Source organism: Stutzerimonas sp. S1 (genome assembly GCF_025966695.1).
Taxonomy (GTDB): Bacteria; Pseudomonadota; Gammaproteobacteria; order Pseudomonadales; family Pseudomonadaceae; genus Stutzerimonas.
Genome location: NZ_JAOEIY010000002.1, coordinates 1 through 57,671, shown reverse-complemented (window position 1 = coordinate 57,671; position 57,671 = coordinate 1). Strand labels below are relative to the sequence as shown.

Here is a 57,671-nt window from a genome sequence, read left to right as displayed (position 1 = left end):
GCCGCACTCGAGCAGCAGGTCGAGTTCCGCGACCTACGGCGCGAGCCGGCGATCCGCTCGGTGGATGCCACCAAGGGCATCAGCGTGGCGCGCATGCGGCTGGCGGGCTTGCTTGGCCTGCCGCTTTACGATCTCGATCGCCTCGACCTCACCGCCAGCACACCGCTGCAGGGTGATCTGCAGGCGCAGGTCAGCGCTTACCTGGCCAGTCTGGCCGATCCGCAGGTGGCGGCCGAGGTCGGTCTGTTCGGCGAACGGATGCTCTCGCCAGAGAAAACCGCCGACGTGCGCTACAGCTTCACGCTGTTCGAGCGCAGCGAGCAGGGCTTTCGCGTAAGGGTGCAGACCGACAACACCAACCAGCCGTTCGACATCAACGAAGGCAGCAAGCTGGAACTCGGTTCCACCGCCAAGCTGCGGGTGCTGGCCACCTATCTGGAAGTGATCGCCGAGCTGCACCAGCGCTACTCGATCCTCGACGCCCAGCAGTTGCGCCGCGTCGAGGTGCGCGACCCGCTCAGTCGCTGGGCCATCGCCTACCTGGCGCAGAATGCCGATCGCAGCCTGCCGGCGATGCTCGATGCGGCCATGCAGCGCCGCTACTCGGCAAGCCCGGCCGAAAGCTTCTTCACTGGCGCCGGGCTGCACCGCTTCGGCAACTTCCGCCGCGAAGACGACAAACGCATCGCCAGCGTGCGCGACGCCCTGCGCGAATCGCTCAACCTGCCCTTCGTACGGCTGATGCGCGATCTGGTGAGCTACAGCACCCATGAGGCGATCAACAGCGCCGAGCTGCTGAAGAACGACAAGGACCCGCGCCGCCTGGAGTACCTCACCCAGTTCGCCGACCGCGAGGGGTCGGTCTTCCTGCAACGCTTCTGGCGCAAGTATCGCGGGCAGACTGCCGATCAGCGCATCGAAACCTTCCTGCAGGGCATGCGACCGACGCCGGTACGCCTGGCGGCGGTCCATCGCTACCTGATGCCCGATGCGCCGCGCTCCACTTTCGACCAGTTCCTCACCTCGCGCCTGCCGGATGCCGGACTCGACGACAAGGATCTGACCTCGCTCTACACCCGCTACGGCCCCGGCGCGTTCAGCCTGCCGGATCAGGCCTACATCGCACGCACTCATCCGCTGGACCTCTGGCTACTCGGCTACCTGATTGCACACCCTGACGCCAGCCTGTCCGAGGTAGTCGCCGCCAGCCGCGCCGAGCGCCAGGAAGTCTACGGCTGGTTGTTCCGCAGCCGGCACAAGAGCGCCCGCGACAGCCGCATCCGCATCATGCTGGAGGTGGAAGCCTTCACCGACATCCATCGACGCTGGCAGCGCCTGGGCTACCCGTTCGACAATCTGGTGCCATCCCTGGCGACCGCACTGGGCAGCTCTGGCGATCGTCCGGCGGCGCTGGCCGAACTCATGGGCATCATCCTCAATGACGGTGTGCGCCTGCCCAGCGTCCGCATCGACAGCCTGCACTTCGCCCAAGGCACGCCGTACGAAACCAGAATCGGCCTCAGCCAGGAAACCGGCGAACAGGTGATGCCACGCGAAGTCGCCGCTGCGCTGCGCGAAGCGCTCGCACTGGTGGTCGAAGGCGGTACTGCCCGCCGCTTGCAGGGCAGTTTCGTGCAGGCCGACGGCAACCCGTTGCGCGTCGGCGGCAAGACCGGTACCGGCGACAATCGCATCGATACTGTCGCGCCCGGAGGCCGTGTGATCAGTTCGCTGGCGATGAACCGCACGGCGACCCTCGTCTTCTACCTCGGACCGAACCACTTCGGCACGCTGACCGCCTACGTTCCCGGCCGAGCGGCCGACAGCTTCCGCTTCACCTCGGCGCTGCCGGTGCAGGCGCTCAAGGGCATGGCGCCGATTCTGCAGCCCTATCTGCAGACAGGCGCCGAGAGCCTTTGTCAGCCAACCCAACCGGGCCGACAGACACCAGCCGCCGTGCCGACGCAGCTGACCGCCGGGGTGCCGGGCCCGCATTAGTCCGGCCCGTCCAGCCCATTCCTTCGTGCTGTCAGGCGGTCGGACGTTGCACCGACTGCCTGCTCCGTAGTCGAACGCTGAGCCAGGCAGCAATCGCCTGCCACTGGCATCAGACAGAACGGGAGAAGCATGACTGAAGGGATCTTGCTGGCCGCCACGTTGTTCTTCGTGCTGATCAGCCTGTTACCTCACTGGGATAACCCGGTGTGGTGGGTACGCGTCTGGGAGTTTCCCAGGCTGCAGGCCAGCGCTGCGCTGTTGGTGCTGCTTGCCGCTCAAGGACTGTTGCTGAATTTCACCCAGCCTTGGCACTTCGCCCTGCCGATGCTCGGCCTGTCCTGCCTCGCCTATCAGCTGTGGTGGATCGCGCCGTACACGCGGCTCTGGCCGAAGGAGGTGCAATCCGCCCAGGCAGACGCACACCAGCCGCACATTCGCGTGATAGCGGCCAACGTACTCGCGCCAAATCGCCAGGCTTCGCGGTTGCTGGAGCTGGTGTGGCGACACCAACCGGACGTACTGGTGACGCTGGAAACCGATCACTGGTGGGAGGCGCAACTCGACGGGCTGGCCGAGCATTATCCCTACAGCATCCGCTGCCCCCTGGAGAACCTGTACGGCATGCACGTATTCTCGCGCTTGCCGCTGGAGGATCCGCAGCTACGGTTTCTCGTCGAGGCAGATGTGCCATCGATGCATGCCCGAGTGCGCGTCAGCGACGAACTGTCGGTGCGCATGCACTTTCTCCATCCGGCGCCGCCGAGCCCGACGGAGAACGCCGAGTCAACCGAACGCGATGTGGAGCTGCTGGTTGTCGCCAAAAGCCTGCAGGATGACCACGGACCGATCATCGTGACCGGCGATCTCAACGATGTCGCCTGGTCGCCCACCACCCGGCTGTTTCGCAAGATCAGCGGGCTGCTGGACCCGCGCGTGGGGCGTGGCATGTTCAACAGCTTCCACGCCAGGCTGTGCTTCATGCGCTGGCCGCTGGACCACTTCTTTCATAGCGCGCATTTCCGGCTGGTGAGCCTGACGCGCCTGCCGCGTTTCGGTTCGGATCACTTCGCGATGTTGATCGAACTGCAGTACGACCCACGCCACGCCGCCACGCAGCAGGGTCTTGAAGCCGACCGCGACGACGAGCAACTGGCGCGGGAAAAGACCGCGGACGAAGCAGCCAGCGCCGAGGACGTACCGCATCCGTAGCGGCCGGAATTAGTCGATGCCCAACAACCGCGCCTGGTTGTGCTGCGCCATCTCCTTGAGGTAGTCCCAGGTGGTGCGCATGCGGGCAAGGTCCTTGAACTCGATGGGCATCAGCATCCAGAAGGTACGGGTGAAGCTGATCTCCTCGGGTAACAGCAGTTGCAGGCGCGAATCGGCATCGGCAGAAAACGCCGGCAGGATGGCGATCCCCGCCCCCATCGCGACGGCCTCCTGCTGGGCCAACAGGCTGGTGCTGCGCAGGCCGATGGAACGGGCGTCAGCGATGCCGTCGAGAAACAGCAGCTCCTTGCTGAACAGCAGATCATCCACATAACTGACGAAGCGATGCGCGGCCAGATCTTCGCGGCTGTGGATCGGCGCGTGCTCGGCCAGATAGGCCGGCGACGCATACAGCCGCAGCACATAGTCGGTCAGCTTGGTGATGATGAACGGGCCGCGCTCCGGACGTTCCAGAGTGATCACAATGTCCGCCTCATGACGCGACAGACGCACCGCACGCGGCAGCGCCAGCAGGTCGATGTTCAGGTGCGGATAGCGCCGGCTGAGCCCGGTGAGCTGGCCCGCCAGCATCACCGTGCCGTAACCCTCGGTGGCACCGATGCGCACCTGCCCGGACAGGCCGTCACCCATGCTCGGCAGCGAATGCTCGATGGCCGCGCTGGCACTTTCCATCGCCTCCACCCGCGGCAGCAGATTGCGCCCGGCCTCGGTGAGCTTGTAGCCGCCCGGCTCACGCAGGAACAGCTGCGCGCCCATGCTCTTTTCCAGCGCCTGCAGGCGGCGCGACACGGTGGTGTGATCGACCGCCAGCCGACGCGCTGCCGTGGTCAGGCGCCCTGCCCGGGCCACCTCGAGAAAGTAACGCAGATTGTCCCAGTCCATTTTCATCACCGGTCTTTCAGTTGCTGTGCATATTTGCACAACGACTCTGCAGTCAGCCGCCTTGTACTGAGTTTTTTTGCATTGCTAGGATCAATGACAGCCCTCGCAGCTGTCCGCGAGCCAATAACAACAAACTGAGCCTAATCAGGCGGAGAGCGATATGACCGGTTCCATTCCCACCGTCAAACTGCTGATCGGCGGCGAGTTCGTCGAATCCACCACTCAGGAATGGCGCGATGTCGTCAATCCGGCAACCCAGGAAGTCCTCGCGCGCGTGCCGTTCGCCACAGCCGAGGAAATCGATCGCGCCGTCGCCAGCGCGGCTGAAGCCTTCAAGACCTGGCGCAAGACGCCGATCGGCGCGCGTGCACGCATCTTCCTCAAGTACCAGCAGCTGATCCGCGAGAACATGAAGGAGCTGGCGGCGATCCTCACCGCCGAACAGGGCAAGACCCTGGCCGATGCCGAGGGCGATGTATTCCGCGGCCTGGAAGTGGTCGAGCACGCCGCCGGCATCGGCAACCTGCAGCTCGGTGAGCTGGCCAACAACGTCGCCGCGGGCGTCGATACCTACACCCTGCTGCAGCCGCTGGGCGTCTGCGCCGGCATCACCCCGTTCAACTTCCCGGCGATGATCCCGCTGTGGATGTTCCCGATGGCCATCGCCACCGGTAACACCTTCGTTCTCAAGCCCTCCGAGCAGGACCCGATGGTCACCATGCGTCTGTGCGAACTGGCGCTGGAAGCCGGCGTGCCACCGGGCGTGCTCAACGTGGTGCACGGCGGGCCGGACGTGGTGAATGCCATCTGCGATCACCCGGATATCAAGGCGGTGTCCTTCGTTGGCTCGACCAGGGTCGGCACCCATGTCTACAACCGCGCCAGCCAGGCCGGCAAGCGCGTGCAGTGCATGATGGGCGCGAAGAACCACGCCATCGTGCTGCCCGATGCGCACAAGGAACAGACCCTCAACAACCTCGCCGGCGCCGCCTTCGGTGCGGCCGGCCAGCGCTGCATGGCGCTCTCGGTGGTGGTGCTGGTGGGTGAAGCGCAGGCCTGGATTCCCGATCTGGTGGCCAAGGCGCAGACGCTCAAGGTCAACGCCGGCGTCGAGGCCGGCACCGATGTCGGCCCGCTGGTCTCCTGCGCGGCGCTGGATCGCGTCAGCGGGTTGATCGAACGCGGCGTACGCGAAGGCGCCAAGCTGGAGCTGGACGGCCGTAACCCGAGCGTCAGCGGCTACGAGAAGGGCAACTTCGTCGGCCCGACGATCTTCTCCGGCGTCACCCGCGAGATGAGCATCTATCAGGAGGAAATCTTCGGCCCGGTGCTCTGCGTCATGGCCGCGGCGACCATGGACGAAGCCATCGCGCTGATCAACGCCAACCCCAACGGTAACGGCACCGCCATCTTCACTCGCTCCGGGGCGGCGGCGCGGCACTTCCAGGAAGAGATCGATGTGGGCCAGGTCGGCATCAACGTACCGATCCCGGTGCCGGTACCGATGTTCTCCTTCACCGGTTCGCGCGCTTCCAAGCTCGGCGACCTCGGCCCTTACGGCAAGCAGGTGGTGCAGTTCTACACCCAGACCAAGACCATCACCGAGCGCTGGTTCGATGAAAGCGAGGTCGGCGGCCCGGTCAACACCACCATCAATCTGAAGTGACATAACCCCACCGGGCCGGCGGACGCGCCGGCCCTCAAGGACGCAGAAATGACATTCGAAACCCTGCTCGTCGACATCCAGGAGCGCGTCGCGCTGATCACCCTCAACCGGCCGCAGGCGCTCAATGCGCTCAATGCGCAGCTGATCAGCGAGCTGAACCAGGCCCTGGGCCAGCTCGAGGCCGATCCGCAGATCGGCTGTATCGTGCTCACCGGCTCGGCCAAGGCCTTCGCCGCTGGCGCCGACATCAAGGAAATGGCCGAGCTGTCCTACCCGCAGGTCTATCTCGATGACCTCTTTGCCGAAGCCGATCGTATTGCCACGCGCCGCAAGCCGCTGATTGCTGCGGTCGCCGGTTATGCCCTGGGCGGCGGCTGCGAGCTGGCGTTGCTCTGCGACATGATCTTCGCCGCCGACAACGCGCGTTTCGGCCAGCCGGAAGTCAATCTCGGCGTGCTGCCGGGTATTGGCGGCACCCAGCGCCTGACCCGCGCAGTGGGCAAGGCCAAGGCCATGGACATGTGCCTGACCGGTCGCCAGATGGACGCCGCCGAAGCCGAGCGCGCCGGACTCGTCGCCCGTGTGTTCCCGGCCGACAGTCTGCTGGAGGAAACCCTGAAAGCCGCCCGGGTGATCGCCGAGAAATCCCTGCCGGCCACCATGATGATCAAGGAAAGCGTCAACCGCGCCTTCGAGACCACACTGGCCGAGGGCATCCGCTTCGAGCGTCGGGTGTTCCACGCGGTATTCGCCACCGCCGACCAAAAGGAAGGCATGGCCGCGTTCGCCGAGAAGCGCAAGCCCGAGTTCACCAATCGTTAACTTGCAGCGGGCCATAACAACAAGAGGAAACGCCATGCATATCGGATTTATCGGTTTGGGCAACATGGGTGCGCCCATGGCCCACAACCTGCTCAAGGCAGGCCACCAGCTCAGCGTCTTCGACCTCAACGCTGCAGCCGTCGAGCATCTGGTCGGTGCCGGCGCGCTGCCGGTCGACACGCCGACTGCCATCGCCCAGGGCAACGCCGAGCTGATCATCACCATGCTGCCGGCTGCACCCCACGTGAAAAGCGTGTACCTGGGCGAGAGCGGCCTGATCGTCAACAGCCGCCCGGGTGTGATGCTGATCGACTGCTCCACCATCGACCCGCACAGCGCCCGCGAAGTGGCCAAGGCCGCCGCCGAGCATGGCAACCCGATGCTCGACGCACCGGTTTCGGGCGGCACCGGCGGGGCGGCAGCCGGCACCCTGACTTTTATGGTCGGCGGCAGCGATGCAGACTTCGAACGCGCACAGCCGATCCTCGCGGCGATGGGCAAGAACATCGTGCACTGCGGTGCAGCCGGTAACGGTCAGGTGGCCAAGGTCGCCAACAACATGCTGCTGGGCATCTCCATGATCGGCGTCGCCGAAGCCATGGCGCTGGGCGTTGCGCTGGGCATGGATGCCAAGACCCTGGCCGGCGTGATCAACACCTCCAGCGGCCGCTGCTGGAGTTCCGACACCTACAACCCCTTCCCCGGCGTACTGGACAACGTCCCGGCGTCACGCGGCTACAGCGGCGGCTTCGGCAGCGACCTGATGCTCAAGGACCTCGGCCTGGCCACCGAGGCAGCCAAGCAGGTGCGCCAGCCGGTAATCCTCGGCGCCCTCGCCCAGCAGCTTTACCAGAGCTTCAGCGCCCAGGGCCATGGCGGCCTCGACTTCTCGGCGATCATCAATCAGTACCGCAAGGACACTTGAACATGAGTGCAACCGAACGCCCCGTACTGGCCGCCGTGCGCAATCACGTTGGTCACCTCACCCTCAACCGCCCGGCTGGGCTCAACGCAGTCAATCTGGAGATGGTCCGCCTGCTCCAGCAGCAGCTCGGCGCCTGGGCAGCCGATCCGCAGATCCATGCCGTGGTGCTGCGGGCCAATGGCGAAAAAGCCTTCTGCGCCGGCGGTGACATCCGCTCGCTGTACGACAGCTTCCAGCGCGGCGACACCGAGCACGAAACCTTCTTCGAGGAGGAATACGCCCTCGACCAGTACATCCACGCCTATCCAAAACCGCTGCTGGCGCTGATGGATGGCTTCGTCCTCGGCGGCGGCATGGGCCTGGCCCAGGGTGCATCGCTGCGCGTGATCACCGAGCGCGTGCGCATGGGCATGCCGGAAGTCGGAATCGGCTACTTTCCGGATGTCGGCGGCAGCTATTTCCTCTCGCGTCTGCCGGGAGAACTGGGCACCTACATGGGCGTCACCGGCTTGCCGATCCGTGCCGCCGACGCACTCTACGTCGGTCTGGCCGACTGGTGCATCAGCCACGATCAGATCGCCGAACTGGATCGCTGCCTCGACCACATGAGCTGGACGATCCATCCGCAGGAGGCGCTGCGCACGTTGGTGGCGACGCTGGGCACCAGCAAGCTGCCGGGTTCGGAGCTGAAGGCCTTGCACCAGGCCATCGACGAGCACTTCGCCAAGACCGATGTGCAGGCCATTCGCGCCTCACTGGCGGCCGAATCCCGCAGCGAATTCAGTGACTGGACCGAGGAAACGCTCAAGGTGCTCGACAGCCGCTCACCCCTGGCGATGTGCGTGACCCTGGCAATGCTGCGCCGTGGTCGCGAGCTACCCTTGCCTGACTGCTTTGCCCTCGAGTTGCACCTGGACCGCCAGTGGTTCGCCAAGGGCGACATCATGGAGGGCGTGCGCGCGTTGATCATCGACAAGGACAAGTCGCCGCGCTGGAATCCGCCCACGCTGGCAGAGGTCACGCCGGAGCGCGTCCAGGCGTTCTTCGACGGCTTCAAGGCCACAACCGGCAAGGCACGTCGCAGCGCAACCGCCTGAAGACTCTTTGGCAGCACAACAACAAGAAGAGAACGCGCAATGCATGACCTCGAACTCAGCGAAGACCAACGCATGATCCGCGACATGGCGCGCGACTTCGCCCGCCGTGAGATCGCGCCCAACGCGCAAGCCTGGGAGAAGGCCGGCTGGATCGACGACGCCCTGGTCGCCCAGATGGGCGAGCTCGGCCTGCTCGGTATGGTCGTCCCGGAACAATGGGGCGGCAGCTATATCGACTACGTCGCCTACGCCCTGGCCGTGGAGGAAATCTCCGCCGGCGACGGCGCCACCGGCGCGCTGATGAGCATCCACAACTCGGTGGGCTGCGGCCCGGTGCTGAACTATGGCTCGCAGGCGCAGAAGGACGAATGGCTGGCGGAGCTGGCCAGCGGCCGCGCCATCGGCTGCTTCGCCCTCACCGAACCGCAAGCCGGTTCCGAGGCGCACAACCTGCGTACCCGCGCCGAACTGGCGGACGGCCAGTGGGTGCTCAACGGCAGCAAGCAGTTCTGCAGCAACGCCAAGCGGGCGAAGTTGGCCATCGTCTTCGCGGTGACTGATCCGGACCTTGGCAAGAAGGGACTTTCCGCCTTTCTGGTGCCCACCGACACCCCCGGCTTCGCGGTGGAACGCAGCGAACACAAGATGGGCATCCGCGCCTCGGACACCTGCGCGGTCTCGCTCAGCGACTGCCGCATCCCACAGGAAAACCTGCTCGGTGAACGTGGCAAGGGCCTCGCCATCGCCCTATCGAACCTCGAAGGCGGGCGTATCGGCATCGGCGCGCAAGCCCTGGGTATCGCCCGTGCGGCCTTCGAAGCCGCCCTGCTCTATGCCCGCGAGCGCGTGCAGTTCGGCAAGCCGATCGCCGAGCACCAAAGCATCGCCAACATGCTCGCCGACATGCAGACCCAGCTGAACGCCGCACGCCTGCTGATCCTGCATGCCGCCAGACTGAAGAGCGCCGGCCTGCCCTGCCTGTCCGAAGCCTCCCAGGCCAAGCTGTTCGCTTCGGAAATGGCGGAGAAAGTCTGTTCGCTGGCGGTGCAGATCCACGGCGGCTACGGCTACCTCGAGGATTATCCGGTCGAGCGTTACTACCGCGATGCGCGGATCACGCAGATCTACGAAGGCTCCAGCGAGATCCAGAGGTTGCTGATTGCCCGCGAGCTGGCCAACTACCCGCTCTGACGGCCTTCGCCGCCGGCTGCGTCCGCGCCGCTCAGGGGGGCGCCCGACCGGCCGTGACGGACAGAAAATCGGAAAGCAAAAAGCACGAAGGGGGAGCCGATGGCTCCCCCTTCAAAGAGGTCTTGCGTTGTTTTTCTTCTGCTGACGGACTTGTTGTTTTTTTTCGAAGCCCGGTCGGACCTCACGGTCCACTAGCAGTCCCACACCCAGGGACTTAAAGAACAAACGGATTATTTTGGTCGCTGATGTTGCCACCGCCCTTGCGGGCTCAACCGGTTCTGGAGCTGCCTCAGGGCAGTTTTGTTGTTCTCGGTCCGGTCGACAGGAAACCTGTCGGGCAATTCCTCTCCAAAAGAATCAGTTTGCTACGCCTCCACGTGCTTGTTTTTATTGTGTCGGAGCCGTTACGTGTTGTTTTTGTTATGGAATTGAGCGTTCTTGTTTTTGTTGTACAGGAGATAAAGCAGTAGCCGTGCCAACTTTATAAACTCCTTTATTTTCAACGGCTTGTGTTTTTCATGAGTCACCTATCGAACGAAAACAGCCACGAAGACGTTACCGTGCGCCCCACACACCGTTACGGCAGCGGCCAGCAGTAACATCGAAGCAGGGTCCCAAGTGTAGGCACCGTAACGCGAGCGCCGCAGCGCGGCTGGGTACGGTCAGCGTCGGAAGCGAGAAAAACCACGGCGACTGCAGGGGAATCCCGCTGTCGCCGCAGTCTTCGCGCAAACCACAGCACGGCACGTTTGCATGCTGGGTTCTGTAGCCTAGATATCCGCCAGCAATGCTTCTTCCTGACGTTTGGCGAACAGATCGGAAGCGGCAATCGCCAATAGCGGCACCAGACCGACATTGAGGGCCACACTCCAAGATCCGATCAGGCCAACAAACAACATTCCAGCCACAACAATGGCAGCGATGCAATGCGCACAGAAACGGCACAACTCGAGTGCAACTACAGGCTCGTTGTTATTGTTCATGTCTGACTCCCCTCTTGTTGTTGTAATAATTGGCATCTGATTCAAGGGTAGCCAGCTCTCGTGCCGACGCAATGCAACCCGACGCGCGGCACGTCTAGGGCGAGCGTTGCAGCCTTGCGACAAGAAATACAAGCCGCCGCCGCGATGAGCTACTTTCACTGGTACGAGGCGCGCACGGAATTTACACCGGAGCCGAGGATCGCGCGGGCCGGGTTACAGCCAATCAATAAGTTAAGAAAACATTGCGACACGGCGAACAACCTGTCGCTATACAGCGGCCAAACTTCGACACTATCGGCGACATCCAAACGATTGCAGCCAGAAGTAACCAGCGGCATGACTCATTAATCTCTACAGCTTAATTAATTGTTTCGCCTTCTTAATAAATCTAAGCGTCAGCCACTACTGCAATACGCTCTTCAAAGCCCTGCTGGCAGCCCCTCTAGTTCTCGTTCGCTGCGGTGCGGTGCGGATCAATCCCAGCGACCGTCGGTATCCGCCACTCGCAACGTGCGCCGCGCCTTGCCGGGAGTACGCGAGAAGCGCGGTGCTGGCGCCGCCTGGAGCAGGCCGTCGAGATTCTCATAGACCCCACGCTGGCGCAGGTGCACGTGCTGCGCCGCTTCGGCCAGCGGCAGCACAGGCGCGAAGCAGGCGTCGGTGCCTTCCAGCAGGGCGCACCATTCGGCCTGGGTGCGGCGGGCAAACAGGTGTGCCAGCGCGGCGCCCTGCTCTGGCCATGCCGCAGCATCCGCGCAGCCATCCTGAAGCGGCTCCGGCGCACCGATACGCTGGAGCAGTTCGCCCCAAAACTGCGGTTCCAGCGCGCCGACGGCGATCTCGCGACCGTCGGCACAGACGTAACAGCGATAATTGGGTGCCGCTCCGCCCAGCAGGTTGCGTTCGCGCTGCATGTCGATACGCCCACTGGGCAGCAGCCCGGCGAAGAAGGTCATCAGCGACGACACGCCATCGACAATAGCCGCATCGATCACCTGGCCCTGGCCGGAGCGTTCGCGCTCCCATAGCGCGGCGAGAATGCCCACTGCGAGATACAGCGAGCCGCCGCCGAAGTCGCCGACCAGATTCAGCGGTGGCACCGCCGGGCCGCTCTCGCCACGGATCGCCGCCAGCGCACCGGTCAGCGCGATGTAATTGATGTCGTGCCCGGCCGCCTTGGCCAGCGGCCCGGTCTGACCCCAGCCGGTCATGCGGCCGTAGATCAGCCGCGGGTTGCGCGCCAGCAGCTCGTCCGGTCCCAGGCCCAGCCGCTCCATGACGCCCGGACGAAAACCCTCGATCAGCACGTCGGCGCCTTGCGCCAGTTCCACGCAGCGCGCCCGCCCGGCATCGTTGCGGATATCCAGCGTCATCACCTTGCGGCCGCGATCGACCACTGGGTTCGACCATCCCGTACCGCCCTCGCGGTCGATACGCAGCACCTCGGCGCCCATGTCCGCCAGTAGCATCGCGCAATGCGGTCCGGGACCGATGCCGGCGAACTCCAGCACGCGCAGGCCACACAGCGGCCCCTGACGATTCTGCTCGGCCTCGCTCATACATCGTCCTCGTTCCTGGCTGCCGCAGGCGCCCCGCTTCGATTCGAGAGCGCTGTGCGGCGGCGACTACTGGTTCACCGCATTCAGCTGGTTCTCGACAAGGTGGTTACGGTAACGCTCGCGTAACACCTTCTTGTCGATCTTGCCGGTGGCGGTCAGCGGCACCGCATCGAAGATCACCGCGTCTGGCATCCACCACTTGACGATGTTCGGCTCCAGATGGGCGAGGATCTTGTCCACCGTGACCTCGGTATCGCCGTGTGGTTCGACCACCAGCACCGGGCGCTCCTCCCACTTCGGATGGAACACACCGACCACCGCGGCCACCTTCACCCCGGGACAGGCGGCGGCGACGTTCTCGATGTCGATGGAGCTGACCCACTCGCCGCCGGACTTGATCACGTCCTTGCTGCGGTCGGTGATGCGCATGAAGCCATCAGCATCCAGGGTGGCGATGTCGCCGGTGTCGAACCAGCCATCCTCATCGAGCGCGCTGACTTCGCTGCGGTAGTAACGCTCGACCGTCCACGGGCCGCGCACCTTGAGGCTGCCGGAACTGACGCCATCACGCGGTAAATCACGCCCATGCTCGTCCACCACCTTGAGCTCGATGCCGAACTGCAGACGGCCCTGCCGCGTCCAGATGGTGTCGTTAGTGGCCTGCTGGCCGCGTTCGGCGAGCTTGGGGGTCGGCGTCGCGACCACACCCAGCGGGCTGGTCTCGGTCATGCCCCAGAGCTGGCAGACCGCAACGCCGTACTTGGTCTGGAAGGTTTCGGCCATCGCCCGCGGCACGGCGGAGCCGCCGATCACCAGCCGTGCCAGGCTGCCGGAATCCTCGCCGCTGCGTTCCAGATGGGCGAGGTACATGGTCCAGATGGTTGGCACCCCGCCGGACAGGGTCACGCCTTCGCTCTTGATGAGCTCCTGCAGGCTCGCGCCGTCCATCTTGTCGCATGGCAGCACGAACTTGCAGCCGTTGATCGCCGCAGCGAACGGCAGGCCCCAGGCAGTACCGTGATACAGCGACGAGCACGGCATGATGCAATCGAAGGCAGACAGGCCGAACGCGCCGGACAACCCAGCGGCCATCGCATGCAGGACCACCGAGCGATGGCTGTAGAGCACGCCCTTGGGATCGCCGGTGGTACCGGAGGTGTAGCAGAGCACTGCACCGGCGTTCTCGTCGAACTGCGGCCAGTCCAACGGCTGCCCGGCTGCAATCAACGCCTCGTAGCCCTGCACGTCGGGAAGGTCCGCCTTTGGCTGGGTTGCCAGCTCGATGAAATGCCGGATATTGCCCAGACGGGGCCGCAGCCTGGCGACGCATTCGGCGAAGCTGCTGTCGAACATCAGTACCTGACTGCCGGCATGGTTGATGGTGTAGACGATCTGTTCGTCGGACAGCCGCGGATTGGCCGTATGCAGCACGGCTCCAATGCCGGGCACGGCGAAGAACAGCTCGTAATGACGGTGGGTGTTCCACGCCAGCGACGACACACAGTCGCCCGGGCCGATGCCGAGTGATTTCAGCATGGTGGCGGCACGTGCCGCGCGGGCAGCAAGGCCGGCGTAGTCGTAGCGCCACAGCGGCTCATCGACCAGCCGCGAGACGATCTCGCGGTCACCGTGCGCACCGGCCGCGTGGGCGAGAATGCTGCTGATCAACAGGGGAGCGTTCTGCATCAAACCTGGTTGCATGTTTCCTACCTCATCTTGTTTTTATTGTCGAAGTGCCGGTCGAGGAAACGGCGTTCTACCGGCATCACGTGCTACAGCATGGCTACCCCATCGCCTGAGAAGGCACGGGTGATAGTCAGTTCGGCCCTCCGAGGTTGCGTGCGATCACCAGGCGCTGGATGTCACTGGTGCCCTCGTAGATCTGGCAGACACGCACGTCGCGGTAGATGCGTTCCACTGGGAAGTCAGCCAGATAACCGTAGCCACCCAGAGTCTGGATCGCCGCCGAGCAGACCTTTTCCGCCATCTCGGAGGCGAACAGCTTGGCCATAGAAGCTTCCACCAACGCCGGCCGCCCGGCTTCGCGCAGCGCGGCGGCGTGATGCACCATCTGCCGCGCCACGGCGATCTGCGTCGCCATGTCGGCCAGTCGGAAGGCCACCGCCTGGTGCTCGATGATCGGCTTGCCGAAGGTTTCGCGCTCCCGGGCGTAGTCGCGCGCCGCCTCGAATGCCGCCCGCGCCATGCCGACCGCCTGGGCGGCGATACCGATGCGTCCGCCTTCCAGGTTGGCCAGGGCAATGCGGTAGCCCTCGCCCTCCTCGCCCAGTCGGTTGGCCACCGGTACACGCAGGTCTTCGAAGGCGATCTGGCAGGTGTCGGACGCGTGCTGGCCGAGCTTGTCCTCGACGCGTACCACCTGATAACCGGAACTGTCAGTTGGCACGATGAAGGCACTGATACCGCGCTTGCCAGCCTCCGGGTCGGTCACCGCAAAGACGATCACCGTGCCGGCGTGTTTGCCGGAGGTGATGAACTGCTTGGCGCCGTTGAGCACATATTGGTCACCGTCGCGCCGGGCGCGAGTACGCAAACTGCTGGCATCGGAGCCGGCCTGCGGTTCGGTCAGGGCGAACGCGCCGATCTGCTCACCGCGCGCCAGCGGCATAAGGAAGTCGCGCTTCTGCTGCTCGGTGCCAAAACGCAGGATCGGTACGCAGCCCACTGAATTGTGCACGCTCATGATGGTCGAGCAGGCACCGTCGCCGGCGGCAATCTCCTCCAGCGCCATGGCGTATGCCAGGTAACCGGTGTCACTGCCGCCCCACTGCTCCGGCACCAGCATGCCGAAGAAGCCGAGCGCGGCCATCTCGCCGATCGCCTCAGCCGGATAACGGTGCTCGCGGTCCCACTGCTCGGCGAAGGGTTTCAGTCGCTCCTGAGCGAACTGCCGCGCCATCTCGCCGATGCTGGTCTGCTCTTCATTTGGCAGCATGCGGCCTCCTTACAGCAGTTCAACCGCCATGGCCGTGGCCTCGCCACCGCCAATGCAGATCGCCGCCACGCCGCGTCGCAAGCCGCGCGCACGCAGGGCTGCCAGCAGCGTAACCAGGATGCGTGCGCCGGAGGCGCCAACCGGATGCCCCAGTGCACAGGCGCCGCCGTTGACGTTGACCTTGGCATGATCCAGCCCCAGCTCGCGCATGGCGACCATCGCCACCACGGCGAAGGCCTCGTTGATCTCGAACAGGTCAACCTCATCGAGGCGCCAGCCGGTGCGCTCCATCAGCTTGCGGATCGCCCCAATCGGCGCGGTGGTGAACAAATTCGGTGCATCGGCATAAGCCGCGTGACCGTGGATCACCGCTTGCGGCTGCAGGCCCCAGCGCTCGGCCTCGGAGCGGCGCATCAGCAGCAGCGCAGCGGCGCCGTCGGAAATCGAACTGGAGTTCGCGGCGGTCACCGTACCGCCCTCGCGGAACGCCGGCTTCAGGCTCGGAATCTTCTCCGGCATCGCCTTGGGCGGCTGCTCATCGTCACGCACCAGTCGCTGCTGCCGACCCTGGGTGACTTCCAGGGTGACGATTTCCTCGGCGAAACGGCCTTCGCTGATCGCCGCCTGCGCCCGGTGCAGCGACTCGAGCGCATAGGCGTCCTGCGCTTCGCGACTGAAGCCGAAAGTATCAGCGCACTCTTCGGCGAACGAGCCCATCAGGCGACCCTTGTCGAAGGAATCCTCGAGGCCGTCGAGAAACATGTGATCGAGCACGCGGCCATGTCCCATGCGGTAACCGCCACGGGCGCGGTCGAGCAGGTACGGGGCGTTGCTCATGCTCTCCATGCCGCCGGCGACGACGATGTCGGAGCTGCCCGCGAGCAGCTGGTCATGCGCCAGGATCACCGTCTGCATGCCTGAGCCGCACATCTTGTTCAGCGTGGTGCAGGTGGTGGCGCGGGTCAGCCCGGCGCCCAGCGCCGCCTGGCGTGCCGGAGCCTGCCCCTGTCCGGCCGGCAGCACACAGCCCATCAGCACGTCCTGGACGTTCTCCGGCGGCAGCCCGCTGCGCTCCACCGCTGCGCGGATGGCAGCCGCGCCAAGCTGCGGAGCGGTCATGCCCAGCAGGTCACCCTGGAAGCCGCCCATCGGCGTGCGCGCGCTGCTGACGATTACGATCGGATCATCTTTCATCTTTGTTTCCTTCATTTGGCGGCCATGCGCAAGGCGCCGTCGAGACGGATCACCTCGCCGTTTAGCATGCTGTTTTCGAAGATGTGCCGCACCAGCGCGGCGTATTCGGACGGACGGCCCAGCCGCGGCGGGAACGGTACGCCCGCGGCCAGCGAGTCGCGGATTTCCTGGGTCATGCCGGCCATCATCGGCGTCTCGAACACGCCGGGGGCGATGGTCATCACGCGGATACCGAAGCGCGCCAGCTCGCGGGCGGCCGGCAAGGTCAGGCTGACGACGCCGCCCTTGGACGCGGCATAGGCTGCCTGGCCGATCTGTCCGTCGAAGGCCGCGATGGAAGCTGTATTGATGATCACGCCGCGCTCGCCGTTGGCGTCCGGAGCGTTCTCGGCCATTGCCTCGGCGGCCAAGCGCAACATGTTGAAGCTGCCGATCAGGTTGATGCCGACGATACGACTGAAGCTATCGAGGCTATGCGGGCCGTTGCGACCGAGAACCTTCTCGCCGCCGGCGACACCGGCGCAATTGACCAGTCCGTGCAGCCCGCCGAAGTGTTCGCGAGCGACGGCGACCGCATGACGCGCGGTCGCCTCGTCACGGATGTCGGCTGCGACGCCAAGGGCATTGGGCCCCAGCGCTTGCGCCGTGGCGTGGGCGGCGGCTTCATCCAGGTCGGCCAATACCACCTTGCCGCCCGCTTCGACCAGCGCCTGCGCAGCGGCAGCACCCAGGCCGGAGGCGCCGCCGGTAATGAGGAATACGTTGCCCTGAACCTGCATGGCTCTCTCCCGTGTTTGTTGTTGTTCGGTGCGAAGCCGGGATCATCTTTAGACAGCTACACGAGAGCGGCAATGGTCGATGCTCTCAACCTGCCTGACCGTTTTGGCCAATGGCAAAAGGCAAGCACACCGACAGTTCCAGCACCGTCAGCGGTAACGATGCACGCGGAGGGCAACGCTGGGAGGTACCGCCAGAAGGCTCAGCGCCGTTCCGGCGCCAGGATGAGATTGCGGTAGTGGCCGGGATTGATCCCGGTCCACTTGCGAAATGCCTTGTAGAACGAGCTGACGTCGGCAAAGCCCAGTCGCTCGGCAATTTCGCCGTAGCTGATGGCGGCATCGGCCAACCATTCGGTGGCCATGTCCTGACGCAGCCCGTCCTTGATGGCCTGATAGGGTTGCCCCACTTCTGCCAGACGGCGACGCAGCGTCGACGCGGACATGCACAGCGCCTGCGCCAGCGTCTCACCGTCCGGCCAGCGCTCGGCCGGCAGGCTGCGTAGATGTTGCTTGATGCGACTGGCGAGACTGGAATGGTCGCGATAGCGCACCAGAATGTTCGCCGGAGCTTCGGCGAGAAAGCTGCGTAGCTCCGCCTCGCTGCGGCGGATCGGCAGGTCGAGCACCTCGGCGGCAAAAATGAGGCGTGTCGATGACCTGCCGAAGCGCAGGTTGTCGGAGAACATCACCCGATAGTCGTCGGTGTAATCCGGCTCGTCACAGCGCAGCTCGACCGCCAGCAGCGGGATGCGTCGCCCCACCAGCCAGCAGGCCAGGCCGTGCAGGAGCATCCAGAAGGTGAAGTAGCAGAACGCACGCGCCGGCTCGGCGTTGCGCTCACGCAGCACCACCTCAGCCAGGCTCTGGCTGCGGATCAGTTTGCCGCGGAAATTTTCCAACGCCAGACCGAAGAAGCTCAACGCCTGCTGCATGGCCTTTTCCAGTGTGGGTTGCTGGATACAGCAGCGGCTGATGAAGACGAAACTGCCCGAGCGTAGCCGGCGCGGGTCCATACCGAACAGCTCATCGTCGAAACGTTCGGCCAGGCCCAGCCAGAGCCGCTTGTAATCGCGCACGTCGACACGACCGGCCAGATCCTGCAGGCAGGCTGGATCGAATCCCAACTCGGTCAGCAGCTGCTCGGCCGACAGCCCCGGACGTACGAAGCCGAGCAGCGCCTCATGCACCAGCCGCACGGAGATGCTGTCTCTGTGCGTGCCCACGGTGGCATGCCTGTGCGGCGTTGAGGATTGGTTATTAGCCATGCGCGTGGCCGGCTCCTTGTGCAGAACGCAGCGGCCATGATTGTCCAGCCGCCTGCGGTTTTCCAACCCGCCAGCGCATCACATCCAGCCCAGGGTCAGGCCCATCACCATCAGATAGCGCGCAGTCTTGGCCAGCGTGACGATCAGCAGGAAGCTCCACAGCGGCTCGCGCATCACCCCGGCAATCAGCGTCAACGGATCACCAATGACCGGCATCCAGCTGAGCAGTAACGTCCAGCGCCCGTAGCGGTGATAGTGCTGCTGGGCTTTGAGCATCTGTCGCTGGCTGACGGGAAACCAGCGCCGATGGCGGAAGTGCTCGACGTAGCGGCCCAGCAGCCAGTTCACCAGCGAACCCAGGACATTGCCAACGCTGGCTACGGCCACCAGGCCCCACACGGCATAGCGCTCGGATAGCAGCAAGCCGGCCAGCAGCGCCTCGGACTGCATCGGCAGCAGCGTTGCGGCGCCGAATGCCGCCAGGAAAAGTCCCAGATATCCGGAAAGCTCCCACATCGATCACTAGCACCTGTCGGCCTCGCTCGGCCGCGCAGTATGCACGCAATGGCGCACTCTTTGCCCTTCGACAAGCATGACGCGCGCCGAACTGCCTACCATCGCCGGGCCGGTTACGGCTGCAGCAGCCCGCTCACATCTCGTTGATGCGCCCGACCTGCTGTGCCAGCCGCATCGTCTCGTGCTCTTCCAATTGCAGCAGGTCATCGGCCAGCGACCGTGCGCCATCGATGTCGGCTCGCCGGGCCAGCGAGCGGTAGAGATCGAGGACCTGATTGTGCACATCGAAGATCTCGCGGGAGATTTCGTCGACGTCCATGTTCTCGTAGGGCTTGCACGCCTGGTTCGGTAATACCGGAGTACGCGCCAGATAGTCGTAGATCCAGGTGTGCAGCGCCTTCGGATCGGCGTGCTGTTCGATCTTGCCGATGGTTTCCGCCAGCGCCCGCTCGTGATCGGCGAGATAGACCAGCAGCCACTTTGCGCGGGTCTCCGCGTGCCTGTCGGAGCTGTGCGCCATGCACCTGGCCAGCAGGCCGTGTGTCTCGCGCGTCCAGTCGATCAGGTCTTCGAAGCGTTCGATTTTCATGGCGCTTTTCTCCGGCCGTTGCGGTCAGCAGTTTCTTTCAGGATAGCCCGCATGTGCTTCGAGCACCGGCGAACGAACCCGACTGGCGGCAGCCTGCCGCAGCAGCGATACACTGACAATGATCCAGATTAAGGGGCTGCGCTCCGGCGGCTCGCTGTCGGGATTGCGGCAGCCTCCGGTTGCCGCGTCCAGATTCCCCGCCCGACCAGGCGCTGTCGATCATGCGGACGCTCCAGCCCCAGTGCTGGGCCTTGCGGCACGATGCCGTTGGCATTGATCTGCCGATGGCTCTGGTAGTAATGCCCCTTGATGTGACGGTAATCGACCGTTTCCGCGATGCCCGGCCACTGGTACAGCTCGCGCAACCAGTTCGACAGGTTGGGGTAATCCTCGATGCGCCGCAGGTTGCACTTGAAATGGCCGTGATAGACGGCATCGAAACGAATGAGGGTGGTGAACAGGCGCCAGTCGGCTTCGGTCAGGTACTCGCCGGCGAGGTAACGCAGCTTGTCGAGGCGGCGTTCCAGCCAGTCCAGCGTGCCGAATACCTCGCGGAACGCCTCTTCGTAGGCCGCCTGGCTTGTGGCGAACCCGGCGCGGTAGACACCGTTGTTGATCGTCGGGTAGATGCGCGCATTGAGTGCGTCGATCTCGCCGCGCAACGGCTGCGGATAGAGGTCGATCATCGAGCCGGTGACATGATCGAAGGCGCTGTTGAAGATACGGATGAGCTCGGCGGACTCGTTGTTGACGATACGTTGCTGCTGCCGATCCCACAGCAGCGGCACTGTCACCCGACCGTTGTAGTGCGGATCGTCACGGGTATAGCGCTGGTACAGAAAGCGGTCGCCATCCAGCGCATCGCCGCTGGAACCGGTGGCTTGGTCGAAGGTCCAGCCGTGCTCGGCCATCAGCCAGCTCACCACGGAGACGTCGATCAGGCTTTCGAGCCCCTTGAGCTTGCGGTAGATCAGCGTGCGATGCGCCCACGGACAGGCGAGCGACACATACAGGTGGTAACGCCCAGACTCGGCCTTGAAACCCGGCTGCCCGTTGGCGGTGGGCTCGCCATCGGCGGTAATCCAGTAGCGACGCTTGGCCTGCTCGCGCTCGAAGCGTCCGTCGCGGCTTTCGTACCAGCGGTCGTGCCACTGGCCATCGATCAACAATCCCATTCGCGGCCTCCAGTCGTTTTTAACTAGAAAGCACTCTAGGGATGATCGTTCGATCGATGTGCCCGAAAGGTTGCTTGAATCGATCCGTCAGTTCGATAAGTTGCGCTGCGCCCAATAACGGCTGGCCAGCTCGAAGGCTTCATCGCGCGAGTACCCGAGCCCCCGCAGGCCCAGGGCCATCGTTGCCGTCACCGCCAGCTCGCCATAGGCGTCGGCGGCGGTGCCGCGCCAGACGTCGAGCAAATGCTGCGGCTCCAGCTCCGCTGGCTTGACATGGCGCTGAGTCGACAGCGCCGACCACTCCTCGTCCCAGGCATCGCCTGCGGTGGTGCCATACAGGTGGGAGATGTTGTCCGGGTTGATCTCGATCTCCCCGCCCTCGCCCTTGATCACGATGGCATGATCACCGAGCAGGCGACTGGCCTCGCGGTGGGTGTCCTGATAGCCGGGATGGAAGATGCTCTGCAAACCACAGCGCGCGTTGAGCGGGTTGAGGATTCGCGCCAGCGAATGGATCGGTGAACGCAGGCCGAGCACATTGCGCAGGTCGATCATGCGCTGCAGCACCGGCATCCAGGTGCCGAGCGGGATGAACGCGAGACGGTCGCGTTCGAGCACGGCGCCCACCTCACCCCAGCTCTCGCAACGCGCGATGCCCAGCAAATCGAGCAACTGTTCGCTGTAAAGGCGTCCGGCGGTATGCGCACCACCGCCGTGCATCAGGATGCGCACACCGTTACCGGCCAGGCATTTGGCGGCAAGCAGGTACCAAGGCAGGTGACGCTTCTTGCCGGCATAGCTCGGCCAGTCGAGATCCACGGTAATGCCCTGCTCGCCGATACGCGCGCGCACCGCGTCGGTGAAGCCGGCCAGCTCTTCGGCGCTCTCCTCCTTGTGGCGCAACAGCATGAGAAAAGCGCCGAGCTGGGCATCCTCGACGCGGCCATCGAGCAACATGCCCATCGCCTCGCGCGCCTCCTCACGAGTCAGGCCGCGCGCGCCGCGCTTGCCCTTGCCGAGGATGCGCACGAAAACGGCGAATGGATGCTCTTCAGGGGTGGTGAGGCTCATAGGCAATTGCTCGGTTTGGGCAGCCCCGCCAGCTTGGCTGCCAGCTTGGCCGGGGTGCCTTTGAATAGGCGGTTGAGGTGCAGACTGTTGCCCTTTTCAGGCCCCAGCTTGAGTGCGACATACTTGATCAGCGGGCGCGTGGCAGGCGACAGCTGGAACTCGTGATAGAACGCGCGCAGCAGGTGGATGATCTCCCAATGATCGGCTTCGAGCGCCAGGCCTTCCTGCTCGGCCAGGGCACTCGCCACGGCTTCGTTCCACTCGACGAGATCGCGCAGATAACCGTCGTCGTCCAGAGCAATACTGCGACCATCCACGTTCAGGGTGTTCATAGCCAGCTGTTGACCCGCTCGAATCGACAGCACAGCTCGACGAAGCCCGGATAATCCAGCAGCACGACACGTTCGGGCAGATCACCAAGCGCGCGTGCCTCGACATCCTCGGCCAGTGCGTGCAGTGCAATGCCCGGCGCCAGCTGTTCGAGCTGGCGGCGCTGGGCCGTGGCGCCGCGCAGTGCGTAGACGGCGTCGCCGCAGAGCAGCAGGCCATCGCCGTCGCCGAGCAGCGGCAGGCAACTGGCAAAGCGGTCGCTCGCGAAGGGAGAATCGGAGAGCAGGTGCAGGGTCGCCATCAGATAGTGATCACATGGTCGTAGCGGTTGATGAGGGCACGCAGAGCGGCATCGTCGAGCAGCTCCACCGGCAGGCTCAACGGCTGCCCATCCAGCCCGCGTTCAACGAGACTGCGCGAGGCGGCATAGAGTGCCTCGACGCCGAACAGCGGCAATGCCTGCAGGTTGGCGCTCAGATCTTTCTGCTGCAGACACGCGGCCTGCTGATCAGGGATGAGCTGCAGCACCCCGTCATCGAGAAACAGCAGGCCCAGCGGCAATTCAAATGCACCACCCGCGAGCACAATGTCCAACGCCTCGCGGGCGCCTGGTCCCGACCAGGGCGATTGACGGCTGATGATCAGCATCGAACGAGCCATCAGTCGCCTCCGAAGCAGATCAGACGGTCGGCCTGCTGCGCGGCTTCATGCAACTGGCCGAGCCCGGATAGCTCCCAGCCCGCGGCGAGGTTGGCGGCAGACCGTCCATAGCGCCGCGCTTCCTGCTCGTCCAGCACGCCACGCCGCAGGCCAGCCGCGATGCAGACCACGCCATCTAGCTGCTGCGCAGCAATGAAGCGGCTCCACTCTGCGGCGATATCCAGCTCGTCCTGCGCGGTCACGACATTGGCCGAGGCACTGTGCACACCGTCCTGATAGAAGAACAGACGGACGATCTCATGCCCACCGGAGAGCACCGCTTGGGCAAAGCGCAGCGCCCGGCGCGAGGCCGGCGCATGAGGAGGAGAAAACAGGGCGATCGCGAATTTCATGGCTCACCAGTCGATTGCAGAGCGACATGATACGCGAGCTGCCAAAACGAAAAAGCCCGCCGAAGCGGGCCTTATCGATCTGCCGGTGATCAGTCGTCGCCACCGAAAATGCCCAGCAGCTGCAGCAAGCTGAGGAACAGGTTGTACAGCGAAACGAACAGACCAATGGTGGCCATGATGTAGTTGCGCTCGCCACCGTGGATGATCGCACTGGTCTGGAACAGGATGCAGGCCGAGGAGAACAGCACGAAACCGGCGCTGATCGCCAGCTGCAGCCCGGTGATCTGGAAGAAGAAGCCGACCAGCATCGCGCCCAGCAGGACAAAGAAGCCTGCGGTAATGAAGCCGCTGAGAAAACTCATATCCTTGCGAGTGATCAGCACATAGGCAGACAGCCCGAAGAACACTAGTGCCGTCATCGACAATGCCGAGGTGATCAGCTCACCACCATTGCTCAACCCGAGGTACATGTTCAGCACCGGGCCCAGGGTGTACCCCATGAATCCGGTCAGGACAAAGGTGGAAACCAGTCCCCAAGCTGAATTGCGCAGCTTGACGGTAAGGAAAAACAGACCGTAGAAGCCGATCAGTACCACGAAGATGTTCGGATACGCGGCGTTGGCCTGCATCGCGAGGTACGCAACAAGGCCACTGAAGGCCAGCGTCATGGCCAACAGGCCATAAGTATTGCGCAGGACTTTGCTGACTTCGCGCTGTTCGACCTGTGTGTGGCTAAGCGCGTATTCGTGTTCGTGCATGGCGACACTCCCGTGGATGAGGCTGAGACAATTTGCCCGGGACTATAGCAGAGCCCCAGCACCTGTTTGCTTAACAGTGTTTGACAGTGTGTTTCGATCCGGTACTATGGCGCCCGCTTTATGCGGAGGTGTGGCCGAGTGGTTGAAGGCAGCGGTCTTGAAAACCGCCGAAGGGGAAACTCTTCCGTGAGTTCGAATCTCACCGCCTCCGCCATCTGCATAGCAAAAAGCCCCGGTAATCCGGGGCTTTTTCATTTCTACGGCACTTGCCGTCAGGGTTGGGCGCCTTCGAACCAGGCCAGTTTTTCCCGTAATCGCACCACCTCGCCAACGATCAAGAGCGTCGGCGCCTGGACCTCATGCCGGGCGACCAGCTCCGGCAGATCGGCCAGCGTGCCAGTAAACACGCGCTGCTTACTCGTCGTCCCCTGCTGCACCAGCGCAGCAGGCGTCTGCGCGCTGCAGCCATGGGCCACCAGTTCGCGGCAGATCACCGGCAGCCCGACCAGGCCCATGTAGAAGACCAGCGTCTGCGCCGGCGCGGCGAGTTCCTCCCAGGGCAGATCGCAGGTACCGTCCTTGAGATGGCCGGTAACGAAGCGCACCGATTGGGCATGATCACGATGGGTCAGCGGGATACCCGCGTAAGCCGCGCAACCGCTGGCCGCAGTGATGCCCGGCACGACCTGGAACGGCACACCGTGAGCCGCCAGCTCTTCGATTTCTTCACCGCCGCGGCCGAAGATGAACGGGTCGCCGCCCTTCAACCGCAGCACGCGCTTGCCTTGCTTGGCCAGTTCCACGAGCTGCTGGTTAATCTGTTCCTGCGGTACGGCATGGTCCGAACGCTGCTTGCCTACGTAGATGCGGTCGGCATCGCGTCGGCACAGGTCGATGATCGCCGGAGCGACCAGGCGATCGTAGAGCACCACATCGGCCTGCTGCATCAGGCGCAAGGCGCGGAAGGTCAACAGGTCAGGATCACCTGGGCCGGCGCCGACCAGATAGACCTCGCCCAGCGCCTTTGGCGCCGCACCAGCGAGCTTCTCGGCCAGCAGACGCTCGGCCTCGGCGGTCCGACCGGCCAGCGCCTGCTCGGCAATCGGCCCCTGAAACGTTTCTTCCCAGAACACCCGCCGCTGCTGCACGTCGGAGAACTTTGCTTTCACCTGCGCACGGAATTGTTTCGCCAGTCCAGCCAGCTGTCCGTAAACCGCTGGGATCCAGGTCTCGATACGCGCGCGGATCAACCGCGCCAGCACCGGTGCGTCGCCCCCACTGGAAACCGCAATCACTAGCGGCGAACGATCGACGATGGCGGGAAAGATCACGCTGCAGAGCTGCGGCGAGTCGACTACGTTGACCGGCATACCCAGCGCGCTGGCGTGCTGCGACACCGAGGCATTCAGCGGCTCGTCATCGGTAGCCGCGATGGCCAGCACACAGCCCTGCAAATCCTGCGGGTCATAGCCACGATCTAGACACTCGCCACCGCCCGCCTCTACCAGCTCGACTAGTTGCGCCTCGATGCTCGGCGCGACCACCCGCAGCCGTGCTCCAGCTTCGCTCAGCAGCCGAGCCTTGCGCAGCGCAATATCGCCGCCACCGACGATAAGCACCGTACGGCCCTTGAGGTTGTGGAACAGCGGGAGGTATTCCATGGGCGAATCCTGGGAGGTCGTTTGAGGTATGGGCATCACAGCCATTACGGCCGCGATGCCCCTTGTCGAGGATCAAGGATCCGGTCTGATGCCAGGACCGCGTTGACGCAGCGCGCTGAAGTCTCAGCCGATGACTTCGATGCCGCCCATGTACGGCTTCAGCACCTCGGGCACCAGAATACGGCCGTCGGCCTGCTGGTAGTTCTCCAGCACCGCGACCAGCGTACGACCGACCGCTAGCCCCGAACCGTTGAGCGTATGCACGAGCTCCGGCTTGCCGGTTTCCGGATTGCGATAGCGCGCCTGCATGCGCCGCGCCTGGAAGTCACCGCAGTTGGAGCAGGAAGAAATCTCGCGGTACTTGTCCTGGCTCGGCACCCAGACTTCCAGGTCGTAGGTCTTGGTCGCACCGAAGCCCATGTCGCCGGTGCACAGCGATAGCACGCGGTAAGGCAGTTCCAGCAGCTGCAGCACCTTCTCGGCGTTACCGGTCAGCTCCTCCAGCGCCTCGAAGGATCTGGACGGCTCGACGATCTGCACCATCTCGACCTTGTCGAACTGGTGCTGACGGATCATGCCGCGGGTATCGCGACCCGACGCGCCGGCCTCGCTGCGGAAACACGGCGTGTGGGCGACGAACTTCAGCGGCAGCTCTTTGGCATCAAGAATTTCGCCGGCAACGATGTTGGTCAGCGACACCTCGGCGGTCGGGATCAGGTAGAAGTCCGCCTCGCCTTCACGGCTGATCTTGAACAGGTCCTCCTCGAATTTCGGCAGCTGACCGGTGCCTTGCAACGCCGGAGCCTGTACGAGATAAGGCGTGTAGGCCTCTTCGTAGCCGTGTTCTCGGGTGTGCAGGTCGATCATGAACTGCGCCAGCGCGCGATGCAGGCGAGCGATCGGTCCGCGCATCAGGGCGAAACGGGCGCCGGAGAGCTTGGCCGCCGTCTCGAAGTCCAGCCAGCCATGCTGCTCGCCCAGGGCGACGTGATCCTGCACCGGGAAGTCGAAGGTCCTCGGCGTACCCCAGCGGCGAACCTCGACGTTCTCGTCCTCGTCCGCACCGACCGGCACGGACTCGTGCGGCAGGTTGGGGATGCTCAGCATCAGCTGGTCCAGCTCACTCTGGATGCGGTCCAGCTCCTGCTTGCCGGATTCGAGTTCGCTGCCCATGCGATCCACATCGGCAAGCAACGGCGCGATGTCCTCACCGCGCTGCTTGGCCTGGCCGATGGATTTGGAGCGCGCGTTACGCTCGGCCTGGAGTTGCTCGGTGCGGGTCTGCACGACCTTGCGCTGGGCTTCCAGCGCCTCGATGCGCGCAACGTCCAGCTGGTAGCCACGGGTGGCCAGGCGGGCCGCCACCTCCTGTAGCTGAGTGCGTACCAGTTTCGAATCAAGCATGGTGGGTCTCGTCTGTGAAAGCTTGGATGAAGGGCGAAGAGGGAGCGAAGTTTACTGTGAACGGGCGTCGGTTCATAACCTGGCGAGCGCCAGACCCGTCCAGGCCGCCAGCAGGCCACCAAGCACACTGCCGCCGACGTAGGCGAACGCCGTGGCCAGCTGGCCGCTTTCCAGCAGACGCAGTGCATCCAGGGAGAAGCTGGAGAAAGTCGTCAGTGCGCCAAGAAAGCCGATGATCAGCGCGCCGCGCAGCTCGGGCGAAATGTCCGGTCGGGCGAGAAAGGTTGCATAGAGATAGCCGATCAGCAGGCAGCCCAGCAGGTTCACCGCCAGGGTCGCCAGATAGAAATGCCGTGGCCACTGGGCGCTGACCCAGGTAGCGAGCGCGAAGCGCAGTAACGTGCCGATCACGCCACCACAGGCGACGGCGAAGGCCATGCGGATCATCCCTTTCTCCGTTGGATGGGGCTTTCACGATCGAGTCGTGCCAAGTGTTCCAGCTTGTCGCGAATCTTGCTTTCCAGTCCCCGTGGGGCCGGATGGTAGTAACGCCGCGGCTCCATCGCTTCGGGGAAATAATCCTCACCGGCGGCATAGGCGTCCGGCTCGTCATGGGCGTAGCGATATTCATTGCCGTAGCCCAGTTCCTTCATCAGCTTGGTCGGCGCATTACGCAGATGCAGCGGCACTTCCTGCGAGCCGTTCTCCGCCGCGTCACGCATCGCTGCCTTGAAGGCGGCGTAGACCGCGTTGCTCTTCGGCGCGCAGGCGAGATAGACGATCGCCTGCGCCACGGCCAGTTCCCCTTCCGGGCTGCCCAGCCGTTCCTGCACGTCCCAGGCGTTCAGGCACAGCGGCAGCGCGCGCGGGTCGGCATTGCCAATCTCTTCGCTGGCCATACGCACGACACGCCGGGCGATGTACAGCGGGTCGCAGCCGCCGTCGAGCATGCGCGCGAACCAGTACAGTGCCGCGTCGGGATTGGAGCCGCGCACGGACTTGTGCAGTGCCGAAATCTGGTCGTAGAACGCCTCACCACCCTTATCGAAACGGCGACGGCTGTCGCCCAACAGATCCTGCAGCAGATCGGTGCTGATGACTCCGCCCTGCTCGGCCAGGTCGGAGGCGTTCTCCAGCAGATTGAGCAGTCGGCGCCCGTCGCCATCGGCAGCAGCCAGCAGCATCTGGAAGCTCTCTTCCGGCAGCTCCAGATGCTGGTCACCCAGCCCTTTCGGATCGCTCAGCGCACGGGCGACCAGCTTGCGCAGCGCCGCTTCGTCGAGGCTTTTCAGCACGTAGACGCGGGCGCGCGAAAGCAACGCGTTGTTGAGTTCGAAGGAGGGGTTCTCGGTGGTCGCACCGATGAAGATCAGCGTGCCGTCTTCGACGTAAGGCAGGAACGCGTCCTGCTGGGACTTGTTGAAGCGATGCACTTCATCGACGAACAAAATGGTGCGCCGTCCGTACTGGGCGGCCTGCTGCTTGGCGATTTCTACCGCCTGGCGAATCTCCTTGACCCCGGCAAGCACGGCGGAAACCGTCTCGAAATGGGCATCGGAGACTTTTGCCAGGAGCCGCGCCAGAGTGGTCTTACCAACCCCGGGCGGCCCCCAGAACACCATGGAGTGCAGCGCGCCCTGCTCCAGCGCCTCGCGCAACGGCTTGCCGCGCGCGAGCAGGTGCTCCTGCCCGACGTACTCGTCAAGGCTGGCTGCACGCAGACGCGCGGCAAGGGGTTGGGCGACAGGTTCGCGACTGAACAGGTCCATTGCGGACGGTTACCTCGATTGCAGCGGCCCGCCGCTGCGCAGGCCGTCTGATACGAATGTCAGATGAAGATCACTCGGAAATGACGTCAGCGCCCTCGGGAATTTCGAAGGTGAACAGATCCGCCTTCAGCGGCTGATTCATCTTCACGCCCATGAACAGGATATTGGTGCGCTGACCGACGCTGTCGATCAGCTGCATGTCGTTGATCACACCGCCGCGGAACGACAGACGCAGATTGTCGAACAGTGTGTCCTTGGCCTTGGGCTTGAGGGTGAAGTCGACCACGTCGCCCGCCTCCTTGTGAGAGACCTCGAAGTTCTCGCTGATGGTGGAGACGTCACCGGAGAGCAGCAGCGCCGGCGTGTGCGTCAGGCGCTGGTCGAGCTTCTGGATGGTGACCTGCTCGAGATCCGGGTCGTACAACCAGACCTTCTCGCCATTGGAAACCAGCAGCTGCTCCATCGGCTCGTCCGTATGCCAGCGGAACTGGCCGGGGCGCTTGAGCGCCAGCTCGCCGGAGGTTTCCTGCAGCTGTGTGCCGCTGCCATCGAGCGAAAGCTGCGAGAAGCGACCAGTCAGGGTTTCAGCCTGGTTCAACAGGCCGGTCAGACGTTTGGTTGAGGCGGCCTGGTCGGCGTGAGCCGGAGCCAGGGCAACCAGCAGGACAGATGCACACAGCAGACGGATCAATTGCATGTAGCCCTCGAAGCGATTCAATCGCGCATAGGCGGCGGCGCGATGACCTCGCGCGAGCCGTTGGTATTCATGGATGTCACCACGCCGGCCATTTCCATGGCTTCGATCATCCTGGCGGCGCGGTTGTAGCCGATCTTCAGTTTGCGCTGCACGGCGGAAATCGATGCGCGGCGACTTTCGGTGACGAAGCGTACGGCCTCGTCGTACAGCGGATCCTCCTCGCTGCCTTCGCCACCACCTTCGCCACCACTGCCACCATCGAAGCCGCCGCCGGAGTCTTCGCCACCGACGAGAATTTCCTCGATGTAATCCGGCGCGCCGCGCGCCTTCCAGGCCTCGACCACACGGTGTACTTCGTCATCGGAGACAAAGGCGCCATGCACGCGAATCGGTAGACCGGTGCCGGGCGGCAGATAGAGCATGTCACCGTGACCGAGCAACTGCTCGGCGCCGCCCTGATCGAGGATCGTGCGTGAATCGATTTTGCTCGAAACCTGAAACGCCATACGGGTCGGAATGTTGGCTTTGATCAAACCGGTGATCACATCCACCGATGGACGCTGAGTCGCGAGGATCAGATGGATACCTGCCGCCCGCGCCTTCTGGGCAATACGTGCGATCAGCTCTTCGACCTTCTTGCCGACGATCATCATCATGTCGGCAAATTCGTCCACCACCACCACGATGGTCGGCAGCGGCTTCAGCAGCGGCGCCACGTCATCCATGCTTTCGCGACGGAACAGCGGATCACTCAGCGGCGTGCCAGCTTCTTCGGCATCCTTGATCTTGCGATTGAACCCGGCAAGGTTGCGCACGCCCATGGCAGCCATGAGCTTGTAGCGCCGCTCCATTTCGGCGACGCTCCAGCGCAGCGCATTGGCCGCTTCCTTCATGTCGGTAACGACTGGACAGAGCAGATGCGGGATGCCTTCGTAGATCGACAGTTCGAGCATCTTCGGGTCGATCATGATCAGTCGCGCCTCTTCCGGCGTGGACTTGAACAGAATCGACAGGATCATTGCGTTGACCCCCACCGATTTACCGGAACCGGTAGTACCAGCCACCAGCAGGTGCGGCATCTTCGCCAGGTCGGCGATCACCGGCTTGCCGCCGATATCGTGACCGAGAGCTAGGGTAACCGGGGATTTGGCATCGTCGTAAGGCGCCGACGACAGCACTTCGGAGAAGCGCACGATCTGGCGATCCTCGTTGGGAATCTCGATACCCACGGTAGTTTTGCCCGGAATCACCTCGACCACGCGCACACTGATCACCGCAAGAGAGCGCGCGAGGTCCTTGGCCAGGTTGGAGATTCGGCTGACCTTGACGCCCGCCGCCGGCTGAATCTCGAAACGGGTGATCACGGGGCCGGGATGAACCGACTCGACGATGACCTCGACGCCAAACTCCTTCAGCTTGATTTCCAACAGTCGCGACATTGCCTCCAGCGACTCTGGCGAGTACTGCTTCTGCTGTTTCTCGGCCGCATCGAGCAGGGAGATCGGCGGCAGGCTGCCTTCGATCAGCGGATCGACGAACAGGTTGGCCTGTTTCTCCTTCAGCACGCGCTTGCTCGGCTCACTGGCTTTCGGCGGTGGCGGCGGCGCGATCACCGGTGCGACGCGCTTATCCCGTTCGCTCATGTGCTTGGTCAGCGCTTCTTCGCGCTCGATCAGGCGCTCCTTGACCCGCGCCTGTTCATTGCGATCGCGCACCATCGGCGCGGCGACTTCACTGACCACATCGTCCACTTCACGCAGCTTGGCCACCATCTGCTTGCGCTCGGCGCGCGCGGACCACCAGCGGCTGAAGAAACTCTGGATCAGCTCGAGCAGATCGAGCGTGATCTTGCCGGTCAGGTCCATCACTTTGAACCAAGACAAATCGGTGAACACGGTCAGCCCGAACAGGAAGAAAGCCAACAGCAGCAATGTACTGCCCTGGACATTCAGCGCCGCTTCCGCGAGCCGTCCCAGGCTTTCGCCCAGCGCGCCACCGGACGAAGCTGGCAAGCCATCCGCCGACTGAAAATGAATGTAAGCCAGCGCAGAACCGGAGAGGACCAGGAATACCAGCCCGATCAGGCGCCAAGAGAACAGCCAGCCGTTCCAACGCCAGGCCTCGTGGCGCGCTCGGAACACCTGCCAGGTCTTGATACCCAGCAGCAGCGGGAATAGGTAGGCGAAATAGCCCAGCGCCATGAACAGGACATCGGCGAACCAGGCGCCAGCGCGACCAGCGGCGTTCTGCACCTGCTGGACATTGCTGGTGTGAGTCCAGCCTGGATCGGAGGGATCGTAAGTAAGCAACGCCATCCAGAGATAGGCACACAGGGCACCCAGGGCGATCAGGGCACCCTCCTTCAGGCGGTAATGCAATTGCTGGCGCCAGACGGCCGCTGGCGCGGTAGAGGAGGAATTCTTCAAAACGCTGTATTTCCTGCGCCTGCGGCGCGCTCGATGAACCGTAGTCTGCCAGAACCTCGGCATTGTACGGGTTTGTCGGTTCGATCGCATGCCGGTTCCGCGCCGGCTTGGGCTTTTGGCGATGCTTCGGTGTAGCATAAACGCCAGTTTTCCCGGCGCGGCTCGACTGGAGCACGCTTCTCTATTCGCAACAAAGGCTTATGAGGGCTTTTTATGGGTGAAGTCAAGCATTCGCGTCTGATCATTCTTGGCTCGGGTCCGGCTGGTTATACCGCCGCGGTCTACGCTGCGCGCGCCAATCTCAAGCCAGTATTGATCACCGGTATCCAGCCGGGCGGCCAGCTCACCACCACCACGGAAGTGGATAACTGGCCAGGCGATGTCGAAGGCCTCACCGGCCCTGCCCTGATGGAGCGCATGCAAAAGCACGCCGAGCGGTTCGATACCGAGATCGTCTTCGATCACATTCACACCGCGGAGTTGCAGCAGCGCCCTTTTACCCTCAAGGGTGACAGCGGCACCTACACCTGTGACGCGCTGATCATCGCCACCGGAGCGTCCGCGCAATACCTCGGCCTGCCTTCGGAAGAGGCATTCTCCGGACGCGGAGTTTCTGCATGCGCGACCTGCGATGGCTTTTTCTATCGCAATCAGGTGGTAGCCGTGATCGGCGGCGGCAACACCGCCGTGGAGGAAGCCCTCTATCTGTCCAACATCGCCAAGGAAGTACATCTGATCCATCGCCGCGACAAGCTGCGCTCGGAGAAGATCCTGCAGGACAAGATCATGGAGAAGGCCGCCAACGGCAACATTCGCCTGCACTGGAACCACACTCTCGAGGAGGTCCTTGGCGACGCCAGCGGCGTCACTGGCGTGCGCCTGAAAAGCACCCTTTCGGGAGAGGAGAAGCAGCTTGATCTGGCCGGCGTATTCATTGCCATCGGCCACAAGCCCAACACCGACCTATTCCAGGGACAGCTGGACATGAAGGATGGCTACCTGAAGATCAAGGGCGGCGGCGACGGTGATGCAACCTGCACCAGCATCCCAGGCGTGTTCGCTGCCGGTGACGTGGCAGATCACGTCTATCGTCAGGCGATCACTTCTGCCGGCGCCGGCTGCATGGCTGCGCTGGATGCCGAAAAGTACCTAGACGTCTAACCATTCGGCGGGTGATTGCCACCCGCCCCTCCTTCGGCATAGCGATATGTTGACCTGGCTGCAACGCGACTCGCTCGCATTCCCCCCCCTGGAGAAGGCGCTGCGCGAACCTAATGGATTACTCGCTGCCGGTGGTGACCTGAGCCCGGAACGCCTGCTCGCCGCCTATCGTCACGGCTGTTTTCCATGGTACCAAGAGGGGCAACCGCTGCTGTGGTGGTCGCCTGATCCGCGCACTGTGCTATATCCACAGGAATTGCATGTTTCTCGCAGCCTACGCAAGCGTATGCGGCAAGGTGTCTACCGGGTTACGTTCGATCAAGCGTTCACAGAAATCATAAAGGGCTGCGCAGCCCCTCGCAGCTATGCCGACGGTACCTGGATCACCGATACGATGCAGCTGGCCTACAGCAAACTACACGACATGGGCATCGCCCATTCCGTTGAAGTCTGGCGCAACGACGAGCTGGTCGGCGGCCTGTATGGATTGGCGATCGGTTGCCTATTCTTCGGTGAATCCATGTTCAGCCGAGCCACCGACGCCTCCAAGGTAGGTTTTGTCACGCTGGCGGAACGCCTGCAAAGCTGGGGGTTCGAGCTGATTGATTGCCAGATGCCCACTTACCACCTGGCCAATTTCGGTGCTCGAGCAATCCCCCGCTCCACCTTCGCGAAAGCACTAGCAGATCATCTGGATCGCCCCAATCGTGCCGACTGGAGCGCCTAAGCTGGCCTACACTGATCGCATGATTTGCGAGAGTTGACCATGACTTCACTGGCTCGCCTCAAGTTCTACGCTACTCAGCCGCATCCATGCAGTTATCTGCCCGACGAGCAGGCCACCACCCTGTTTCTCGATCCCAGCCAGCCGATGGATGTGCAGGTCTATGCGGAGCTCTCGGAGATGGGCTTCCGCCGCAGCGGCGATCATCTGTATCGCCCTCATTGCCAGCGCTGCTCTGCCTGCATTCCGGCACGCATTCCAGCCAACGGCTTCAGTCTGAACCGCCAGCAAAAACGCATTCTCAAACGAAATGCCGATCTGCAGGTCAGGGCCGTCAGACCCATTTTCACCGAAGAGTACTACGCGCTCTACGCTAGCTATATTGAGAAGCGCCACGCCGACGGTGACATGTACCCGCCGAGTCGCGACCAGTTCAATACCTTTCTGGTTCGCGACCTATCATTTTGCCGCTTCTACGAGTTCCGCCTTCTCGGCCGCCTGAAGGCCCTGGCGGTCACCGACGTGCTGCCCAATGGTCTGTCGGCCGTGTACACGTTCTACGACCCCGCGGAAGAGCGCCGAAGCTTGGGCCGCTATGCCATTCTGTGGCAGCTCGGCGAGGCGCATCGGCTCGGCCTGAAAGCTGTCTATCTAGGGTACTGGATCAAGAACTGCCGGAAGATGAACTACAAGACCGAATACCGCCCCATCGAACTGTTAGTCAATCAACGCTGGGTGACGCTCAGCTGAAGCCCTTGGCTCATCCGCCCATTTCGGGCACAATGCTTGCCGCTTTTACCCGGGCATGCTTGCGCCGGGTTATTTTCTGGATATCGAGGACTTTACTGAATGTCGAAAGAAGACAGCTTCGAAATGGAAGGTACTGTCGTCGACACCCTGCCTAACACCATGTTTCGTGTGGAGTTGGAAAATGGGCATGTCGTTACTGCGCACATCTCCGGAAAGATGCGCAAGAACTACATCCGGATCCTTACCGGTGACAAGGTTCGTGTTGAGCTGACGCCATACGATCTGAGCAAGGGGCGCATCACGTACCGCGCTCGTTAAACGAATCGCGAGAGAAAAACGCCCGGTCTCTGCCGGGCTTTTTTTGTTATCGCGGTGACAAGAAGCACTCAGAAAGTAAAACGCCCGGCAAGACCGGGCGTTTTACTTTGGCTCCTACTCAAGCTAATTCGGCGGCCGTTTCAAAGTCGAAGAACAATTCGCCGTCGCGCATATCCACATGCACAACGCCGCCATGTTCAGCCAACTCGCCGAAGAGTATCTCCTCCGCCAATGGCCGCTTGATCTTGTCTTGAATCAGCCTGGCCATTGGCCGCGCGCCCATACGTGCGTCATAACCGTGCTCGGCAAGCCATCCGCGCGCAGCCTCAGTCACTTCGAGAGTTACGTGCTTATCTTCCAACTGCGTCTGCAGCTCGATAAGAAACTTATCGACGATGCTCTTGATGACTTCATGACTCAAGCGACCAAACTGGATAATCGCATCCAGCCGGTTACGAAACTCCGGAGTAAAGCTCTTCTTGATCACCTCCATGGCATCTGAGGCGTGATCTTGCAACGTAAAGCCAATGGACGCCCGAGCAGCAGTTTCTGCCCCCGCATTGGTCGTCATGATGATGATGACGTTGCGGAAATCGGCCTTGCGGCCATTATTGTCGGTCAGCGTGCCGTGATCCATCACCTGCAACAGCAGATTGAAAACCTCCGGATGCGCCTTCTCGATCTCATCTAGCAGCAGCACACAATGCGGCTGCTTCGTGATCGCCTCGGTTAGCAACCCGCCCTGATCGAAACCCACATACCCGGGGGGGGCGCCAATCAACCGAGACACAGTGTGCCGCTCCATATACTCGGACATATCGAAGCGCACCAGCTCAATACCCAGCGCACGCGCGAGCTGCCGTGCGGCTTCCGTTTTGCCGACACCGGTCGGCCCGGCAAACAGGAACGAGCCAACCGGCTTGTCCGGCGCCTTCAATCCTGCACGCGACAGCTTGATGGCGGTGGCGAGCGAATCGATGGCGTCGTCCTGCCCAAAAACTGTGAGCTTCAGGTCGCGCTCCAGATTGCGCAGCAACTCCTTGTCCGAGCTGGTGACATGCTTCGGAGGGATCCGTGCGATCTTGGCAACAATATCTTCGATCTCTTGGACGTCGATACGCTTGGCACGTCGATCTTCAGGCTGTAGACGCTGAAACGCGCCAGCCTCATCGACAACATCGATCGCCTTGTCCGGCATATGCCGGTCGTTGATATAGCGCGACGCGAGCTCGGCCGCCGCTCGCAATGCTTCGTCACTGTATTCGATATGGTGGTGCTGTTCGAAGCGGCCCTTGAGGCCGCGCAGGATACCTACGGTGTCCTCCACCGAAGGTTCGGAAACATCGACCTTCTGGAAGCGTCGCGCAAGCGCACGATCTTTTTCGAAGATTCCGCGAAACTCTTGGAAAGTGGTCGAGCCGATGCAGCGAATTTCGCCGGACGAAAGCAAAGGTTTGAGCAGGTTGGACGCGTCCATTACCCCGCCCGAAGCTGCTCCCGCACCGATGATGGTGTGAATCTCGTCAATGAACAGAATTGCCTGCGGCCGCTTTCTCAGCTCATTGAGCAGAGCCTTGAAGCGCTTTTCGAAGTCGCCGCGGTACTTGGTGCCAGCCAGGAGCGCACCGAGATCGAGCGAATACACAACGCTGTCACTCAATAGATCAGGCACCTGCTTATCGACAATACGCTTGGCGAGACCTTCGGCAATAGCGGTTTTCCCGACGCCCGCCTCACCAACTAATAGAGGGTTGTTCTTGCGTCGACGCGCGAGAATCTGTGCGACCCGCTCCACTTCATGCTCGCGCCCAACCAATGGATCGATACGCCCCTGCCGAGCCAGCTCGTTGAGATTACTGGCATAAGCGTCCAGAGGATTACCTGCCGAAGCAGAATCGCCCCCCTCATCATCCTGCATCTCGGCATCATTCTCAGGATTGCCTGCGTTGCCAGGAACCTTGGAAATACCGTGGGCGATATAGTTGACCACATCAATCCGAGCAACGTTCTGCTGTTTGAGCAAGAACACCGCCTGGCTTTCCTGCTCGCTGAAAATGGCGACCAGCACATTAGCGCCCGTAACCTCGCGCTTGCCCGAGCTCTGCACGTGGAAAACAGCTCGCTGCAAAACACGCTGGAAGCCCAGAGTGGGTTGCGTCTCACGCTCTTCATCGTGCGGAGGGATAAGGGGGGTAGTGGAGTCAATGAACTCCTGCAGGTCATGCCGCAGCTTGTCCAAACTAGCCCCGCAGGCACGCAGCACTGTCGCAGCAGCCTCGTTGTCCAGCAGGGCCAGCAGGAGATGTTCAACCGTCATGAATTCATGACGCTTGGCACGTGCCTCTTTGAAAGCCAGATTCAGAGTGACTTCGAGCTCACGGTTCAACATAGCTTCACCTCTTCCCCAGCAATCGGAGTTAACCGTCCTTCTCGATCTCACAAAGCAGCGGGTGCTGGCATTCCCTTGCATATTGATTGACTTGCATCGCTTTGGTTTCAGCCACGTCCCGTGTGTACACCCCACAGACCGCGCGCCCCTCGGTATGCACTGCCAGCATGATCTTGGTTGCCAGCTCCCGGTTATGATTGAAAATGCCTTCCAGCACCTCAACGACGAAATCCATCGGCGTGTAGTCGTCATTGAACATGACAACTTTATACATGGGTGGTGCCTTCAGCTCCGGCTTGGCCTCCTGCACTGCGAGACCAGAGGCATCATCATCCTCATATTCCCCGGGAAGATCCTGATTGAATGTTAGTCGAATCTGGGCAAATGCACGCATGCGAATACGGTTCTGATCGTGGCGCCGAGGCCAGGTAAATTGAACGGGCTAACAGCCAGCTGACGAGTCGCCTTGACTATCGGCAAAACGATGATACAAACAGTAAGTGCCTATTTGGGCAAACGGGTTGCGCACATGAGGCCCCTTGGCTGCATAAGCGCGGAATGAAATGGATGTTACTCCACTAGTGGACTCCTTTGCAGAGGGACAACAGCATGCTAAGCGGTAAGGTCAAGTGGTTCAACAACGCCAAAGGCTATGGATTCATCGTAGCAGACGGCGGTGATGAGGACCTGTTCGCCCACTACTCAGCCATCCAGATGGAAGGCTATCGGACTCTCAAAGCTGGGCAAGCGGTCATGTTCAATATCCTGCAGGGTCCGAAGGGCCTCCATGCAACCGATATACGGCCGCAGCAGGCCTCGGCAGATGTCGCAACTCCGGCCATACAGACCGCAACGGCGGTGGACGCCTGATTTCTGCTGGACAAAAAAAGGCCGATCATTGATCGGCCTTTTTTCATAAAGGTCCTTCCTTTACATGTGGCTGATCATGGCGTCGCCGAATTGCGAGCAGGACATCAGCTGAGCGCCCTCCATCAGACGCTCGAAATCGTAGGTTACGGTTTTCGCAGCGATGGCACCTTCTGTTGCCCTGATAATCAGATCAGCCGCCTCGACCCATCCCATATGCCGCAGCATCATTTCTGCGGAGAGGATGAGTGAACCCGGATTGACCTTATCCTGGCCGGCATATTTCGGCGCTGTGCCATGCGTCGCTTCAAACATGGCCACCGTATCGGAAAGATTGGCGCCGGGCGCGATACCGATACCACCCACTTCCGCGGCCAGAGCATCGGAGAGATAGTCACCGTTCAAATTGAGCGTGGCAATCACATCGTATTCAGCCGGACGCAATAGGATCTGCTGCAGCATGGCGTCAGCGATTGCATCCTTCACTACAATGGTCTTGCCAGTGTTCGGGTTCTTGAACTGCATCCACGGGCCACCATCCAACAGTTCCGCACCGAACTCATCGCGCGCAACTTCGTAACCCCACTCCTTGAAGGCACCCTCGGTGAATTTCATGATGTTGCCCTTGTGGACGATGGTCACAGAGCTACGATCATTGTCGACGGCGTACTGGAGCGCCTTGCGAACCAAACGCTTGGTGCCTTCCATCGAAACCGGCTTGATGCCAATACCGCAATTTTCGGTGAAGCGGATCTTCTTGACACCCATTTCCTCGGTGAGGAACTTGATGACCTTCTCGCACTCGGGCGAACCCGCCTTCCACTCGACACCGGCATAAATGTCTTCCGAGTTCTCCCGGAAGATGATCATGTCCACATCGCCCGGCTTCTTGACCGGGCTAGGCACACCGGTGAACCAGCGTACCGGGCGCTGACAAACGTAAAGATCCAGCTCCTGGCGCAAGGCAACGTTCAGCGAACGAATGCCGCCACCAACCGGCGTGGTCAGCGGCCCCTTGATTGAGACTACGTAATCACGAACGGCTTCCAGCGTCTCCTTCGGCAGCCAGGTATCTTGGTCGTAGACCTGGGTTGCCTTCTCGCCGGCATAAACCTCCATCCAGGCGATCTTCCGCTTCCCGCCATAGGCTTTCTCGACGGCAGCATCAACGACCTTGATCATCACCGGACTGATATCGACACCGATACCGTCACCCTCGATATAAGGAATGATCGGATTGTTGGGAACATTCAGAGTGTTGTCGGCATTAACGGTAATTTTGTCACCGCTGGCTGGCACCTGGATCTTTTGATATCCCATGCTGGACTCCGTTTCGTGGTTGAACAGTGGTCAGCTTTTGAGAGTACTCCACTTGAATCCGGAGAGACCACATGTTCGTTCGTCTTATGCAAGAGCATTCTTCGACAACGGAGCACGATGGTATACTGCGTAGGTGACTAACGAGTCATAAGGGGCGCCTGTCTTGACCAAGACCCCGCTTCTTGAAGCCGTGGAGCTGCACCACAGTTCAACGGATCAAATGCTCCAAACTCTACTGATGCACCCAACATCACCGCGGCGAACCCTTGACTTACGGCTCGACGATACGGAGAGCCAAAGCGCCTACCTGCGCATTTCGAGGATTTGAGCACGCTCAGCAAAGAAGAGAGTCAACTCTAAATGCCCACCCGTTCGAAGATCATCTATACCTTCACCGACGAAGCCCCAGCTCTCGCCACCTATTCGCTACTGCCGATCGTGGAAGCGTTCGCAGCTTCCGCGGATATCGCCGTCGAAACCAGCGACATCTCTCTTGCAGGGCGCATCCTTGCGAGCTTTTCCGACCAACTGGATGCTGACAAGCGAGTCGAAGACAGCCTCGCCGCGCTCGCCGAATTGACGATGAAGCCGGACGCCAACATCGTCAAGCTACCGAATATCAGTGCCTCGATCCCGCAGCTCAAGGCAGCGATCGCCGAGCTGCAAGCCCTCGGCTACGACATCCCGAACTTCCCGGAAGACCCGCAAACCGATGCCGAAAAGAAAATTCGCGCTCGGTACAGCAAGGTTCTTGGTAGTGCCGTGAACCCGGTGCTGCGTGAAGGCAACTCCGACCGCCGTGCCCCGGCCGCAGTAAAAGCCTATGCCCGCAAGCATCCGCACTCCATGGGCAAGTGGAGCAAGGCTTCGCAGTCCCACGCCGACTACATGCGCGGCGGCGATTTCTTCTCCAGCGAGCAGTCCATCACCATGGACAAGGCAGGCGACGTACGTCTCGAGTTCGTCGGTAAGGACGGCCAGGTCGAAGTCAAAAAGCAGCTGTCCCTGCTGGAAGGCGAAGTGCTCGACGGCATGTTCATGAGCTGCAGGAAGCTGCGGGCGTTCTTCGAAGAGACGCTGCAGGACTGCAAGGAAACTGGCGTGATGTGGTCGCTGCACGTCAAGGCCACCATGATGAAGATCTCCCACCCGATCGTCTTCGGCCACGCCGTCAGCGTTTATTACAAGGACGTGTTCGACAAGTACGGCGAGCTGTTCAAGGAACTGGGCGTCAACCCGAACAACGGCATCAGCAGCGTCTACGACAAGATCAAGTCCCTGCCCGCTTCGCAGCAGGAAGAAATCCTGCACGACATCCACGAGGTCTACAGCCACCGTCCGGAAATGGCGATGGTCGACTCGGTCAAGGGCATCACCAACCTGCACATCCCGAGCGACGTGATCGTCGACGCCTCCATGCCAGCGATGATTCGCAACTCCGGCCAGATGTGGGGTAAGGATGGCAAGCAGAAGGACACCAAGGCGGTAATGCCGGAGAGCACCTACGCTCGCATCTACCAAGAGATGATCAACTTCTGCAAAACCAACGGCGCCTTCGACCCAGTCACCATGGGCAGCGTCCCGAACGTCGGCCTGATGGCGCAGCAAGCCGAGGAGTACGGCTCGCACGACAAGACCTTCGAGATGCAGGCTGACGGCATCATGCGCGTCGTGCTTGCCGACGGCACCGTGTTGATGCAGCACGCGGTCGAGAAAGGCGACATCTGGCGTGCTTGCCAGACCAAGGACGCGCCGATCCGTGACTGGGTCAAGCTGGCCGTTACCCGCGCCCGCCAATCCAACACCCCGGCCGTGTTCTGGCTGGACCCGGAGCGTGCTCACGACATGCAGCTGCAGAAGAAGGTCGAAACCTATCTGCAGGAGCACGACCTGAGCGGCCTGGACATTCGCATCATGGGCTACAACGAAGCCATTCGCCTGAGCATGGAGCGCATGATCCGCGGCAAGGACACCATCTCCGTGACCGGCAACGTGCTGCGCGACTACCTGACCGATCTGTTCCCGATCATGGAGCTAGGCACTTCGGCGAAGATGCTTTCCATCGTTCCGCTGATGGCGGGCGGCGGCATGTACGAAACTGGCGCCGGCGGCTCGGCCCCCAAGCACGTACAGCAGCTGATCGAGGAGAACTACCTGCGCTGGGATTCGCTCGGCGAGTTCCTCGCACTGGCGGTTTCCCTTGAAGAGACCGGCATCAAAACTGGCAACGTCAAGGCCAAGATCCTCGGCAAGACGCTCGACCAGGCCACCGGCAAACTGCTCGACAACAACAAGTCCCCGGCGCGCAAAGTCGGCCAGCTGGATAACCGTGGTAGCCACTTCTATCTGGCCCTGTACTGGGCTCAGGCGCTGGCAGCTCAGGACGAGGACGCCGAACTGAAGGCGCACTTCGCTCCGCTGGCCAAGACGCTTACCGAGCAGGAAGAGACCATCGTTGCCGAACTGGCCGCAGTCCAAGGCAAGCCGGCGAATATCGGCGGCTACTACCGCTCCAATCCGGAACTGACCGCCAAGGTCATGCGTCCAAGCGAAACCTTCAACAACGCGCTCGCCACTCTGCGTTGATGTTTCGCTGCGGTGCCTGACCGGCCCGCGTACGTAAAGCCCCGGCCATGCGCCGGGGTTTTCCGTTTCTGCCCTGCCGGAAGGCGCAGCGCGCGCTGTTATGATCCCATCGTTCCATTCAAGGAGTCTCTATGGACTGGTATCCCCATGTCACGGTCGCCACGATCGTCGAAGATACGGGGCGGTTTCTCTTGGTCGAGGAACTCAAGGCCGGGCGCCTGGTGTTCAACCAACCCGCCGGTCATCTGGAAGCCAACGAAACCCTGCGACAGGCGGCGATACGTGAAACTCTCGAAGAAACGGGCTGGCACGTCGAGCTCACTGGTGTTGTGGGGATCTACCTCTATACCGCACCGAGCAATGGCGTGACCTACCAGCGTGTCTGCTTCGTCGCCAAGCCGATCCAGCACGAGTCGCAACGCGAGCTGGACACAGGTATCGTCGGCGCTCCCTGGTTGAGCCGCGACGAGCTGGCCGCGCAACCCGAACGGTGGCGCAGTGAGCTGGTACTACGCTGCATTGACGATTACCTGCGCGGACCGATACACGCACTGGACGTCGTTCGCGATTGACCTGACTTCGTCTTGCGCCCGGCAGCCTGTTAGAATTCCGTCCTTTTTTGCACATCCCCAGCGAATCCCTATGCCTGCTTCAACTCTCATCGCCCCGGCAAATACCCGCGTCATCGTCGGCATGTCCGGCGGCGTAGACTCTTCCGTTTCCGCCCTCCTGCTGCTCGAACAGGGCTATCAGGTCGAAGGCCTGTTCATGAAGAACTGGGAAGAAGACGACGGCACGGAGTACTGCACCGCTAAAGAGGATCTCGCGGACGCTCAGGCGGTGTGCGACAAGATCGGTATAAAGCTGCACACCGCCAACTTCGCGGCCGAATACTGGGACAACGTCTTCGAGCACTTTCTCGCCGAATACAAGGCGGGACGCACGCCCAACCCGGACATCCTCTGCAACCGCGAGATCAAGTTCAAAGCATTCCTCGACTACGCGCTGATGCTCGGAGCCAACCTGATCGCCACCGGTCATTATGTGCGCCGCCGCGACGTGGACGGGCGCAGCGAGCTGCTCAAGGGCCTGGATCCGAACAAGGACCAGAGCTATTTCCTGCACGCCGTAGGCGGCGAGCAGCTAGGCAAGACGCTATTCCCCGTGGGCGAACTGGAAAAGCCCGAGGTACGCGCGATTGCCGAGAAGTACGGCCTTGCCACGGCGAAGAAGAAGGACTCAACCGGCATCTGCTTCATCGGTGAGCGCCGGTTCAGTGATTTCCTCAAGCAATACCTTCCCGCCCAACCCGGCGATATCGAAACGATCGATGGCGAGGTGATCGGTCGCCACCACGGCCTGATGTACCACACCATCGGCCAGCGCCAGGGCCTGGGCATTGGCGGACTTAAGGATGCCGGCGACGAACCCTGGTATGTGCTCTGCAAGGATCTACAGCGCAATGTCCTGGTGGTCGGCCAGGGCAACGACCACCCATGGCTGTTCTCCCGGGCGCTGCAAGCGTCGGAGATCTATTGGGTCAATCCGCTGGACATCAGCGCACCGCTAAAACTGACCGCCAAGGTGCGTTATCGCCAGAGCGATCAGGCCTGCACCCTGGAAAGGACTCCCGAGGGCTATCGCGCCGTATTCGATGCACCACAGCGGGCGGTGACACCCGGCCAGTCGGTAGTGTTCTACGATGGCGAGGTCTGCCTTGGCGGCGGCGTGATCGAACACGCCGAGCCGTGGTTCGAAGGAGCCCGACCATGAGCCCGCTAGAAGAGCAACTGGTGGCGCTCGGCGCCGTGTTTGAAGCAGCAGTGCTAGTCGACCGAATCGCCCGCACAGGCCAGGCACCCACTGCACAGGTGGCCTGCATGCTGAGCAGCCTGCTGGTCCGAAACCCGCAGAACACTCCAGAGATCTACGGCGGCGACGACCTAAACCTGCGCGATGGTTACCGCGCACTGGTAGGGGCGCTGGAGCGCGACAGCAGCAGCCTGCAACGCGAACCACTGCGCTACGCGCTGGCGATGATCGGCCTCGAACGCCAGCTCGACAAGCGCAGCGACATGCTTCAGGTCATCGGTAGCCGACTGGACCAGATCCAGCAGCAGGTCGAGCACTTCGGACCGACGCACGAAAACGTCATCGCTTCGTTCGGCGGACTCTATCAGGACACGCTGAGTACCTTCCGCCAGCGCATCCAGGTGCAAGGCGACATGCGGCACCTGCAGCAATCGGACAACGCCGCCAAGATCCGTGCGCTGCTGCTGTCCGGAATTCGCTCCGCACGACTGTGGCGACAGCTCGGCGGGCATCGTTGGCAGATGATCTTCAGCCGACGGAAGCTGCTCGACGCCCTGTATCCGAAGGTCCGTTCCCAGACTGACATCCACTGAGAACGCTCGCTCGGCCGTCCCGATACCGGTGCCGAGCCGCACAAACGCTTGGCCATCCGCGCCAAGCGCGCCGTCGACTCCCAGCCCACTGGCAATCCAGCCTATCCAAGCGCCGCCGGCCGTTGCCTGTCGAAGGCGGTGTCGATCTGGCGCTGCAACCGGCAGCGACCATTCACACACAAGCCCGGCCTAACGAGCGCTTTCATGTATAATCTGCGCCCTCTTTTCGTGCCCGACTGTCCGAGAATGCCCTCTATGCAGCTTTCCTCGCTCACGGCGGTTTCCCCCGTCGATGGCCGCTATGCCGGCAAAACCAGCGCCTTGCGCCCGATCTTCAGCGAATTCGGCCTGATTCGTAGCCGTGTCAAGGTCGAGGTTCGCTGGCTTCAGCGTCTAGCCGCGCACCCGGGCGTTCCGGAAGTGCCCGCTTTCTCCGCCGAAGCCAATGCGCTGCTGGATCAGTTGGCCGAGAACTTTCAGCTCGAGCACGCCGAGCGCGTCAAGGAATTCGAGCGCACCACCAACCACGACGTGAAAGCCGTTGAGTATCTGCTCAAGGAGCAGGCCAAGCTGCTGCCGGAGCTGGCCAAGATCAACGAGTTCATCCATTTCGCCTGCACCAGCGAGGACATCAACAACCTGTCCCACGCGCTGATGCTGCGTGAAGGCCGCGACACAGTGCTGCTGCCGCTGATGCGCCAGCTCGCCGAGGCCATCCGCACGCTGGCCGTACAATTCGCCGACGTGCCGATGCTGTCGCGCACCCATGGCCAACCGGCCTCGCCGACGACAATGGGTAAGGAACTGGCGAACGTCGTCTATCGTCTGGAGCGGCAGATCGCTCAAGTAGCCGAAGTGCCGCTGCTGGGCAAAATCAACGGCGCGGTAGGCAACTACAACGCCCACCTGTCGGCCTATCCGGAGATCGACTGGGAAGCCAACGCTCGCGAGTTCATCGAGGGCGATCTGGGTCTGAGCTTCAACCCCTATACCACCCAGATCGAGCCACACGACTACATCGCCGAGCTGTTCGATGCCATCGCACGCTTCAACACCATTCTCATCGACTTCGATCGCGATGTCTGGGGCTATATTTCCCTCGGCTACTTCAAGCAGAAGACCGTTGCCGGCGAGATTGGCTCCTCGACCATGCCGCACAAGGTCAACCCGATCGACTTCGAGAACTCCGAAGGCAACCTCGGCATCGCCAATGCGTTATTCCAGCATCTGGCCAGCAAACTGCCGATCTCTCGCTGGCAGCGCGACCTGACCGACTCCACAGTGCTACGCAACCTCGGTGTCGGCTTCGCCCACAGCGTGATCGCCTACGAAGCCAGCCTGAAGGGCATCGGCAAGCTGGAGCTCAATGCCGCACGTATCGCCGAAGATCTGGATGCCTGCTGGGAAGTCCTCGCCGAGCCGGTGCAAACCGTGATGCGCCGCTACGCGGTGGAAAACGCCTACGAAAAACTCAAGGATCTGACGCGCGGCAAAGGCATCACGCCAGACGCTCTGAAGGCCTTTATCGACAGCCTCGACATCCCGGCCGAAGCCAAGGCGGAGCTACGCAAGCTTACCCCGGCCAGCTACATCGGCAATGCCGTCGCCCAGGCCAAGCGCATCTGATCGACTTCATGTATGCACGCCCGGCTGTGCCGGGCGTTTTTATTTTCAGCTCTGTATATAGAGCAAGGTGTTAGGCATGACTTCTGATATTCCACTTCAAATCCTGGGCGGTATCAGCGCCCGGGAATTCCTGCGCGACTACTGGCAGAAGAAACCGCTGCTGATCCGCCAGGCCATCCCGGGTTTTCAAAGCCCGATCTCGCCGGACGAACTGGCCGGCCTTTCGCTCGAGGAAGAAGTCGAATCCCGCTTGATCGTCGAGCACGGCGCAAATCCGTGGGAGCTGCGTCGCGGTCCCTTTGCCGAGGAGACTTACCAGCAACTACCCGAGCGCGACTGGACGCTGCTGGTTCAAGCCGTAGACCAACTGGTGCCGGAAGTTGCCGACCTGCTCGAACACTTCCGCTTCCTGCCGAACTGGCGCATCGACGATGTCATGATCAGCTATGCCGCACCGGGTGGCGGCGTCGGCCCGCATTTCGACAACTACGATGTCTTCCTATTGCAAGCCCATGGGCAGCGCCGCTGGCGCATCGGCCAGATGTGCGACAGCGAAAGCCCGATGCTCGCCCATGGTGATCTGCGCATCCTCGCCGAATTCCAGGGCACGGACGAGTGGGTGCTGGAACCGGGCGACATGCTCTATCTGCCTCCGCGCCTGGCACACTACGGCACCGCCGTAGACGACTGCATGACCTACTCGGTCGGCTTTCGCGCCCCTAGTGCCGCCGAGGTGCTGACCCATTTCACCGATTTTCTCGCGCAGTTCCTGCCGGACGAAGAGCGTTACAGCGATGCCGATCTGCAGCCCAACGACGATCCATATCAGATCCAGAGCGATGCACTGGATCGTCTGAAGGCGCTACTCGCCGAACACATGGGCGATGAGCGTCTGCTGCTGACGTGGTTCGGCCAGTTCATGACCGAGCCACGCTATCCCGAGCGTGTCGAAGGCCCGGAAATCGATGAAGACGATTTTTTCTCCACGTTGACCGATGGTGCCGTGCTGGTACGCAACCCGGCTGCCCGTCTTGCCTGGAGTGAGGTCGACATCGGCCTGCTGCTGTTCGCCAGCGGTCAAAGCCGCCTGCTGCCGGCGCATCTGCGCGATCTGCTCAAACTGGTCTGCTCGGCCGATGCCCTGCACGTCGACAATCTGGCTCAATGGTTGGGCGATGACGACGGGCGTAAGCTGCTGCTGGAATTGGTAAAACAGGGAAGTCTGGAGTTCGCTGATGAATAACATCCAAGTACGCATCGCCGATTGGCAGAAGGACAACGCCGACCTGCGGCGCATACGCGAAGCGGTGTTCATCGCCGAACAGGCCGTGCCGCCGGAGCAGGAGTGGGATGCCGATGACACCGAAGCAGTGCACTTTCTCGCCCTCGAGGACGGCTACGCTATTGGCACCGCGCGCCTGCTGGCGGACGGGCAGATCGGTCGGGTCGCCGTACTACGCGACTGGCGCGGCATGAACGTCGGTGATGCGCTCATGCATGCAGTGATTGCCGAAGCCGAACGACGCGGGCTGACCGAGCAGAAGCTGACCGCTCAGGTCCATGCCACTCGCTTCTATGAGCGCCTGGGCTTCAAGGTCGTCAGCGATGAGTTTCTCGAAGCCGGCATCCCCCACGTCGACATGCTCCGCCAGAGTCACTAAGGATCGCAATGAACGAGAACGCCCCGGACGCAGAGGAAACGAGCATGGACCTACCGGCCATCGATTTCCAATCGCCGGGACGTTTTGTCGTCCATAACCCGCTACCGGACCTGACGGAACCTACGCCTTGGGAAGCGGCACCAATGCAACTCGGCGAAAGCACCGAAGCGCAGCACTTCAGCAATCCCGAACACGCCCGCGGGCACGCCCTGGCCCTGATCCAGCAGGTACGTCGCAGCCTGTGCCTATACAGCCCAGACCTGGAGCCATGGCTATATCACCACAGTAGTATCCAGCAAGCCTGCAGCAGGTTCCTCCTAGCGCACCCGCGCAATCGACTGCGCATCCTCCTGGAAGACTCCACCCGTGCAGTGAAAGATGGCCATCGCCTGCTCACCCTGGCCCGGCGCCTGACCAGCAATGTGCACATCCGCAAGCTCAACCCTGATTATCCGCGCGAAGATGGCGCCTATCTCATCGCCGACAAAACTGGCCTGCTGATAAGACCACGCAGCGACCAGTGCAACGGCCATGCGCTATACAACGATCCCGGGGCTGTCCGACTCTGTCAGACGCAGTTCGATCAGGCCTGGGAGCGAAGTCTGTCCGACGCCAATTTGCGGAGTTTTCTGCTATGACCATACGCCGCCATCTTGCCGCACTCGTACTTGCCACCTGCCTGCCGCTACACGCGGCTACGGAGGTCATTCCGCTGCACTACCGCATGGCCGAGGACATTCTTCCGGTCGCTCAGTCAGTGATCGGCGACCAAGGGCGCATCAATGCCTACGGCAATCAGCTGATCGTGAACGCTCCGGACGCAGTCATTGCGGAATTGAAGCAGGTACTCGAGCAGCTAGATAGCGAGCCCAAGCGCCTGCTCATCAGTGTCGACACCCAGGACTCGGCCACTGACAGCACCGGCGGTTATCGTGTGGATGGCTCGGTGCACGCCGGAGACGTTGACATCGAAGCTGGGCGCGGCGAGCGAGGCGGGCGCGATCAGGTACGCATCATTCGGCGCACGACCAGCAGTGAGGGCGGGGGCATTCAGCAGATTCAGGCCAGCGAAGGCTACCCCGCACTGATTCAGATTGGTCAAAGCGTACCGCTGACCACCACCGGTACAGATGGCTATGGCCAGGTCTATCAGCAGACGCAGTACCGAGACGTAATGCGCGGCTTCTACGTAACCGCAAACCTCAACGGCGATCGTGTTCAGATCACCATCAGCAGCAACCGCGATCGTCTGAATCACATGCGTCCCGACGTGATCGAAACCCAGGTTGCCGACACCCGGGTAAGTGGTCGCGTCGGCGAATGGATTACCCTGGGAAGCGTCGATGAAAGTGCCTCATCGCAGCAAAACGGAATGCTTCGCCGATACAGCACTCAGGGCCGTCAGGACCTATCGTTGCGCGTCAAGGTCGACGTACTGGAATAAGCAGTAGCGCCTATGCGAACGACACCTCTCTCATCATGTAGTGCCACAAAAAAAACACTACAAAACGATTGACGAGCCTTTTCCGGCAGAGCATTATTGCCCCGCTCCCGCTAACCAGAGGCCCTGGCAAGGGTCTCCGGAGCGCGCTCAAGCCAACCAGCCGAGCCGTTCCGTGACTGTACTGCCCACAAGGCGGACTGACGAGGTTGCGACTGGAACGAGTCGTCCCGAGGGACGGGGAAGCGATTAACGCATCAGTCAGACTGAAGTCTCGACACTGTTGAGCGCCCTCACAGCAGCCACGCCAGCTGTGGGCATCGCAATCGAGCCAGTCCGGTGATCGTGTTCATGCCCTCCTCTCGGTTTCAATCCTCGTCCTGGTCGTAGTTCGACGCTCTGCCGCGTGTTGCTCGCATTAATCAGCGCTAGCACGCAGGTTTCGGTGGGAAAGTCGGTGCTCAACCAAATTCACATTTTATGAAGGATTGACCATGTCCGCATATCAAGACGACATCAAGGCAGTTGCCGCCCTGAAAGAGAAATTCGGCAGCAGCTGGAGCGCTATCAACCCGGAATCCGTGGCTCGCATGCGCGCCCAGAACCGTTTCAAGACCGGCCTGGAAATCGCTCAGTACACCGCTGACATCATGCGCAAGGACATGGCCGAGTACGACGCCGATTCTTCCGTCTACACCCAGTCGCTGGGCTGCTGGCATGGCTTCATCGGTCAGCAGAAGCTGATCTCCATCAAGAAGCACCTGAAGACCACCAACAAGCGCTACCTCTACCTGTCCGGCTGGATGGTTGCCGCTCTGCGCTCCGAGTTCGGCCCACTGCCGGACCAGTCGATGCACGAGAAGACTGCCGTTTCCGACCTGATCGAAGAGCTGTACACCTTCCTGCGTCAGGCCGATAGCCGTGAACTGGACCTGCTGTTCACCGCTCTGGACGCCGCTCGCGAAGCCGGTGACAGTGCCAAGGCTGCCGAGATCCAGAACCAGATCGACAACTACGAAACCCACATCGTCCCGATCATCGCCGACATCGACGCTGGCTTCGGTAACCCGGAAGCCACCTACCTGCTGGCCAAGCGCATGATCGAAGCGGGTGCTTGCTGCATCCAGATCGAGAACCAGGTTTCCGACGAGAAGCAGTGCGGCCACCAGGACGGTAAAGTGACCGTTCCGCACGCCGACTTCCTCGCCAAGATCGCTGCCGTTCGCTACGCCTTCCTTGAACTGGGTATCGACAACGGCGTGATCGTTGCTCGTACCGACTCCCTGGGTGCCGGCCTGACCAAGCAGATCGCCGTAACCAAAGAGCCGGGCGACCTGGGTGACCTGTACAACTCCTTCCTGGATTGCGAAGAAATCTCCGAAGCCGAGCTGGGCAACGGCGACGTCGTGATCAAGCGCGAAGGCAAGCTGCTGCGTCCGAAGCGCCTGCCGTCCAACCTGTTCCAGTTCCGCAAGGGCACCGGCGAAGACCGTTGCGTGCTGGACTGCATCACCAGCCTGCAGAACGGCGCCGACCTGCTGTGGATCGAAACCGAGAAGCCGCACGTTGGCCAGATCAAGGGCATGGTTGACCGCATCCGCGAAGTCATCCCGAACGCCAAGCTGGTGTACAACAACAGCCCGTCCTTCAACTGGACCCTGAACTTCCGTCAGCAGGTATTCGATGCCATGGTCGCCGAAGGCAAGGATGTTTCCGCCTACGATCGCGCCAAGCTGATGAGCGTGGACTACGACGAAACCGAACTGGCCCAGATTGCCGACGAGAAGATCCGTACCTTCCAGCGTGACGGTTCTGCCCATGCCGGCATCTTCCACCACCTGATCACTCTGCCGACCTACCACACCGCCGCGCTGTCCACCGACAACCTGGCCAAGGGCTACTTCGCCGATCAAGGCATGCTGGCCTACGTGAAGGGCGTGCAGCGTCAGGAATTGCGTCAGGGCATCGCCTGCGTCAAGCACCAGAACATGGCTGGCTCCGACATCGGCGACAACCACAAGGAGTACTTCGCTGGCGAAGCTGCTCTGAAGGCAAGCGGTAAAGACAACACCATGAACCAGTTCCACTAAGGAATGGTTCCAGCCTGGCAACGGGCTGCAGTGAAGGAAAAGCCCCGGCATTCGCCGGGGCTTTTTCGTTTCAGGCACGCAGGCACCCGTGTCGTTTCGTCGGCACGCGGGTACATGTCATATCGCTGTCGCACAACGACTCTAGGGTCAAGGCTCCGTCAAATGACCATTCATGGAGCAGCAACGTGAGCACTGATAACGACAACATTCTGTTTGGGAATGGCGATGAACTGCCAAGCAATCAGTCTGGCAACGCTCACATTCAAGACGTAGTGACAATCGGTCGCCGTCAGGTATTGGCGGGCGGCGCCGCGCTGGGTGCACTGACCTTCCTGGGGGCAACCCTCCCCGGCGCGGTTCAGGCCGCCGAGCAGACAGCAGCACGGTCGAAGGGCTTGCCGTTCAAGCGCCGTAGCCGCCTCCCCTTCCCCGCGGTCCCAGTGAGCCGGGCCGATGGCATCAGCGTTCCTCCAGGCTACTCCGCGACCACGTTCATTCCCTGGGGCACTCCTATCACCGGTCGCTATCCTGCCTTCCTCGAAGACGCCAGCAATACCGCGGAAGATCAAGCCCAGCAAACCGGCATGCATCACGACGGCATGCATTTCTTTCCAATCAACGCCAAGCTCGGTGGCCATCAAAGCGATCACGGGCTGCTCGTGCTGAACCATGAATATATCGATGCCCCGCTGCTGCATCCAAACGGACCGACGGTCGTCGACGGCAAACGCACCGTGGTCGATGAAGTGCGTAAAGAGATAAACGCCCACGGGGTTTCCGTCGTGGAAATCCGACGCGGGGTACGCGGCGATTGGTCCGTTCTGCCGTCTGCACGCAACCGTCGCATCACCGGCGCAACACCAATGCGCATCGAGGGGCCGGCCAAGGGCCACGAACTACTCAAGACCCGCTACAGCCCGAGCGGCACGTCAACCCGCGGCACCCTCAACAACTGCGCAAACGGCTTCACCCCATGGGGAACCTATCTCACCTGCGAAGAGAACTGGGCGGGCTATTTCGCCAGTCGCGATGAGGAACTGCCACGCGAACTCAGCCGCTACGGCATTCGCAATGCAAGCCGTTATGCTTGGGAAACCATTGCAGGTGACGAATTTCAGCGCTTCGATGCCACGCGCAACGGTGAAGATGCACGCGCCGATTACCGCAACGAGCCGAATACCTTCGGCTGGATTGTCGAGATCGACCCGTTCGATCCGGACGCGATGCCAGTCAAGCGTACCGCGCTCGGCCGTTTCGCCCACGAGGGTCTGGTATTCGCACCCGTCAAATCGGGACGCCCATTGGTTTGCTACTCAGGCGACGACTCCCAGAATGAATACATTTATAAGTACGTCAGCCGCGACCGTTATCGGCCACAGCGTGGCGATGGCCGCCTACTGGATGACGGCACACTCTATGTAGCACGCTTCAACGCAGACGGCAGCGGGGATTGGCTGGCGCTGGACATCGACGATCCGGCATTCCAGCAAGCATGTGTCGCTGCCGGCGTACGCTTCGCCGACCAGGGTGAAGTACTGATCAACACCCGACTGGCCGCCGACATTGCCGGTGCCACCCGTATGGACCGCCCGGAGTGGGGGGCCGTCCATCCCGATAACGGCGACGTCTATTTCACCCTTACCAACAACAGTGCACGTCGCGACGCCGACGCCGCGAACCCCCGCTCACCGAACCCGTACGGGCACATCATCCGCTGGCGGGAAGACAGTCGAGATTACGCAGGCACCCGTTTCCGCTGGAACATCTATCTGCTGGCCGGCCCGCAGAACGACAGTCGCGGCCCAGCGGGGCAGCTGCTGGATGAACACAGCATCATGGCTAGCCCGGATGGCTTGTGGTTCGACGATGAAGGACGGCTTTGGATCCAGACCGACATGAGTGGCAGCCAGCTCGGCTCGGGGCCGTTCGGTAACAACCAGATGCTCGTATCTGATCCGAAAACAGGCGAAACCAAGCGCTTTCTGGTCGGCCCGCTTGGTGCAGAGGTAACAGGCATCACCGCGACGCCGGACTTTCGCACGCTGTTCGTGAACATCCAGCATCCAGGTGAAGGATCGGGGCCAAACAACTACACCAGCGGCTGGCCGGACGGCCTTGGTCGGCGTCCGCGCTCGGCTACGGTCATCATCAGCCGCGATGATGGCAAGCGACTTATGTAACTCTTCGGCATAAAGAAGGCCGGCCTTAAAGCCGTCCTTCTTTTTCAGTCGATTCGCTCGCTCTAATGTGAGCAGGCTTGTCATCAGCAGCCGTAAAGAGTCCCCAGCAAGAGATGAACAACGCAGCGATCAGCGGCCCGATGACGAAACCGTTCAAGCCGAACAGCGCAAGCCCACCCAGTGTCGACACCAGCACGACATAGTCCGGCATCTTCGTATCCTTGCCGACCAGCAAGGGCCTAAGAAGGTTGTCCACCAGACCGATGACCAATACCCCATACAGAATCAGCACAACGCCTTGCCAGATCGCGCCATTAAGCAGGAAGTACACAGCAACCGGAGTCCAGATCAGTCCGGCACCCACGGCCGGAAGCAGCGAGAGAAACGCCATAAGCACCGCCCAGAGCAGCGCGTCAGAAATTCCCAGCACCGCAAAGATAGCTCCACCGAGTGCACCCTGCGTGATCGCCACAATGATGTTGCCCTTCACCGTGGCGCGCACGACCCGCGTAAATTTGTTGAACAGTCGGCGCTTCTGGGTATCACTCAATGGCAGCGCCTGACGGATCCGCAATACCAGCTCGCGGCCGTCGCGGATGAAGAAGAAAAGCAGGTAAAGCATGACACCGAAGCTCACTAGGAACTGAAAAGTGCCCTGCCCGAAACTGAATGCTTTGGTCGCAAGGAACTGACTGCCTTCGAGCGCGCCACTGGCGAGACGCTCGCGCATGCTTTCCAGGTCTCCGAAACCGAAGCGCTGGAGTTGCAGCTGCAACGAGCTCGGCAAAAGATCTTTTACGTAGCTCACGTAGCTGCCGATATCCAGCTCACCAGTCTCAATACGGCGATAGAGTGCCGCCCCTTCCTGAACTAGCATCCCAGTAATCGCAATGACCGGTAGCACGGCGACCAACAGGCATACCAGCAAGGTCACCGTTGCAGCAAAATTTGGCCGGCCGGCGAATCGGCTTTGCAAACGTTTTTGCAGCGGGGCGAAGAGGATGGCAAGTATTACAGCCCAAAACACAGCACCGTAGAACGGTAGAAGAATCCAGCCAAAGGCTAATGAAACAAACACCAATAAAGCGAGAAAGACTTTCTGCTCAAGCGTCGATTTGATCATTGCCCACCCCGAATCCACTGTGCTCTTTTGTTAGTCACCAAGCGGGGTTCGGAGTGCGGGGAGGGTTTCCTCTGCGTCCCTCCCTAAAAAAAACAGGCCGGAACTTCCGGCCTGCAAACGATCAATATTTATTCAAAGGGTCATCGCCGCCACCCAGCCGAACGCAAGCAACGGCAGGTTGTAATGTAGGAAAGTTGGAACCACCGTATCCCAGATGTGATTGTGTTGGCCGTCTACATTGAGACCCGCGGTCGGCCCAAGGGTAGAGTCTGAAGCTGGCGAACCACCATCGCCCAGCGCGCCCGCTGTACCCACCAAACTTACGATGGCGAGTGGACTGAAGCCTAACTCCACACCAAGTGGCACGAAGATCGCGGCGATAATTGGCACTGTCGAAAATGACGAACCGATGCCCATGGTGACCAGTAATCCAACCAGCAACATGAGCAGGGCCGCCACCGCCTTGCTGTTACCGATCCACGCAGCGGCGGCATCAACCAGAGTCTTTACTTGACCTGTCTCGCGCATGACCTCAGCGAAGCCCGCAGCGGCAATCATTATAAAACCGATCATGGCCATCATCTTCATGCCCTCGGTGAACAGGTCGTCCGCTTCACGCCACCGCACTACCCCAGAGGCGGAAAAGATAACGAAGCCGGCAAGCGCGCCGATGATCATCGAATCTAGCCACAATTGAATGATGAACGCCGCGGCAATAGCCAATGCCGCTACAACAAGCGTCAGCGGGCTATAAGCCGCACCAACCTGCTCGACCTGCACTATTCGGGACAAGTCGTATTCTCTCGGCTTGCGGTAGCTGAAGAAGGCGATAATCAGACCGGTCGCCATCCCCAACGCAGGGATCAGCATCGCCTGCGTCACCTCAACGCCGGAGACATCTACCCCACCTTTGGCAACATTGGCGAGCAGAATCTCGTTGAGAAAGATGTTTCCAAAGCCAACCGGGAGAAACATATACGGGGTAATCAGGCCGAAAGCCAATACGCACGCAATCAAGCGCCGATCGATCCTTAGGTTAGACAACACATACAATAACGGAGGAACTAGAAGCGGTATGAATGCAATATGGATGGGCAGAATATTCTGGGAAGAGATTGCAACGAGCAGCAGAAGCGCAATCATTAACCATTTGACCGTCTGCCCCCCCTGCCCTTGTGTTGCTTGACGACCAATCATGGCTAGCGCCTTATCGGCCAATGCATGAGCAAGACCGCTTTTACCAATAGCCACCGCAAAAGCACCGAGCAGTGCATAGGACAACGCGACGGTGGCGCCGCCGCCGAGCCCCTTGTTGAAAGCAGCAAGCGTCGACTCGATTCCCAGGCCACCGACGAGACCGCCACAGAGCGCACCTGCAATAAGTGCAACCACGACGTGCACCCGACACAAACTCAAGATCAGCATGACACTGACCGCCGCAACAACTGCGTTCATAGAATCCTCATTACCCGACCGAGGTCGATATAAAAACGGCGTACTCTGCAATAGCGCACCAAGCCTGTCTAGGGTCAATCCTGACGATGCGGCCAGCGATATGTCCGCAGATTGCCGTGCTGTCGTCCCTGCAAGCTATCTTCATGATCTCAACAAAGAATGCCTTGCTAGGCTTTGGATAAAAGACAGTAAAATTAGGGCTCGGTATCAGTACCTCCCTCTACCAGCGAGACTTCCGTGGAAATATTCAAAGAGTTCACCTTCGAGTCCGCACACCGCCTGCCAAACGTGCCAGCAGGGCATAAATGTGGGCGACTGCATGGCCACTCCTTCCGCGTTGCAATCTACATACAGGGCGACGTAGACCCGTATACGGGCTGGATTCGCGACTTCGGCGAGCTCAAGGCACTCTTCAGCCCAATCTATGAACGACTAGACCACAACTACCTCAACGACCTTCCGGGCTTGGAGAATCCAACCAGCGAAAATCTCGCCAGATGGATCTGGCGCGAACTGAAGCCGCTCCTACCGGAACTGTCACGTATACGCATTCACGAAACGTGCACTAGCGGTTGTGAATACCGTGGCGATTAACCCGGTACCCGGAACTGGACTACCCCCGCTCCGGTAGACATTTTCCGACCTCATAATGAGGCACGTTCAAACGCCTCAGGACTGACACCGCCTAAGTGACTATGGCGGCGGGTTCGGTTGTAAAACACCTCGATGTAGTCGAACACATCACTGCGAGCTTCTTCGCGAGTGCCGTAGATTTTCCGTCGGATGCGTTCCCTCCTCAGTAACTGGAAAAAGCTTTCCGCGACCGCGTTGTCGTGGCAGTTGCCGCGTCGACTCATGCTGCTGATCAGGTTGTTAGCCTTGAGGAAACTCTGGTCAGTCCGAGCAGCTGAACTGGCTGCCTTGGCCGGAGTGAGTCATCGCTTCCTGTTTGGGCATGCGCCGCCAGACCACCGTCAGCAACGCATCGATGGCCAGGTCGCTGCACATCTGCGGTTCATTGACCATCCAGTCACCAGCGTGAAAACAGATCCACCACCACGGCCAAGTACAACCAGCCCTCATAGGTACGGATGTAGGTGATGTCGGTGACCCAAGCCTTGTTCGGTTCACTGGCGTTGAACTGCCGCTCCAGGCGGTTGGGCTAAGCCACTGTCGGCTTGCCTCCGTAATAGACGATAATGGGTCTGCGAGCGCAACTCCTCTATCAGCATCAGGCAAGCTACGCAGTGTCGGCCCTAGGACTTGCCTAGCTCACGTAGGTCGTCGTGGATTTTTCGGTAGCCGAAGACCCCACCGCTTTGCAACCAGGCATGTTTGAGCAATCCGACCAGACGCCGATCTTCCTTGGTGCGTGCGGATTTTGGCTCGGCCAGCCAAACCGCTGGGATGCACCTTGAGGGTCTGGCAGAGACGCCGTACCGGCTACTCCACCGACAGCTTGCTGACGAAGGCCTACTTCAACTTCAGCCGAATTTTCCGTCGTGCAAAGACAAACCCCCGGCCAGCTGAGCTGGTCGGGGGTTTGAGATAAGAGCTTGACGATGACCTACTCTCACATG

General features: G+C 61.6%; 52 protein-coding genes, 1 tRNA gene and 1 pseudogene (1 of these 54 running past the window's edge). 25 read left to right on the top strand and 29 right to left on the bottom strand.

All coding sequences use genetic code 11. The annotated features are described in order from the left end of the window. Together N8H22_RS04275 and N8H22_RS04270 are read left to right on the top strand one after the other, a co-directional pair. Positions 1–1,998, top strand: partial view of a transglycosylase domain-containing protein gene (locus N8H22_RS04275; RefSeq protein WP_264589390.1) — the 3' portion only. 1,149 nt of this gene lie to the left of the window's left edge; the window shows 1,998 of its 3,147 coding nt (coding positions 1,150–3,147); its start codon lies off the left edge, out of view; it ends in the stop codon at positions 1,996–1,998. Between the two features lie 129 nt (positions 1,999–2,127). Further along, complete coding sequence (locus N8H22_RS04270; protein ID WP_264589389.1) at positions 2,128–3,207, top strand: endonuclease/exonuclease/phosphatase family protein; 1,080 nt, start codon at positions 2,128–2,130, stop codon at positions 3,205–3,207. 9 nt (positions 3,208–3,216) lie between these two features. Here N8H22_RS04270 and N8H22_RS04265 read toward each other — a convergent pair whose 3' ends face one another. Next, positions 3,217–4,110, bottom strand: a complete 894-nt coding sequence (locus N8H22_RS04265) for a LysR family transcriptional regulator (RefSeq protein WP_264589820.1) — start codon at positions 4,108–4,110, stop codon at positions 3,217–3,219. A 160-nt stretch (positions 4,111–4,270) separates the two neighbouring features. Between N8H22_RS04265 and N8H22_RS04260 the strand changes: the two genes are divergently transcribed. From N8H22_RS04260 to N8H22_RS04240, 5 genes are read left to right on the top strand one after another with little or no spacing between them, the layout of a single operon-like run. Further along, complete coding sequence (locus N8H22_RS04260) at positions 4,271–5,776, top strand: CoA-acylating methylmalonate-semialdehyde dehydrogenase (protein ID WP_264589388.1); 1,506 nt, start codon at positions 4,271–4,273, stop codon at positions 5,774–5,776. A gap of 48 nt (positions 5,777–5,824) precedes the next feature. Then, entirely contained in the window at positions 5,825–6,598 is a 774-nt protein-coding gene (locus tag N8H22_RS04255) for an enoyl-CoA hydratase (protein ID WP_264589387.1), read from the top strand. Between the two features lie 34 nt (positions 6,599–6,632). Then, on the top strand, positions 6,633–7,523 hold the full coding sequence (gene mmsB, locus N8H22_RS04250; RefSeq protein WP_264589386.1) for a 3-hydroxyisobutyrate dehydrogenase: 891 nt from the start codon (positions 6,633–6,635) through the stop codon (positions 7,521–7,523). Positions 7,524–7,525: 2 nt separating this feature from the next. Next, the gene (locus N8H22_RS04245; RefSeq protein WP_264589385.1) at positions 7,526–8,620 is read left to right on the top strand and encodes an enoyl-CoA hydratase/isomerase family protein; all 1,095 of its coding nucleotides are present in this window, start codon (positions 7,526–7,528) and stop codon (positions 8,618–8,620) included. Positions 8,621–8,659: 39 nt separating this feature from the next. Continuing rightward, positions 8,660–9,811: an acyl-CoA dehydrogenase family protein gene (locus N8H22_RS04240; protein ID WP_264589384.1), complete on the top strand. Its 1,152-nt coding sequence runs from the start codon at positions 8,660–8,662 to the stop codon at positions 9,809–9,811. Between the two features lie 770 nt (positions 9,812–10,581). On the opposite strand, the gene N8H22_RS04235 is transcribed toward N8H22_RS04240, so the two are convergent. From N8H22_RS04235 to N8H22_RS04160, 16 genes are all read right to left on the bottom strand, one after another. Next, positions 10,582–10,794 (bottom strand): hypothetical protein, encoded by a 213-nt coding sequence (locus N8H22_RS04235; RefSeq protein ID WP_264589383.1) that lies wholly within the window; start codon positions 10,792–10,794, stop codon positions 10,582–10,584. A 473-nt stretch (positions 10,795–11,267) separates the two neighbouring features. After that, positions 11,268–12,353, bottom strand: coding sequence for a CaiB/BaiF CoA-transferase family protein (locus N8H22_RS04230; RefSeq protein WP_264589382.1), 1,086 nt, complete (start codon positions 12,351–12,353; stop codon positions 11,268–11,270). 66 nt (positions 12,354–12,419) lie between these two features. Continuing rightward, the gene (locus N8H22_RS04225) at positions 12,420–14,039 is read right to left on the bottom strand and encodes a long-chain fatty acid--CoA ligase (RefSeq protein WP_264589381.1); all 1,620 of its coding nucleotides are present in this window, start codon (positions 14,037–14,039) and stop codon (positions 12,420–12,422) included. A 130-nt stretch (positions 14,040–14,169) separates the two neighbouring features. Continuing rightward, entirely contained in the window at positions 14,170–15,309 is a 1,140-nt protein-coding gene (locus N8H22_RS04220) for an acyl-CoA dehydrogenase (protein ID WP_264589380.1), read from the bottom strand. A 9-nt stretch (positions 15,310–15,318) separates the two neighbouring features. Beyond that, positions 15,319–16,503 (bottom strand): acetyl-CoA C-acyltransferase, encoded by a 1,185-nt coding sequence (locus N8H22_RS04215; RefSeq protein WP_264589379.1) that lies wholly within the window; start codon positions 16,501–16,503, stop codon positions 15,319–15,321. 11 nt (positions 16,504–16,514) lie between these two features. After that, positions 16,515–17,282, bottom strand: coding sequence for an SDR family NAD(P)-dependent oxidoreductase (locus N8H22_RS04210; RefSeq protein WP_264589378.1), 768 nt, complete (start codon positions 17,280–17,282; stop codon positions 16,515–16,517). A 200-nt stretch (positions 17,283–17,482) separates the two neighbouring features. Beyond that, positions 17,483–18,547, bottom strand: a complete 1,065-nt coding sequence (locus tag N8H22_RS04205; protein ID WP_264589377.1) for an AraC family transcriptional regulator — start codon at positions 18,545–18,547, stop codon at positions 17,483–17,485. A 78-nt stretch (positions 18,548–18,625) separates the two neighbouring features. After that, on the bottom strand, positions 18,626–19,063 hold the full coding sequence (locus N8H22_RS04200; protein WP_264589376.1) for a YqaA family protein: 438 nt from the start codon (positions 19,061–19,063) through the stop codon (positions 18,626–18,628). A 133-nt stretch (positions 19,064–19,196) separates the two neighbouring features. After that, positions 19,197–19,652 carry an ATPase gene (locus N8H22_RS04195; protein ID WP_264589375.1) on the bottom strand — a complete coding sequence of 152 codons (456 nt, stop codon included), beginning with the start codon at positions 19,650–19,652 and terminating at the stop codon, positions 19,197–19,199. A 128-nt stretch (positions 19,653–19,780) separates the two neighbouring features. After that, entirely contained in the window at positions 19,781–20,827 is a 1,047-nt protein-coding gene (locus tag N8H22_RS04190; RefSeq protein WP_264589374.1) for a glutathione S-transferase family protein, read from the bottom strand. An 87-nt stretch (positions 20,828–20,914) separates the two neighbouring features. Further along, positions 20,915–21,898: a glycosyl transferase family protein gene (locus N8H22_RS04185; RefSeq protein ID WP_264589373.1), complete on the bottom strand. Its 984-nt coding sequence runs from the start codon at positions 21,896–21,898 to the stop codon at positions 20,915–20,917. Next, complete coding sequence (locus tag N8H22_RS04180; RefSeq protein ID WP_264589372.1) at positions 21,895–22,230, bottom strand: TusE/DsrC/DsvC family sulfur relay protein; 336 nt, start codon at positions 22,228–22,230, stop codon at positions 21,895–21,897. Before N8H22_RS04180 ends, N8H22_RS04185 begins: the two co-directional genes overlap by 4 nt. Then, positions 22,227–22,529 (bottom strand): sulfurtransferase complex subunit TusB, encoded by a 303-nt coding sequence (gene tusB / locus N8H22_RS04175; RefSeq protein WP_264589371.1) that lies wholly within the window; start codon positions 22,527–22,529, stop codon positions 22,227–22,229. The genes N8H22_RS04180 and tusB overlap by 4 nt, the downstream gene beginning before the upstream one ends. Beyond that, positions 22,529–22,888: a sulfurtransferase complex subunit TusC gene (tusC, locus tag N8H22_RS04170; RefSeq protein ID WP_264589370.1), complete on the bottom strand. Its 360-nt coding sequence runs from the start codon at positions 22,886–22,888 to the stop codon at positions 22,529–22,531. Before tusC ends, tusB begins: the two co-directional genes overlap by 1 nt. Next, a complete protein-coding gene (tusD, locus tag N8H22_RS04165; RefSeq protein WP_264589369.1) occupies positions 22,888–23,280 on the bottom strand; it encodes a sulfurtransferase complex subunit TusD in 393 nt (130 codons plus the stop codon). The genes tusC and tusD overlap by 1 nt, the downstream gene beginning before the upstream one ends. Positions 23,281–23,369: 89 nt before the next feature. Next, positions 23,370–24,038, bottom strand: coding sequence for a Bax inhibitor-1/YccA family protein (locus N8H22_RS04160; protein WP_264589368.1), 669 nt, complete (start codon positions 24,036–24,038; stop codon positions 23,370–23,372). Between the two features lie 124 nt (positions 24,039–24,162). On the opposite strand from N8H22_RS04160, the gene N8H22_RS04155 reads away from it, so the two are divergent. Beyond that, positions 24,163–24,252 (top strand) — tRNA-Ser (locus N8H22_RS04155). Positions 24,253–24,310: 58 nt separating this feature from the next. On the opposite strand, the gene cysG is transcribed toward N8H22_RS04155, so the two are convergent. The 6 genes from cysG to ftsK all read right to left on the bottom strand — a co-directional run bounded on the left by cysG (position 24,311) and on the right by ftsK (position 32,058). After that, entirely contained in the window at positions 24,311–25,699 is a 1,389-nt protein-coding gene (cysG, locus tag N8H22_RS04150; protein WP_264589367.1) for a siroheme synthase CysG, read from the bottom strand. A gap of 123 nt (positions 25,700–25,822) precedes the next feature. Further along, on the bottom strand, positions 25,823–27,103 hold the full coding sequence (gene serS / locus N8H22_RS04145; RefSeq protein ID WP_264589366.1) for a serine--tRNA ligase: 1,281 nt from the start codon (positions 27,101–27,103) through the stop codon (positions 25,823–25,825). Positions 27,104–27,175: 72 nt separating this feature from the next. Then, on the bottom strand, positions 27,176–27,550 hold the full coding sequence (gene crcB / locus N8H22_RS04140) for a fluoride efflux transporter CrcB (RefSeq protein ID WP_264589365.1): 375 nt from the start codon (positions 27,548–27,550) through the stop codon (positions 27,176–27,178). After that, entirely contained in the window at positions 27,547–28,872 is a 1,326-nt protein-coding gene (locus N8H22_RS04135; RefSeq protein WP_264589364.1) for a replication-associated recombination protein A, read from the bottom strand. Before N8H22_RS04135 ends, crcB begins: the two co-directional genes overlap by 4 nt. Positions 28,873–28,942: 70 nt before the next feature. Next, positions 28,943–29,569 carry an outer membrane lipoprotein chaperone LolA gene (gene lolA, locus N8H22_RS04130; protein ID WP_264589363.1) on the bottom strand — a complete coding sequence of 209 codons (627 nt, stop codon included), beginning with the start codon at positions 29,567–29,569 and terminating at the stop codon, positions 28,943–28,945. A 17-nt stretch (positions 29,570–29,586) separates the two neighbouring features. Beyond that, entirely contained in the window at positions 29,587–32,058 is a 2,472-nt protein-coding gene (gene ftsK, locus N8H22_RS04125; protein ID WP_264589362.1) for a DNA translocase FtsK, read from the bottom strand. Between the two features lie 150 nt (positions 32,059–32,208). Between ftsK and trxB the strand changes: the two genes are divergently transcribed. The 4 genes from trxB (at position 32,209) to infA (ending at position 34,948) form a co-directional block, all read left to right on the top strand. After that, the gene (gene trxB / locus N8H22_RS04120; protein WP_264589361.1) at positions 32,209–33,156 is read left to right on the top strand and encodes a thioredoxin-disulfide reductase; all 948 of its coding nucleotides are present in this window, start codon (positions 32,209–32,211) and stop codon (positions 33,154–33,156) included. A 46-nt stretch (positions 33,157–33,202) separates the two neighbouring features. Next, positions 33,203–33,883: a leucyl/phenylalanyl-tRNA--protein transferase gene (gene aat, locus N8H22_RS04115; protein ID WP_264589360.1), complete on the top strand. Its 681-nt coding sequence runs from the start codon at positions 33,203–33,205 to the stop codon at positions 33,881–33,883. Positions 33,884–33,922: 39 nt separating this feature from the next. Then, the gene (locus N8H22_RS04110; protein WP_264589359.1) at positions 33,923–34,630 is read left to right on the top strand and encodes an arginyltransferase; all 708 of its coding nucleotides are present in this window, start codon (positions 33,923–33,925) and stop codon (positions 34,628–34,630) included. Between the two features lie 99 nt (positions 34,631–34,729). Beyond that, on the top strand, positions 34,730–34,948 hold the full coding sequence (gene infA / locus N8H22_RS04105) for a translation initiation factor IF-1 (RefSeq protein ID WP_002553999.1): 219 nt from the start codon (positions 34,730–34,732) through the stop codon (positions 34,946–34,948). Between the two features lie 118 nt (positions 34,949–35,066). On the opposite strand, the gene clpA is transcribed toward infA, so the two are convergent. Next, entirely contained in the window at positions 35,067–37,337 is a 2,271-nt protein-coding gene (gene clpA / locus N8H22_RS04100; protein ID WP_264589358.1) for an ATP-dependent Clp protease ATP-binding subunit ClpA, read from the bottom strand. Between the two features lie 28 nt (positions 37,338–37,365). Continuing rightward, a complete protein-coding gene (gene clpS, locus N8H22_RS04095) occupies positions 37,366–37,731 on the bottom strand; it encodes an ATP-dependent Clp protease adapter ClpS (protein WP_264589357.1) in 366 nt (121 codons plus the stop codon). Between the two features lie 215 nt (positions 37,732–37,946). Between clpS and cspD the strand changes: the two genes are divergently transcribed. Then, positions 37,947–38,207, top strand: a complete 261-nt coding sequence (cspD, locus tag N8H22_RS04090; protein WP_272890707.1) for a cold shock domain-containing protein CspD — start codon at positions 37,947–37,949, stop codon at positions 38,205–38,207. A 60-nt stretch (positions 38,208–38,267) separates the two neighbouring features. On the opposite strand, the gene icd is transcribed toward cspD, so the two are convergent. Continuing rightward, positions 38,268–39,524 (bottom strand): NADP-dependent isocitrate dehydrogenase, encoded by a 1,257-nt coding sequence (gene icd / locus N8H22_RS04085; protein ID WP_264589356.1) that lies wholly within the window; start codon positions 39,522–39,524, stop codon positions 38,268–38,270. 360 nt (positions 39,525–39,884) lie between these two features. Here icd and N8H22_RS04080 point away from each other — a divergent pair, with 360 nt between their 5' ends. From N8H22_RS04080 to N8H22_RS04030, 11 genes are all read left to right on the top strand, one after another. Next, complete coding sequence (locus tag N8H22_RS04080; protein ID WP_264589355.1) at positions 39,885–42,110, top strand: NADP-dependent isocitrate dehydrogenase; 2,226 nt, start codon at positions 39,885–39,887, stop codon at positions 42,108–42,110. A 131-nt stretch (positions 42,111–42,241) separates the two neighbouring features. Further along, entirely contained in the window at positions 42,242–42,682 is a 441-nt protein-coding gene (locus tag N8H22_RS04075) for an NUDIX hydrolase (protein ID WP_264589354.1), read from the top strand. Between the two features lie 70 nt (positions 42,683–42,752). Beyond that, positions 42,753–43,883: a tRNA 2-thiouridine(34) synthase MnmA gene (gene mnmA / locus N8H22_RS04070; protein WP_264589353.1), complete on the top strand. Its 1,131-nt coding sequence runs from the start codon at positions 42,753–42,755 to the stop codon at positions 43,881–43,883. After that, positions 43,880–44,515, top strand: a complete 636-nt coding sequence (gene hflD, locus N8H22_RS04065; RefSeq protein ID WP_264589352.1) for a high frequency lysogenization protein HflD — start codon at positions 43,880–43,882, stop codon at positions 44,513–44,515. The genes mnmA and hflD overlap by 4 nt, the downstream gene beginning before the upstream one ends. Before the next feature lie 255 nt (positions 44,516–44,770). After that, a complete protein-coding gene (gene purB, locus N8H22_RS04060; protein WP_264589351.1) occupies positions 44,771–46,141 on the top strand; it encodes an adenylosuccinate lyase in 1,371 nt (456 codons plus the stop codon). A 76-nt stretch (positions 46,142–46,217) separates the two neighbouring features. Further along, positions 46,218–47,384, top strand: coding sequence for a cupin domain-containing protein (locus N8H22_RS04055; protein WP_264589350.1), 1,167 nt, complete (start codon positions 46,218–46,220; stop codon positions 47,382–47,384). Beyond that, positions 47,377–47,802 carry a GNAT family N-acetyltransferase gene (locus tag N8H22_RS04050; protein ID WP_264589349.1) on the top strand — a complete coding sequence of 142 codons (426 nt, stop codon included), beginning with the start codon at positions 47,377–47,379 and terminating at the stop codon, positions 47,800–47,802. The genes N8H22_RS04055 and N8H22_RS04050 overlap by 8 nt, the downstream gene beginning before the upstream one ends. A gap of 8 nt (positions 47,803–47,810) precedes the next feature. After that, positions 47,811–48,440 (top strand): histone acetyltransferase HPA2, encoded by a 630-nt coding sequence (locus N8H22_RS04045; protein WP_264589348.1) that lies wholly within the window; start codon positions 47,811–47,813, stop codon positions 48,438–48,440. Continuing rightward, the gene (locus N8H22_RS04040; protein ID WP_264589347.1) at positions 48,437–49,246 is read left to right on the top strand and encodes a secretin N-terminal domain-containing protein; all 810 of its coding nucleotides are present in this window, start codon (positions 48,437–48,439) and stop codon (positions 49,244–49,246) included. Before N8H22_RS04045 ends, N8H22_RS04040 begins: the two co-directional genes overlap by 4 nt. Positions 49,247–49,737: 491 nt before the next feature. After that, the gene (locus tag N8H22_RS04035; protein ID WP_264589346.1) at positions 49,738–51,333 is read left to right on the top strand and encodes an isocitrate lyase; all 1,596 of its coding nucleotides are present in this window, start codon (positions 49,738–49,740) and stop codon (positions 51,331–51,333) included. Between the two features lie 185 nt (positions 51,334–51,518). Next, positions 51,519–53,513 carry a PhoX family phosphatase gene (locus tag N8H22_RS04030; RefSeq protein ID WP_264589345.1) on the top strand — a complete coding sequence of 665 codons (1,995 nt, stop codon included), beginning with the start codon at positions 51,519–51,521 and terminating at the stop codon, positions 53,511–53,513. 25 nt (positions 53,514–53,538) lie between these two features. Here the strand turns inward: N8H22_RS04030 and N8H22_RS04025 are convergent, their stop codons facing one another. After that, a complete protein-coding gene (locus N8H22_RS04025) occupies positions 53,539–54,636 on the bottom strand; it encodes an AI-2E family transporter (protein ID WP_264589344.1) in 1,098 nt (365 codons plus the stop codon). A gap of 132 nt (positions 54,637–54,768) precedes the next feature. Beyond that, complete coding sequence (locus N8H22_RS04020; RefSeq protein ID WP_264589343.1) at positions 54,769–56,091, bottom strand: Na+/H+ antiporter NhaC family protein; 1,323 nt, start codon at positions 56,089–56,091, stop codon at positions 54,769–54,771. A 237-nt stretch (positions 56,092–56,328) separates the two neighbouring features. On the opposite strand from N8H22_RS04020, the gene queD reads away from it, so the two are divergent. Next, on the top strand, positions 56,329–56,685 hold the full coding sequence (queD, locus tag N8H22_RS04015; RefSeq protein WP_264589342.1) for a 6-carboxytetrahydropterin synthase QueD: 357 nt from the start codon (positions 56,329–56,331) through the stop codon (positions 56,683–56,685). A 50-nt stretch (positions 56,686–56,735) separates the two neighbouring features. On the opposite strand, the pseudogene N8H22_RS04010 reads toward queD, so the two are convergent. Further along, positions 56,736–57,579: pseudogene (locus tag N8H22_RS04010) on the bottom strand (IS3 family transposase); the annotation flags it as partial. Positions 57,580–57,671: the final 92 nt, after the last annotated feature.

Bases quoted from the DNA above. Each gene is read 5' to 3' on its own strand.
- N8H22_RS04185 (WP_264589373.1), bottom strand. From the start codon at position 21,898: ATGAGCCTCACCACCCCTGAAGAGCATCCATTCGCCGTTTTCGTGCGC.
- N8H22_RS04270 (WP_264589389.1), top strand. From the start codon at position 2,128: ATGACTGAAGGGATCTTGCTGGCCGCCACGTTGTTCTTCGTGCTGATC.
- cspD (WP_272890707.1), top strand. From the start codon at position 37,947: ATGCTAAGCGGTAAGGTCAAGTGGTTCAACAACGCCAAAGGCTATGGA.
- serS (WP_264589366.1), bottom strand. From the start codon at position 27,103: ATGCTTGATTCGAAACTGGTACGCACTCAGCTACAGGAGGTGGCGGCC.
- hflD (WP_264589352.1), top strand. From the start codon at position 43,880: ATGAGCCCGCTAGAAGAGCAACTGGTGGCGCTCGGCGCCGTGTTTGAA.
- tusD (WP_264589369.1), bottom strand. From the start codon at position 23,280: ATGAAATTCGCGATCGCCCTGTTTTCTCCTCCTCATGCGCCGGCCTCG.
- N8H22_RS04235 (WP_264589383.1), bottom strand. From the start codon at position 10,794: ATGAACAATAACAACGAGCCTGTAGTTGCACTCGAGTTGTGCCGTTTC.
- N8H22_RS04195 (WP_264589375.1), bottom strand. From the start codon at position 19,652: ATGAAAATCGAACGCTTCGAAGACCTGATCGACTGGACGCGCGAGACA.
- N8H22_RS04035 (WP_264589346.1), top strand. From the start codon at position 49,738: ATGTCCGCATATCAAGACGACATCAAGGCAGTTGCCGCCCTGAAAGAG.
- N8H22_RS04230 (WP_264589382.1), bottom strand. From the start codon at position 12,353: ATGAGCGAGGCCGAGCAGAATCGTCAGGGGCCGCTGTGTGGCCTGCGC.
- N8H22_RS04255 (WP_264589387.1), top strand. From the start codon at position 5,825: ATGACATTCGAAACCCTGCTCGTCGACATCCAGGAGCGCGTCGCGCTG.
- N8H22_RS04220 (WP_264589380.1), bottom strand. From the start codon at position 15,309: ATGCTGCCAAATGAAGAGCAGACCAGCATCGGCGAGATGGCGCGGCAG.
- purB (WP_264589351.1), top strand. From the start codon at position 44,771: ATGCAGCTTTCCTCGCTCACGGCGGTTTCCCCCGTCGATGGCCGCTAT.
- N8H22_RS04080 (WP_264589355.1), top strand. From the start codon at position 39,885: ATGCCCACCCGTTCGAAGATCATCTATACCTTCACCGACGAAGCCCCA.
- crcB (WP_264589365.1), bottom strand. From the start codon at position 27,550: ATGATCCGCATGGCCTTCGCCGTCGCCTGTGGTGGCGTGATCGGCACG.
- N8H22_RS04200 (WP_264589376.1), bottom strand. From the start codon at position 19,063: ATGTGGGAGCTTTCCGGATATCTGGGACTTTTCCTGGCGGCATTCGGC.
- N8H22_RS04055 (WP_264589350.1), top strand. From the start codon at position 46,218: ATGACTTCTGATATTCCACTTCAAATCCTGGGCGGTATCAGCGCCCGG.
- clpS (WP_264589357.1), bottom strand. From the start codon at position 37,731: ATGCGTGCATTTGCCCAGATTCGACTAACATTCAATCAGGATCTTCCC.
- N8H22_RS04190 (WP_264589374.1), bottom strand. From the start codon at position 20,827: ATGGGATTGTTGATCGATGGCCAGTGGCACGACCGCTGGTACGAAAGC.
- cysG (WP_264589367.1), bottom strand. From the start codon at position 25,699: ATGGAATACCTCCCGCTGTTCCACAACCTCAAGGGCCGTACGGTGCTT.
- N8H22_RS04110 (WP_264589359.1), top strand. From the start codon at position 33,923: ATGACTTCACTGGCTCGCCTCAAGTTCTACGCTACTCAGCCGCATCCA.
- N8H22_RS04210 (WP_264589378.1), bottom strand. From the start codon at position 17,282: ATGCAGGTTCAGGGCAACGTATTCCTCATTACCGGCGGCGCCTCCGGC.
- trxB (WP_264589361.1), top strand. From the start codon at position 32,209: ATGGGTGAAGTCAAGCATTCGCGTCTGATCATTCTTGGCTCGGGTCCG.
- N8H22_RS04180 (WP_264589372.1), bottom strand. From the start codon at position 22,230: ATGAACACCCTGAACGTGGATGGTCGCAGTATTGCTCTGGACGACGAC.
- N8H22_RS04050 (WP_264589349.1), top strand. From the start codon at position 47,377: ATGAATAACATCCAAGTACGCATCGCCGATTGGCAGAAGGACAACGCC.
- N8H22_RS04245 (WP_264589385.1), top strand. From the start codon at position 7,526: ATGAGTGCAACCGAACGCCCCGTACTGGCCGCCGTGCGCAATCACGTT.
- N8H22_RS04040 (WP_264589347.1), top strand. From the start codon at position 48,437: ATGACCATACGCCGCCATCTTGCCGCACTCGTACTTGCCACCTGCCTG.
- N8H22_RS04260 (WP_264589388.1), top strand. From the start codon at position 4,271: ATGACCGGTTCCATTCCCACCGTCAAACTGCTGATCGGCGGCGAGTTC.
- tusC (WP_264589370.1), bottom strand. From the start codon at position 22,888: ATGGCTCGTTCGATGCTGATCATCAGCCGTCAATCGCCCTGGTCGGGA.
- infA (WP_002553999.1), top strand. From the start codon at position 34,730: ATGTCGAAAGAAGACAGCTTCGAAATGGAAGGTACTGTCGTCGACACC.
- N8H22_RS04160 (WP_264589368.1), bottom strand. From the start codon at position 24,038: ATGCACGAACACGAATACGCGCTTAGCCACACACAGGTCGAACAGCGC.
- N8H22_RS04205 (WP_264589377.1), bottom strand. From the start codon at position 18,547: ATGGCTAATAACCAATCCTCAACGCCGCACAGGCATGCCACCGTGGGC.
- N8H22_RS04135 (WP_264589364.1), bottom strand. From the start codon at position 28,872: ATGGACCTGTTCAGTCGCGAACCTGTCGCCCAACCCCTTGCCGCGCGT.
- N8H22_RS04025 (WP_264589344.1), bottom strand. From the start codon at position 54,636: ATGATCAAATCGACGCTTGAGCAGAAAGTCTTTCTCGCTTTATTGGTG.
- N8H22_RS04215 (WP_264589379.1), bottom strand. From the start codon at position 16,503: ATGAAAGATGATCCGATCGTAATCGTCAGCAGCGCGCGCACGCCGATG.
- icd (WP_264589356.1), bottom strand. From the start codon at position 39,524: ATGGGATATCAAAAGATCCAGGTGCCAGCCAGCGGTGACAAAATTACC.
- aat (WP_264589360.1), top strand. From the start codon at position 33,203: ATGTTGACCTGGCTGCAACGCGACTCGCTCGCATTCCCCCCCCTGGAG.
- N8H22_RS04240 (WP_264589384.1), top strand. From the start codon at position 8,660: ATGCATGACCTCGAACTCAGCGAAGACCAACGCATGATCCGCGACATG.
- clpA (WP_264589358.1), bottom strand. From the start codon at position 37,337: ATGTTGAACCGTGAGCTCGAAGTCACTCTGAATCTGGCTTTCAAAGAG.
- mmsB (WP_264589386.1), top strand. From the start codon at position 6,633: ATGCATATCGGATTTATCGGTTTGGGCAACATGGGTGCGCCCATGGCC.
- N8H22_RS04225 (WP_264589381.1), bottom strand. From the start codon at position 14,039: ATGCAGAACGCTCCCCTGTTGATCAGCAGCATTCTCGCCCACGCGGCC.
- N8H22_RS04265 (WP_264589820.1), bottom strand. From the start codon at position 4,110: ATGGACTGGGACAATCTGCGTTACTTTCTCGAGGTGGCCCGGGCAGGG.
- N8H22_RS04045 (WP_264589348.1), top strand. From the start codon at position 47,811: ATGAACGAGAACGCCCCGGACGCAGAGGAAACGAGCATGGACCTACCG.
- lolA (WP_264589363.1), bottom strand. From the start codon at position 29,569: ATGCAATTGATCCGTCTGCTGTGTGCATCTGTCCTGCTGGTTGCCCTG.
- N8H22_RS04020 (WP_264589343.1), bottom strand. From the start codon at position 56,091: ATGAACGCAGTTGTTGCGGCGGTCAGTGTCATGCTGATCTTGAGTTTG.
- tusB (WP_264589371.1), bottom strand. From the start codon at position 22,529: ATGGCGACCCTGCACCTGCTCTCCGATTCTCCCTTCGCGAGCGACCGC.
- mnmA (WP_264589353.1), top strand. From the start codon at position 42,753: ATGCCTGCTTCAACTCTCATCGCCCCGGCAAATACCCGCGTCATCGTC.
- ftsK (WP_264589362.1), bottom strand. From the start codon at position 32,058: ATGCCGAGGTTCTGGCAGACTACGGTTCATCGAGCGCGCCGCAGGCGC.
- N8H22_RS04075 (WP_264589354.1), top strand. From the start codon at position 42,242: ATGGACTGGTATCCCCATGTCACGGTCGCCACGATCGTCGAAGATACG.